53 protein-coding genes, 1 other RNA gene and 2 pseudogenes (1 of these 56 running past the window's edge) are annotated in these 56,303 nt (G+C 69.5%); 27 read left to right on the top strand and 29 right to left on the bottom strand.

Features of this window, described 5'->3' with window-relative positions; all coding sequences use genetic code 11:
- Positions 1-44: 44 nt before the first annotated feature.
- Positions 45-623: a DinB family protein gene (locus tag EAS64_RS14160; protein ID WP_222849296.1), complete on the bottom strand. Its 579-nt coding sequence runs from the start codon at positions 621-623 to the stop codon at positions 45-47.
- A 94-nt stretch (positions 624-717) separates the two neighbouring features.
- Here EAS64_RS14160 and EAS64_RS14165 point away from each other — a divergent pair, with 94 nt between their 5' ends.
- Both EAS64_RS14165 and EAS64_RS43560 read left to right on the top strand, forming a co-directional pair.
- A complete protein-coding gene (locus EAS64_RS14165) occupies positions 718-1,170 on the top strand; it encodes a hypothetical protein (RefSeq protein WP_145853346.1) in 453 nt (150 codons plus the stop codon).
- 74 nt (positions 1,171-1,244) lie between these two features.
- Positions 1,245-1,877: a hypothetical protein gene (locus tag EAS64_RS43560; RefSeq protein ID WP_187365909.1), complete on the top strand. Its 633-nt coding sequence runs from the start codon at positions 1,245-1,247 to the stop codon at positions 1,875-1,877.
- 281 nt (positions 1,878-2,158) lie between these two features.
- On the opposite strand, the gene EAS64_RS14175 is transcribed toward EAS64_RS43560, so the two are convergent.
- From EAS64_RS14175 to EAS64_RS14195, 5 genes are all read right to left on the bottom strand, one after another.
- Positions 2,159-2,608, bottom strand: a complete 450-nt coding sequence (locus EAS64_RS14175) for an SRPBCC family protein (protein ID WP_145853348.1) — start codon at positions 2,606-2,608, stop codon at positions 2,159-2,161.
- A gap of 1 nt (position 2,609) precedes the next feature.
- The gene (locus tag EAS64_RS14180; protein WP_145853349.1) at positions 2,610-3,092 is read right to left on the bottom strand and encodes an SRPBCC family protein; all 483 of its coding nucleotides are present in this window, start codon (positions 3,090-3,092) and stop codon (positions 2,610-2,612) included.
- Positions 3,092-3,421 carry an ArsR/SmtB family transcription factor gene (locus EAS64_RS14185; RefSeq protein ID WP_187365910.1) on the bottom strand — a complete coding sequence of 110 codons (330 nt, stop codon included), beginning with the start codon at positions 3,419-3,421 and terminating at the stop codon, positions 3,092-3,094. The genes EAS64_RS14180 and EAS64_RS14185 overlap by 1 nt, the downstream gene beginning before the upstream one ends.
- Before the next feature lie 141 nt (positions 3,422-3,562).
- On the bottom strand, positions 3,563-4,219 hold the full coding sequence (locus EAS64_RS14190) for an N-acyl homoserine lactonase family protein (protein WP_187365911.1): 657 nt from the start codon (positions 4,217-4,219) through the stop codon (positions 3,563-3,565).
- 91 nt (positions 4,220-4,310) lie between these two features.
- Positions 4,311-4,871 carry a cob(I)yrinic acid a,c-diamide adenosyltransferase gene (locus EAS64_RS14195; protein WP_145853351.1) on the bottom strand — a complete coding sequence of 187 codons (561 nt, stop codon included), beginning with the start codon at positions 4,869-4,871 and terminating at the stop codon, positions 4,311-4,313.
- Between the two features lie 159 nt (positions 4,872-5,030).
- Here EAS64_RS14195 and EAS64_RS14200 point away from each other — a divergent pair, with 159 nt between their 5' ends.
- The 6 genes and pseudogenes from EAS64_RS14200 (at position 5,031) to EAS64_RS14225 (ending at position 10,567) form a co-directional block, all read left to right on the top strand.
- Complete coding sequence (locus tag EAS64_RS14200) at positions 5,031-5,405, top strand: hypothetical protein (RefSeq protein WP_145853352.1); 375 nt, start codon at positions 5,031-5,033, stop codon at positions 5,403-5,405.
- A gap of 230 nt (positions 5,406-5,635) precedes the next feature.
- Positions 5,636-5,845 (top strand): annotated as a pseudogene (locus EAS64_RS45830) (cbb3-type cytochrome c oxidase subunit I); the annotation flags it as partial.
- A 349-nt stretch (positions 5,846-6,194) separates the two neighbouring features.
- A complete protein-coding gene (locus EAS64_RS14210; protein WP_246115665.1) occupies positions 6,195-7,502 on the top strand; it encodes an ABC transporter substrate-binding protein in 1,308 nt (435 codons plus the stop codon).
- Positions 7,503-7,544: 42 nt separating this feature from the next.
- A complete protein-coding gene (locus EAS64_RS14215; RefSeq protein WP_145853354.1) occupies positions 7,545-8,486 on the top strand; it encodes a carbohydrate ABC transporter permease in 942 nt (313 codons plus the stop codon).
- A gap of 67 nt (positions 8,487-8,553) precedes the next feature.
- Positions 8,554-9,378 (top strand): carbohydrate ABC transporter permease, encoded by an 825-nt coding sequence (locus tag EAS64_RS14220; RefSeq protein ID WP_145853355.1) that lies wholly within the window; start codon positions 8,554-8,556, stop codon positions 9,376-9,378.
- A gap of 10 nt (positions 9,379-9,388) precedes the next feature.
- A complete protein-coding gene (locus tag EAS64_RS14225; RefSeq protein WP_145853356.1) occupies positions 9,389-10,567 on the top strand; it encodes an ABC transporter ATP-binding protein in 1,179 nt (392 codons plus the stop codon).
- A gap of 249 nt (positions 10,568-10,816) precedes the next feature.
- On the opposite strand, the gene EAS64_RS14230 is transcribed toward EAS64_RS14225, so the two are convergent.
- Positions 10,817-11,979, bottom strand: a protein-coding gene (locus tag EAS64_RS14230; protein WP_439333592.1) for an IS3 family transposase whose coding sequence is annotated in 2 segments (ribosomal slippage) — positions 10,817-11,691 and positions 11,691-11,979 — 1,164 coding nt in all. Because the reading frame shifts where the segments join, the coding sequence is not laid out codon by codon here.
- Between the two features lie 899 nt (positions 11,980-12,878).
- Here EAS64_RS14230 and EAS64_RS14235 point away from each other — a divergent pair.
- A complete protein-coding gene (locus tag EAS64_RS14235; RefSeq protein WP_145853357.1) occupies positions 12,879-13,178 on the top strand; it encodes a hypothetical protein in 300 nt (99 codons plus the stop codon).
- Between the two features lie 464 nt (positions 13,179-13,642).
- Complete coding sequence (locus tag EAS64_RS14240) at positions 13,643-14,671, top strand: hypothetical protein (protein ID WP_222849297.1); 1,029 nt, start codon at positions 13,643-13,645, stop codon at positions 14,669-14,671.
- Between the two features lie 368 nt (positions 14,672-15,039).
- Here the strand turns inward: EAS64_RS14240 and EAS64_RS14245 are convergent, their stop codons facing one another.
- The 3 genes from EAS64_RS14245 to EAS64_RS14255 form a co-directional block, all read right to left on the bottom strand.
- Complete coding sequence (locus EAS64_RS14245) at positions 15,040-15,714, bottom strand: hypothetical protein (RefSeq protein ID WP_145853359.1); 675 nt, start codon at positions 15,712-15,714, stop codon at positions 15,040-15,042.
- Between the two features lie 769 nt (positions 15,715-16,483).
- Positions 16,484-16,720, bottom strand: a complete 237-nt coding sequence (locus tag EAS64_RS14250) for a hypothetical protein (protein ID WP_145853360.1) — start codon at positions 16,718-16,720, stop codon at positions 16,484-16,486.
- Between the two features lie 31 nt (positions 16,721-16,751).
- Entirely contained in the window at positions 16,752-17,057 is a 306-nt protein-coding gene (locus EAS64_RS14255; protein ID WP_342782042.1) for a creatininase family protein, read from the bottom strand.
- Between EAS64_RS14255 and EAS64_RS14260 the strand changes: the two genes are divergently transcribed.
- Positions 16,950-17,201 carry a site-specific integrase gene (locus EAS64_RS14260; RefSeq protein WP_145853361.1) on the top strand — a complete coding sequence of 84 codons (252 nt, stop codon included), beginning with the start codon at positions 16,950-16,952 and terminating at the stop codon, positions 17,199-17,201. The genes EAS64_RS14255 and EAS64_RS14260 overlap by 108 nt on opposite strands.
- A gap of 22 nt (positions 17,202-17,223) precedes the next feature.
- On the opposite strand, the gene rnpB is transcribed toward EAS64_RS14260, so the two are convergent.
- Positions 17,224-17,615: RNase P RNA component class A (rnpB, locus tag EAS64_RS14265), an RNA gene on the bottom strand.
- Positions 17,616-17,911: 296 nt separating this feature from the next.
- On the opposite strand from rnpB, the gene EAS64_RS14270 reads away from it, so the two are divergent.
- Together EAS64_RS14270 and EAS64_RS14275 are read left to right on the top strand one after the other, a co-directional pair.
- Positions 17,912-18,670: a transposase family protein gene (locus tag EAS64_RS14270; RefSeq protein WP_145851078.1), complete on the top strand. Its 759-nt coding sequence runs from the start codon at positions 17,912-17,914 to the stop codon at positions 18,668-18,670.
- A gap of 209 nt (positions 18,671-18,879) precedes the next feature.
- Complete coding sequence (locus EAS64_RS14275; RefSeq protein WP_145853362.1) at positions 18,880-19,839, top strand: alpha/beta hydrolase; 960 nt, start codon at positions 18,880-18,882, stop codon at positions 19,837-19,839.
- 99 nt (positions 19,840-19,938) lie between these two features.
- On the opposite strand, the gene EAS64_RS14280 is transcribed toward EAS64_RS14275, so the two are convergent.
- Genes EAS64_RS14280 through EAS64_RS14295 form a run of 4 tightly spaced genes read right to left on the bottom strand, consistent with a single transcriptional unit; the run spans position 19,939 to position 27,744 of the window.
- Positions 19,939-22,356: an acetyl-CoA acetyltransferase gene (locus EAS64_RS14280; protein ID WP_145853363.1), complete on the bottom strand. Its 2,418-nt coding sequence runs from the start codon at positions 22,354-22,356 to the stop codon at positions 19,939-19,941.
- Positions 22,353-23,468, bottom strand: coding sequence for an NAD(P)H-dependent flavin oxidoreductase (locus tag EAS64_RS14285; protein WP_145853364.1), 1,116 nt, complete (start codon positions 23,466-23,468; stop codon positions 22,353-22,355). The genes EAS64_RS14280 and EAS64_RS14285 overlap by 4 nt, the downstream gene beginning before the upstream one ends.
- Positions 23,468-25,672, bottom strand: coding sequence for an acetate--CoA ligase family protein (locus EAS64_RS14290; protein WP_246115666.1), 2,205 nt, complete (start codon positions 25,670-25,672; stop codon positions 23,468-23,470). The genes EAS64_RS14285 and EAS64_RS14290 overlap by 1 nt, the downstream gene beginning before the upstream one ends.
- Complete coding sequence (locus EAS64_RS14295; RefSeq protein WP_246115667.1) at positions 25,669-27,744, bottom strand: acyl-CoA dehydrogenase family protein; 2,076 nt, start codon at positions 27,742-27,744, stop codon at positions 25,669-25,671. The genes EAS64_RS14290 and EAS64_RS14295 overlap by 4 nt, the downstream gene beginning before the upstream one ends.
- A 169-nt stretch (positions 27,745-27,913) precedes the next feature.
- Between EAS64_RS14295 and EAS64_RS14300 the strand changes: the two genes are divergently transcribed.
- The 6 genes from EAS64_RS14300 to EAS64_RS14325 all read left to right on the top strand — a co-directional run bounded on the left by EAS64_RS14300 (position 27,914) and on the right by EAS64_RS14325 (position 31,893).
- Positions 27,914-28,558 carry a TetR/AcrR family transcriptional regulator gene (locus tag EAS64_RS14300; protein ID WP_246115668.1) on the top strand — a complete coding sequence of 215 codons (645 nt, stop codon included), beginning with the start codon at positions 27,914-27,916 and terminating at the stop codon, positions 28,556-28,558.
- Positions 28,524-29,795 carry a thiolase family protein gene (locus EAS64_RS14305; protein ID WP_246115669.1) on the top strand — a complete coding sequence of 424 codons (1,272 nt, stop codon included), beginning with the start codon at positions 28,524-28,526 and terminating at the stop codon, positions 29,793-29,795. Before EAS64_RS14300 ends, EAS64_RS14305 begins: the two co-directional genes overlap by 35 nt.
- Before the next feature lie 17 nt (positions 29,796-29,812).
- Positions 29,813-30,220: a Zn-ribbon domain-containing OB-fold protein gene (locus EAS64_RS14310; RefSeq protein WP_145853366.1), complete on the top strand. Its 408-nt coding sequence runs from the start codon at positions 29,813-29,815 to the stop codon at positions 30,218-30,220.
- A 186-nt stretch (positions 30,221-30,406) separates the two neighbouring features.
- Positions 30,407-30,748 carry an ArsR/SmtB family transcription factor gene (locus EAS64_RS14315; RefSeq protein ID WP_145853367.1) on the top strand — a complete coding sequence of 114 codons (342 nt, stop codon included), beginning with the start codon at positions 30,407-30,409 and terminating at the stop codon, positions 30,746-30,748.
- A gap of 3 nt (positions 30,749-30,751) precedes the next feature.
- Positions 30,752-31,258 carry an SRPBCC family protein gene (locus EAS64_RS14320; RefSeq protein ID WP_145853368.1) on the top strand — a complete coding sequence of 169 codons (507 nt, stop codon included), beginning with the start codon at positions 30,752-30,754 and terminating at the stop codon, positions 31,256-31,258.
- Positions 31,258-31,893 (top strand): dihydrofolate reductase family protein, encoded by a 636-nt coding sequence (locus EAS64_RS14325; RefSeq protein ID WP_145853369.1) that lies wholly within the window; start codon positions 31,258-31,260, stop codon positions 31,891-31,893. The genes EAS64_RS14320 and EAS64_RS14325 overlap by 1 nt, the downstream gene beginning before the upstream one ends.
- 22 nt (positions 31,894-31,915) lie before the next feature.
- Here the strand turns inward: EAS64_RS14325 and EAS64_RS14330 are convergent, their stop codons facing one another.
- The 5 genes from EAS64_RS14330 to EAS64_RS14350 form a co-directional block, all read right to left on the bottom strand.
- Complete coding sequence (locus tag EAS64_RS14330) at positions 31,916-32,098, bottom strand: hypothetical protein (RefSeq protein WP_145853370.1); 183 nt, start codon at positions 32,096-32,098, stop codon at positions 31,916-31,918.
- 49 nt (positions 32,099-32,147) lie between these two features.
- The gene (locus EAS64_RS14335; protein WP_145853371.1) at positions 32,148-32,357 is read right to left on the bottom strand and encodes a hypothetical protein; all 210 of its coding nucleotides are present in this window, start codon (positions 32,355-32,357) and stop codon (positions 32,148-32,150) included.
- A 107-nt stretch (positions 32,358-32,464) separates the two neighbouring features.
- Positions 32,465-33,286: a sugar phosphate isomerase/epimerase family protein gene (locus EAS64_RS14340; protein ID WP_145853372.1), complete on the bottom strand. Its 822-nt coding sequence runs from the start codon at positions 33,284-33,286 to the stop codon at positions 32,465-32,467.
- Positions 33,287-33,513: 227 nt separating this feature from the next.
- Positions 33,514-34,653, bottom strand: a complete 1,140-nt coding sequence (locus EAS64_RS14345; protein ID WP_145853373.1) for a DUF993 family protein — start codon at positions 34,651-34,653, stop codon at positions 33,514-33,516.
- Entirely contained in the window at positions 34,650-35,822 is a 1,173-nt protein-coding gene (locus tag EAS64_RS14350) for a Gfo/Idh/MocA family protein (protein ID WP_145853374.1), read from the bottom strand. Before EAS64_RS14350 ends, EAS64_RS14345 begins: the two co-directional genes overlap by 4 nt.
- A 136-nt stretch (positions 35,823-35,958) precedes the next feature.
- Here EAS64_RS14350 and EAS64_RS14355 point away from each other — a divergent pair, with 136 nt between their 5' ends.
- From EAS64_RS14355 to EAS64_RS14370, 4 genes are all read left to right on the top strand, one after another.
- A complete protein-coding gene (locus EAS64_RS14355) occupies positions 35,959-37,044 on the top strand; it encodes a LacI family DNA-binding transcriptional regulator (protein WP_246115670.1) in 1,086 nt (361 codons plus the stop codon).
- A gap of 104 nt (positions 37,045-37,148) precedes the next feature.
- Positions 37,149-38,609, top strand: coding sequence for an APC family permease (locus tag EAS64_RS14360; protein ID WP_145853376.1), 1,461 nt, complete (start codon positions 37,149-37,151; stop codon positions 38,607-38,609).
- 59 nt (positions 38,610-38,668) lie between these two features.
- Positions 38,669-40,567 (top strand): primary-amine oxidase, encoded by a 1,899-nt coding sequence (locus EAS64_RS14365; protein ID WP_145853377.1) that lies wholly within the window; start codon positions 38,669-38,671, stop codon positions 40,565-40,567.
- A gap of 108 nt (positions 40,568-40,675) precedes the next feature.
- Positions 40,676-41,701: an Acg family FMN-binding oxidoreductase gene (locus EAS64_RS14370; RefSeq protein WP_145853378.1), complete on the top strand. Its 1,026-nt coding sequence runs from the start codon at positions 40,676-40,678 to the stop codon at positions 41,699-41,701.
- Positions 41,702-41,759: 58 nt separating this feature from the next.
- Here the strand turns inward: EAS64_RS14370 and aceA are convergent, their stop codons facing one another.
- The 5 genes from aceA to EAS64_RS14395 form a co-directional block, all read right to left on the bottom strand.
- Positions 41,760-44,087, bottom strand: coding sequence for an isocitrate lyase ICL2 (gene aceA, locus EAS64_RS46715; RefSeq protein ID WP_145853379.1), 2,328 nt, complete (start codon positions 44,085-44,087; stop codon positions 41,760-41,762).
- A gap of 117 nt (positions 44,088-44,204) precedes the next feature.
- Positions 44,205-45,218: a TIGR03617 family F420-dependent LLM class oxidoreductase gene (locus EAS64_RS14380; RefSeq protein ID WP_145853380.1), complete on the bottom strand. Its 1,014-nt coding sequence runs from the start codon at positions 45,216-45,218 to the stop codon at positions 44,205-44,207.
- Positions 45,218-45,829 carry a TetR/AcrR family transcriptional regulator gene (locus tag EAS64_RS14385; RefSeq protein WP_145853381.1) on the bottom strand — a complete coding sequence of 204 codons (612 nt, stop codon included), beginning with the start codon at positions 45,827-45,829 and terminating at the stop codon, positions 45,218-45,220. Before EAS64_RS14385 ends, EAS64_RS14380 begins: the two co-directional genes overlap by 1 nt.
- Before the next feature lie 5 nt (positions 45,830-45,834).
- Positions 45,835-46,761 carry an SDR family NAD(P)-dependent oxidoreductase gene (locus EAS64_RS14390; RefSeq protein ID WP_145853382.1) on the bottom strand — a complete coding sequence of 309 codons (927 nt, stop codon included), beginning with the start codon at positions 46,759-46,761 and terminating at the stop codon, positions 45,835-45,837.
- A 65-nt stretch (positions 46,762-46,826) separates the two neighbouring features.
- Positions 46,827-47,891, bottom strand: a complete 1,065-nt coding sequence (locus EAS64_RS14395) for an MBL fold metallo-hydrolase (RefSeq protein WP_145853383.1) — start codon at positions 47,889-47,891, stop codon at positions 46,827-46,829.
- Positions 47,892-48,074: 183 nt separating this feature from the next.
- Between EAS64_RS14395 and EAS64_RS14400 the strand changes: the two genes are divergently transcribed.
- Positions 48,075-49,289, top strand: coding sequence for an acyl-CoA dehydrogenase family protein (locus EAS64_RS14400; protein ID WP_145853384.1), 1,215 nt, complete (start codon positions 48,075-48,077; stop codon positions 49,287-49,289).
- 9 nt (positions 49,290-49,298) lie between these two features.
- The gene (locus EAS64_RS14405) at positions 49,299-50,369 is read left to right on the top strand and encodes an acyl-CoA dehydrogenase family protein (protein ID WP_145853385.1); all 1,071 of its coding nucleotides are present in this window, start codon (positions 49,299-49,301) and stop codon (positions 50,367-50,369) included.
- 3 nt (positions 50,370-50,372) lie between these two features.
- Here the strand turns inward: EAS64_RS14405 and EAS64_RS14410 are convergent, their stop codons facing one another.
- Both EAS64_RS14410 and EAS64_RS14415 read right to left on the bottom strand, forming a co-directional pair.
- Positions 50,373-51,029 carry a TetR/AcrR family transcriptional regulator gene (locus EAS64_RS14410; RefSeq protein ID WP_187365913.1) on the bottom strand — a complete coding sequence of 219 codons (657 nt, stop codon included), beginning with the start codon at positions 51,027-51,029 and terminating at the stop codon, positions 50,373-50,375.
- Between the two features lie 9 nt (positions 51,030-51,038).
- Positions 51,039-52,208, bottom strand: coding sequence for a CaiB/BaiF CoA transferase family protein (locus EAS64_RS14415; protein WP_145853387.1), 1,170 nt, complete (start codon positions 52,206-52,208; stop codon positions 51,039-51,041).
- A gap of 315 nt (positions 52,209-52,523) precedes the next feature.
- On the opposite strand from EAS64_RS14415, the gene EAS64_RS46720 reads away from it, so the two are divergent.
- Positions 52,524-53,510, top strand: coding sequence for a hypothetical protein (locus EAS64_RS46720; RefSeq protein WP_281283252.1), 987 nt, complete (start codon positions 52,524-52,526; stop codon positions 53,508-53,510).
- 169 nt (positions 53,511-53,679) lie between these two features.
- Here the strand turns inward: EAS64_RS46720 and EAS64_RS14420 are convergent.
- A pseudogene (locus EAS64_RS14420) lies at positions 53,680-54,756 on the bottom strand (MFS transporter); the annotation flags it as partial.
- On the opposite strand from EAS64_RS14420, the gene EAS64_RS14425 reads away from it, so the two are divergent.
- Positions 54,709-55,428 carry an Lrp/AsnC family transcriptional regulator gene (locus tag EAS64_RS14425; RefSeq protein WP_145853389.1) on the top strand — a complete coding sequence of 240 codons (720 nt, stop codon included), beginning with the start codon at positions 54,709-54,711 and terminating at the stop codon, positions 55,426-55,428. The pseudogene EAS64_RS14420 and the gene EAS64_RS14425 sit on opposite strands and share 48 nt — an antisense overlap.
- Before the next feature lie 237 nt (positions 55,429-55,665).
- Here the strand turns inward: EAS64_RS14425 and EAS64_RS14430 are convergent, their stop codons facing one another.
- Positions 55,666-56,303, bottom strand: the 3' portion of a protein-coding gene (locus EAS64_RS14430; protein ID WP_145853390.1) for a M56 family metallopeptidase. Its footprint extends 472 nt past the window's final position; the window shows 638 of its 1,110 coding nt (coding positions 473-1,110); its start codon lies off the right edge, out of view — the gene reads right to left on this strand; it ends in the stop codon at positions 55,666-55,668.

Genomic DNA, 56,303 nt, shown 5'->3' on the forward strand with positions numbered 1-56,303 from the left:
CGGGATTCCGCTCGCCGACGGCGCCTGGGTCGGTCGCCGGGCCCTCAGCGTCCGCCAAGCCTGATCTTGCCGTCGAGCAGCTCGCGGGCGATCTCCAGGTGGCCGGAGTGCGCGGCGGTCTCCTCGATCACATGCAGGACGATCCAGCGGACGTTCGTGATCTGGCTGGTGTACTCCGGGTCATGATGAAAGCCGAGGCCGCGCGGCGCCGCCGACAGCGGGGTGACGGCGAGGACCGCATCGGACCGCCTGCACTCGTCGCGGTAGTTGGCCATGAGGTCGGCGCTGGGCAGTGCGCAGGTGAAGGCGGCCTCGGGATCGTATCCGCCCTCTTCGTCCTCCCCCGCTTCCGCGTCCGCCGACTGTTCCTCCGCGATGCCCGTGACGACGCGCTGGAGCCAGTGCTGCTCGACCCCGCCGAGGTGCCAGAGCATGCCAGCCACGGTCCAGCCGGACGGCACGACCGGCTTCTGCCAGGCGTCCTCGGGCAACCCCTCGACGACCTTCAGCACCGCGTCGCGCTGGTCCTGCAAGAAGCTCAGGAGAATGCGCGAATCGGGGTCTGCGTTGACGCCGCCCGGCGCCTGCTGTGCCATCGATGCAGTGCCCTCGGTGTCGGCCATGCACGCCGCCTTCCTGGTTGGTTCGTCACATTTAACGACGACGGGCGCCGCGAAACTCATCGCCGGCATACGTTTGGAGTCAAACGATTTGTCGGTGGCTGAAGGGGCGGCGTGGTGCCCAAACTGCTGCTGGCACTACTCGTTCAGTGACGTCTGGGTTGAACCGCATCCGTTCCGGTCGGGTGGCCCGACGCTGTGGTTCGGCGGGCAGCGGATGCACCCGGCGTTGCTGCGGCGCCTGGTCCGCTGGGGAAGCGGCTTCAACCCGCTGGGCACCCCCTCGGCCGACGACCTGGCCGCGTTGCGGGACGGGCTGATCGCGGCCGGCCGCTCCTTGGGAAGCATCGAAATGATCGGCGGAATCCGTGGGCGGTTCCCCGCGCCGGACGCCGTCGCCGACCTGGACGAGGCGCTTTCCTCGCTGCCGGGACAGCTGGCGGCCGGATTCGGGACCATCTGCTTCAAGCCGTCCATGTACATCGACGACGCCAGGGAAGTCGGGGCGCTGTGCCGCCTGCTGGTACGCCGGGTGGCGGAGATCGCGTAGCCGGGAACCGTGGCAGCACTTCGCTCCGTCCTAGCTGTGATAGCGAACCAAGGTAACGGCCAGGAGGATGTTCGATGCGACGCATGCGCATGACCACGGCTGCCATCATCCTGACCGCCCTAGCCGCGGCCACCGCGGGCTGCGGCAGCTCCGCCGCGGCGGGCGCGCCGCCCACGGTGCGCCCGTCCACCACAGCCTCGGGGGCCACTGTCTCGCCCGCCGCGGTCTCGCCGGCCGCCGTCTCGCCCGCCGCCGCCTCGCCGGGCGATATCTACGCGCAAGTCCTGCGCAGGTACCTTGGCACGCCGGCGGAGAACTCCTTCCCCGGCAAGACCTTCAAGACGGTCTACGTGCTGAACCAGGCTTATGCGGATGCGGCGGACCCCAACGGCAAGCACCGGCATGGAGAGCCTCTCGCGCCCGAGACGCAGCGCCAGGTGACTGCCGCACTGGCCGGAATGGCGCATATCATCTTTATCGCCGACCGGGGATCCGTGATCGAGGCCAAAGGCGGCTGCGGGCAGGTTAAGAACGGCGGAATCTTGATCACTCTCGGCCCGCCGGTCGACCACGCCAGCGAAATGCGAGTCGGCATCAACGGTTTCGTCGCATGCCTCGGTGCGACCTGGCTTACCTATGTGCTGCAGGAGCAGCCCGGCACCGGCTGGCGTGTAACAGGCACGACTGGATCGATGGCGATCTCTTAAGTCCTGGTCCGGCTTCCGCGCCACCATGACAGCGCCGCGACGTTAACCAATACCAGTGCTCCAACGGGAACAAGGAACAGGGCGGCGTCGAGAACGCTGTGTTGCAGGCTCAGACGCCCTTCGTGCGCGACCACGGGAAACCAGCTAGCTGGCACAAGCAGCAGATTAGCGAGCGCGATCCAGCCCATGGCTTGTCTCGACCGCTCCCGCCGTCCCCGGTCGCTTGGTTCGTCCTGACTTCCGGGATATCGGGGCAGGTTCATGGGTTGATATTCGCACGCCTAGCCCTTTTCGATCAGTCGCTTGAGCGCCGCCATGTTTTCTGGCATCTCCTTGCGGGCCTCACGGCGGACCATGAGCGGTACCAGGATCTTGCCGATGCCGTAACCGGTGAAGTCGACGCTGATGGTCAGCCGGGAGCGCGACCCGGTTACCGGCTCGACCAGGACATCGACAGCTGCCCGGATCGGGCCGTCCGTGCCGCGCACGCCCCACGTCTTAGGCGGGTCGAAGCGTACAAGCTCCGACGTGGACGAGCGGTCCGAGCCGCCAATGCGCCGGACCATGACGCACTTCGCCCCCAAGGCCGGCGGCTGGGTGCCGTCCGCGCTGTCCATGCGCCCGCCAACCACACCCTTCTGCCACTCCCTGAACCGGGCCGGTTCGGTGGCGACGGCGAAGACCTCGGCAGCTGGCCGGTCGATTTCAGCGCTGGTGATGATCGGCGACATTTCAGTCATCCGCTTTCAGCAGTGCGGCGTAGCGGTCCAGGTACAGCGGCCAGCCTTCCGGCCCGTCCACGCCGTCAGTGACTGCCGCCCAGCCGGGGCCGTGCCGGTCGAGGTGCCGGTGCTCCAGCTCCACCCGCGTGCGGGCCGGCGACTCGGCGTAGAACCGCACCTCGACCTCGCTGGTCCGGGCCTGGTCGCTCTCGATCGTCCACTGCGGGCTGATATCCCAGCTGAACACCACCCGGTCCGGCGGTTCATAGGCCAGAATCCGCGCCCACCGGCACTCGCGCCCGTCCGCTGCCCGGTCCACGATGCCGCCGCCGATCCACGGCTCGAATACCGTCTCGGCAACCGGCACCCCCAGCATGCTGTGCTCGGGCGGCTTGAAGTCCCCGAACCGGTCAGTGAACACCCTGAAAGCACGTTCGATCGGCGCGTCCACCACGACCTGCTTGCGGACCGCCACGTCCCCCGTCTGGGCCATCACGTCTCCTTATCCGGCTTATCCGGCGCTCCCACGGCATCGGCGTACCCGGCCAGCGCCCGCTGCCAGTAGGTGTCAAGTTGATCCCGCAGCGCGGCCAACGCGACGGGGTTGAGTCGATAGATCCGCCGCGTCCCGGCCGCAACGTCCTCTACGAGGCCGGCGTCCTTGAGAATTTTCAGATGCTGGGACACCGCCGACCGGCTTACCGGTAGCCCGGCCGCCAGCTCCCCGACTGCCTGGGGGCCGTCTGCCAGGCATGCCACGATCGCGCGGCGCGTGCCGTCGGCCAGCGCCCCCCATTGGTCAGTTTCTCGGTTAGTACTCACTAACCGTTAGTCTTCACTAACCGAATCGGCGTGTCAAGCCTGTGACTACCAGGGCCGGGTCCCGCCGGCGGCTTTGCGGAAGCCGGCCCTCACCCGCAGCCACTAACAGGCCAGTGATCGCTGAGCTGGCGGGAACCGCCGTTACCCGTGCACTACGTCCGTGTGGTGGCAGAAGTGAACGCGGCCCGGGCGCAGCGCCCGCAGCCGGGTCACCGAGGCGTGCCAGGCGTCCTCGTCGGCGGCCTGGCCGGGTGGGAGCTGGCCGGGCTCGGGCCAATACTGGCGTGGCGTGTAGGCAGCGTCGCCGATCAGCAGGTCCGGCGCGCCGTCCTCGCCTGCGACCAGCACCGACTGGTGGCCGGAGGTGTGCCCGGGGGTGGCGATGACCGACAGCCCTGGCCGGATCCCGGCGTCGCCGTCCAGCAGTTCAAAGCTGGCGTTCTGGAAGTCGAACCAGTCATAGATCGTGGGCGACTCGCGCCGGCACCGGTCAAGCTCGGCCCGCTGCACGTAAAAGGCCGCGTGCTTGAACACCGCGTTCTGCCCGCAGTGGTCGAAATGCAGGTGCGTGTTGATGACCAGGTCGATGTCGCCGGGGACCAGGCCGAGGCCGGCCAGGGCGTCCGCGGCGGTGATGTTGACCACCTCCCAGTCGCGGATCACGTCCGGCGGCCCGCCGACCCCGGTGTCGACCAGGGCGGCCCCGCCCGGGTAGGTAACCACGAACCCGTGCACCGGCCACGCATCGGCGCCGCCGGGTGTCGCTCCTAGGTGCAGCCGCTTGACCTCTAGTGACACCGCTTGTTGCCCCTTTCCTCGCCTGCACGCCGGCGCTTTCGGGCAGTTCTCGGGGTTGATGTTCCCCCGATGTGCCCTGCTCGCGTCAACGTTAGCTTCGACTGGCCTCGGCGCTCCACACCACATCCGCGGTGCCGATCGCGTGGTTCGCGTATCGGGCAGCGACGAATAGCAGGTCTGCCAAGCGGTTGAGGTACGCGGGCACGACCGGGACGACATCCTCAACCCTGCCCAGCGAAGTCACCCGGCGTTCTGCTCGCCGGCAGACCCCTCTGGCGACATGCAACGCGGCTGCAGCGGCTGAGCCGCCGGGCAGGAGGAAGTTCCGCAGTTCCGGCAGCTCCAGCTCAAGGGTGTCAATAGCGGCTTCCACCTCCGCCACGTCGCCTTCGTCCAGCCTGGGCAGCGCGCTGCCGCTACCTGTCCGATCAGGTGCCATGAGTTCACTACCCACGATAAACAGGCGCCCCTGCGCATGGCGCAAGACGTTGTCCAGCTCGGCGGGCAGATTGAGCGCCGTCGCCGCCCCGATCGCAGCGTTCGCTTCATCCACTGCGCCGATAGCTTCCATGCGCGCATGATCCTTGCTCAGCCGCCGCCCGCCCCAGATGGTCGTCTGACCGGAGTCGCCCTTGCGTGTATAGACCTTCATCCTTGCCCCTAACAAGAGCCGTAATCCCTCATGGACCCGGTGCCCAGTCTCCTCCTGAGGTTGACTTCCAGAAAGGGGCGGTGGTCCTGCTCTAGCCCGGAGTCCTGCTGCGCTAAATTCCGTTGCTGATGCGGGCGCTAGGTGGTCGAATGTGCCCTTATGGCAGTCATTCGCACGTCCTCAACGACGTATGAAGCCGCCGATGGCAGTGAGCTGCCCATACTGAAACGCCGCGCCTATATCTCCTGGGATGAGATGGAATTCGGCGCGCCGGGCATCAATCCCAAACGGCCCTACGGCAACTCGGACGTTTTCGCCGATATCGCGGAGATCCTGGAGGTGCCGGACGGGGAGTGGATGGACGCTTACGAGGAGCTGAGCCCCGATGCCGAGTGGCGGTTTCTGCGGCTGCACGTCGAGACTGCGGTCGTGCTCCAGATCGGGCTGGCTACGGGGGAGTTCCGTCCCGGACGGTACGTGCGGGGGAACGACCGGGATAGGACTTGGCAGCGTGACGAGGTGCAAAGTTTCTAGGGTGCGTCGCGGGGACGTGTGGTGGGGGTCAGCCGGCCTGTAGGCCGGGTCTTGTGCCGAGGTGTGCCTGACCTGTGCAGACACATTCGGAATACCCTTTAACCTGCGGCTGAGATCTCGGCAGTTCTCATTGCATCTGGACGTCTATCGCACTGGTGTGCCCCCGATGTGCCCCGGCAGGTCATGCGTCGTTCGTTGTCGTCCAGTCGTTCGGCCAGGGTCAAGATGCCGTCTTCACCTGGAACGCGCTGCTCACCTCGATCCTGGTCCTGCTTGCCTTCCCGGTGCTCAGCGTGGCGCTGCTGGTCTTGATCGCCGACCGGCGACTGCAAGCCCACGTCTTCTCGGCCAACAGCGGCGGCGCCATGCTCTGGCAGCACCTGTTCTGGTTCTTCAGCCATCCCGAGGTGCACATCCTGGCGCTGCCGTTCTTCGGCATCGGTCCGGCAAGAAGGTCGAGGAAGACCCGTGGGGCTACTGCTCCTCGCTCGAGTGGGCGACCTCCTGCCCGCCGCCGCGGCCGCTCCGAGCGTCCGCTTTCGACCTGCACTACCGCTACATCCAACCGGACCGCCGGCCGGACGGTGGGAGCGGTCTGCTGGGCGGTCTCTGCGTACAAGACCTTGACGCGAGATTAACTTGGAGTGACGATCTAGTAACCAATTGTGCTCGCTGTAGCTACTGAGCGCTTTCGAGAGGTTACTCTGCGCGCAAAATGGGGAGACGTCTCAGTCACCTGCTGGCTGGGACGCCGCAGGTGAACCACAACGAAGTGGGGGGTGGTCGGACATGGACGTCCACCGCGACGGACGGCTCTCATGGATGCGCGGCCGGAGCCTCCGGCGGCGCGCGGCGGTGATCTCCGCCTCCGTGCTGCTTGCCGGCGCCCTGGCAGCGTGTTCGTCGGCCTCAGCCGCGAACGCCCCGGTCAGGCTGAACTACTGGAGTTTCCCCGACAACTCCGGCGCGATCCAGCAGGCGGTCGACACCTGCGGCGCGGCGTCGGGCGGCAAGTACACGATCAGCTACAACAAGCTGCCGACGGACGCGGACAGTCAGCGCCAGCAACTGGTGCGCCGCCTGGCCGCCCACGACAGCTCGATGGACATCCTCGGGCTGGACGTGACCTGGGAAGCGGAGACCGCGCAGGCGGGCTGGATCGAGCCGTGGACGGGGGCGAACAAGGCGGCGGCCGTGAAGGACACGCTACCGACGATGCTGCAGACGGCGACGTGGAACGGCCAGCTCTACGCGGTGCCCTACAACACCAACACCCAGCTGTTGTGGTACCGCTCCGACCTGGTGCCCACGCCGCCGACCACCTGGGCACAGATGATCGCCGATGCCACGCAACTGGCCAAGGAAGGCAAGCCGCATTACATCGAGATCCAGGGTGCCCAGTACGAGGGCGCCACGGTGTGGTTCAATTCCCTGGTCGCCAGCGCGGGCGGCAGCATCTTGAACGCCAGCGGCACCGCGCCGTCGCTCGGCGCGCCGGCGTTGAAGGCGCTGCAGACCATGTCCACGCTCGCGAACTCGCCCGCCGTGGACCCGTCGCTGGGCGTGCAGCAGGAAGACCAGAACCGGCTGGCGATGGAGGGCGGCTCCGCCGCCTTCGAGCTGAACTACCCGTTCGTCTATCCCTCAATGCAGATGGACAACCCGCAGCTGTTCAAGCACTTCAAGTGGGCGCTGTACCCGCGGGTCTACCCGAACATGCCGTCGCACGTAACGATCGGCGGCATCGACCTGGCGGTCAGCAGTTACTCCACCCATCCCGCGCTGGCGGAGCAGGCCATCCTATGCCTGCGCGACAGATCCAACCAGATCCTCGCCGCGGTCAAGGGCGGCCTGCCGCCGACGCTGATGTCCCTGTACAGCAACCCGTCGTTCATCAAGGCATACCCCTTCGCCGCGGCGATCAAGGCGGCGCTGCTGTCGGCGTCGGTGCGGCCGAAGACTCCCTTCTACCAGAACGTCTCGATAGTGATCTCGCACGCCGTGTCGCCGGCGAACGGCATCAATCCCACCTCCACCCTGGGGCAGATCAGAGGCGGCATCAACAACGCGCTCTCCGACAAGGGCCTGGTCCCGTGAGGCCTGCCCGAGCCGGACGGCGAGCAGAAAAGAGGTGACCGCATGACCACGGTTGCTCCCACGCAGGCGCCAGGCGAGCTCACCCGGGAAGAGCGCCGACGGCTGTCCGAGGCTACCCGCGCAGAGCGGCGCTTCGGGTGGTCGCTATGCGCGCCCGCGGTGATCGTGATGGCGGCAGTCGCGTTCTATCCGATCGGCTACGCCGTCTATCTGTCCCTGCAGCGGTACGACCTGCGGTTCCCGCAGCAAACCCACTTCGTGGGCCTAGCGAACTACGGCACCGTGCTGACCAGCGGCGTCTGGTGGAATGCGTTCTTCGTCACCCTGGTCATCATGGTCGTGTCGGTCGCGGTCGAGCTCGTGCTCGGCATGGGGCTCGCCATGCTGCTGTACTACACCCCGATCTGGCGGGGACTGGTCCGCACGTGCATCCTGCTGCCGTACGGGATCGTCACCGTGGCCGCCGCGTACAGCTGGCAGTTCGCCTGGACGCCCGGCGTCGGGTACCTGGCGAACCTGCTACCGGCAGGCAGTGCGCCGCTGACCGGCAAGTGGACGGCGATCGGCATCATCATCCTGGCCGAGATCTGGAAGACCACGCCGTTCATGACCCTGCTGCTGCTGGCCGGCCTCACGCTCGTCCCCGAGGATCTGCTGAAGGCGGCGAAGGTCGACGGGGCCAGCGCGTGGCAGCGGTTCACCCAGATCATGCTGCCGCTGATGAAGCCCGCAATCCTGGTGGCGCTGCTGTTCCGGATGCTCGACGCGTTCCGGATCTTCGACAACATCTTCATCCTCACCAAGGGAAACAACGGCACCGGATCGGTGTCGATCCTCGGCTACGACAACCTGTTCACCGCGCTGAACCTGGGCATCGGCTCGGCGATCTCGGTGCTGATCCTGATCGCGGTGGCGATCATTTCCGTGATCTTCATCTTGGGCTTCGGCACCGCCGCGCCCGGTACCGCATTGGAGCGACGCTGACATGACCGCGGTAGCAGCCCCAACCGCACGCACGGCGCGACGCACCCGGGCGGCCACCCATCCGGCCATGCCGACCGGACGGAAGGTCACCTGGGCGACCGCCAACGTGATCACCATCGCGTGGACGCTGTTCCCGATCTGGTGGCTGATCGCCCTGTCGTTCAAGGACCCGACGACCCTGTCGGACGGGAGCTTCTGGCCGCAGAAGTGGTCCACGGCGAACTACTCGGGGATCTTCCAAGGCTCGGCGTTCGTCCGGCCGCTGATCAACTCGATCGGGATCGGGATCATCTCGACGGTGATCTCGGTCGTGCTCGGCACGATGGCGGCCTATGCCATCGCGCGGCTGAAATTCCCGGGTAAGGGCCTGCTCATCGGGGTGTCGCTGCTGATCGCGATGTTCCCGCTGATCTCGCTGGTCACCCCGCTGTTCAACGTCGAGCGGGTGCTCGGCCTCTTCGACACCTGGCCGGGGCTGATCATCCCGTACCTGGCGTTCTCGCTGCCGCTGACGATCTACACGCTGTCGGCGTTCTTCCGCGAGATCCCCTGGGACCTGGAGAAGGCGGCGAAGATGGACGGGGCGTCGCAACGGCAGATTTTCATGAACGTGATCGCCCCGCTGGCGCTGCCGGGCATTGCCACCACGTCGATCCTCGTGTTCATGTTCTGCTGGAACGAGTTCCTGCTCGCCATCTCGCTGACGTCGACGAACGCGGCGCGCACGGCCCCCGCCGCGATGGGTTTCTTCACCGGCGTTTCCCAGTTCACCTTCCCGATCGGCTCAATCGCGGCGGCCGCGGTCATCATCACGATCCCGATCGTCATCTTCGTCTTGATCTTCCAGCGTCGCATCGTCGCCGGCCTGACGGCCGGCGCGGTCAAGGGATGAGGAGGCAACCATGTCCACCATCTCGCTAGAGCACGTCACCAAGCGGTATCCGGACGGAACCGAGGCGGTCAAGGGCCTGGACTTGAACATCGCCGACGGCGAGTTCATCGTGTTCGTCGGGCCGTCCGGCTGCGGCAAGTCGACGGCACTGAACATGATCGCGGGCCTTGAGGACATCAGCGACGGGGAACTGCGCATGAATCAGAAGGTGGTGAACCAGCTCAGCCCGAAGGACCGCGACATCGCGATGGTCTTCCAGACCTACGCGCTGTACCCACACATGACCGTCCGGCAGAACATGGCATTCCCACTCAAGATGGCGCACATGTCGAACGAAGAAATCGACCGGCGCGTGACCGAGGCCGCCGGATTGCTCGAGCTCAGCGAGCACCTAGACCGCAAGCCGGCCAACCTCTCCGGTGGCCAGCGGCAGCGGGTAGCCATGGGCCGCGCGATCGTCCGCAACCCGCAGGCCTTCCTCATGGACGAGCCGCTGTCCAACCTGGACGCCAAGCTCCGCGTGCAGATGCGGACCACGATCTCCCGGCTGCAGCAGCGGCTGAAGGTGACAACCATCTACGTCACCCACGACCAGACCGAGGCGATGACGCTCGGCGACCGGATCCTGGTGCTGCGGCTCGGCATTAAACAGCAGGTCGGGAGCCCGCAAGAGCTTTACAACTACCCTGCCAACCTGTTCGTGGCCGGCTTCATCGGCTCACCGTCGATGAACTTCATGCCCGGGGAGCTCACCGACGGCACGCTGAAGTGGCCGCTCGGTGACGTTCGGCTGCCGGCCGAGACCTTGCAGCAGCTCGAGCAGGAGAAGGCGCCGCGGGACATCATCGTCGGGATCCGCCCCGAGGACTTCGAAGACGCCGCGCTAGTTGAGGGGCCCAAGCGCGAACAGGGCGCCACGATCACCGTGAAGCCCGACGTGCTGGAGTCGCTGGGCAGCGAAATACTCGCGTACTTCCCGGTACCCAAGCCGAAGGCCGCCCAGATGGACGAACTGCAACGGGTCGCCGCGGAGGTCGGCACCGGCGATGCGCCTGGCTCCGAGAGCGCGTTCGTGGCCCGGCTCAACCCGGCTAGCCGGACGCAGGAGGGCACCGAGTTCACCCTCTGGCTCGACACGCACAAACTCCACCTGTTCGACGCGAAGACTGGCAAGGCATTCGGCCGCTGAAGCTTTGAGCAAGCACTCGCCAAGGCATGTCCGAGCAGGTGCGCTCGGATCGTTGTAGTAGGCATTTTTCAGCATGCCCGCTCCCAACTGCCATTTATGCGGCACGGCTGGCTTTTTCCCATACCGCCGCATAGCTGTCGGCATAGGTTGCGACAGGGTTCCCGCCGAGAGCCGGCGAAGACGCAACGCTGGTGCGTGTGAAGCCGTCTTTGACCTTGCCCCCGTTCGCCGGACACTTCGGGTGTGGGGTCAGGCGCCGTGGTCTGGCGGCCTGAGTCGTGTCTCGAAGTCGGCTGGGCTGAGCATCCCGAGGCTGGAATGCCTTCGCGCGGGGTTATACCAGCATTCTATCCATTCGAATATCGCGTTCGCTAGCTCTTTCCTGGATTTCCATGCCTTCCGGTCAAGAAGTTCTATCTGCATGGTGCCCCAGAACGATTCCATCATCGAGTTGTCGTAGCAGTCCCCGACCGTTCCCATCGAGCCGAGCAGCCCCGCGTCGCGGAGCCTTTTCCCGAAAGCCCAGGACGTGTACTGCGTTCCGTGGTCGGAATGCAGGATCGTTTTGCTTGACTCCGGGCGGCGCCGGAGGATAGCCATGCCGATCGCGTCGATGACCAGCTCCGATTTCTGGCTGACGTCAATTGACCAGCCGATGATCCGTCGCGAGCAGGCGTCCATGACCGCCGCGCAGTACACCTTTCCCTCGGCTGTCGGGTGCTCGGTGATGTCGGTCAGCCAGAGCTGGTCGAGCTCGACGACCGCGAACTGCCGGTGCACCAGGTCTTCCTCGGTCGCGGCGTTGACCAGGTTCTTCCGGCCTTTGCGCCGGTGGACGCCCTGCAGGCCGGCTTCGCGCATCAGCCGGGCGACCCGCTTGCGGTTCACCGTCTCGCCCAGGCCCAGGACCAGCTCGGCGTGCACCCGCGGCCACCCGTAAGTGCCGCGCGATTCCTCGTGAACCGCCGCGATCATCTTCGCAAGCTCCCTGTTCCTCGCGTTTCTCGGCGATTCCGGCTTTCCGAGCCATTCGTAATAGCCGGACGTGGACACGTTCAGTACCCGGCAGGCCGCCGCGACCGGGATTCCGGTATCGGCCAGCTCTCGGACCAGCCGGAAGGTTACTTTGGGAGGACGCTTTCCCTGGCAAAGTAAGCGGCGGCGCGCTTGAGGATGTCGTTTTCCATCTCAAGCTGCCGGTTTTTCCGGCGCAGCTCTGCGATCTCTTTCTTTTCCGCGCTGGTTGGCTTTAGCGGGCTGCTGCTTTCGTCGGCGTCGGCCTGGGCGAGCCAGTTCCGCAGGCACGATTCGCTGATGCCGAGGTCTTTCGCGGTCTTGGCGATCGGTGCGGTGCCCTGGCGGGCGAGCTCGACGGCGCGCTGGCGGAACTCCGGAGGGTGCGGTGCGGGCATGGGGACATCCTTCCTGATGGCCGAGGCCATCTCAGGTCAGGTGTCCGGGAAACGGGGGCAAGCTCATCTTTCCGTAGACGTGCGAGTTGACGATCATCAAGTCGATCACCACCACCGTCGACCTGTACGGCCACCTGGTCCCCGAGGTCGCCGGCCGGGCACGTGACTCCCCTCGACCGTGCATTCGCCCCGCAGCGCTGATGTGCCCCCGAAAACCCACTGAGTCATGTTCCCCCGCAGGTCAGCGGCTTATAAGGGGTGAGCCGGCCTGTAGGCCGCGTTCTGTCACCTGGCTTTCCGTGACCTGGTAACTCTCCCCTAAATGGCGACTGACCTGGGGTTTTGCCTCTCATGGCTTCTCATCAGTTCCCGTGTCTTTTCACGCTCTGGCGGAACTGAGACGGAACTGGAGCGTGGCGCTGCCGATCGATCTGCCGTCCAACTCCTACCGCACGCTCTTCGAACTGAGGTGGGGCTGTCGTCGCTGGGTTATGAGGCATCAGGCATGCGTCTCTGGCTTCTTTCCTAATGAGCGTCGTATTCCTCGTCGCTCGGCTACCGCTCGATGTCCGTGATTCCGCCCCGTTCTGGCGCGGTTGCTGGAGCGCATCTCGAGGCCGGGCACAGCGCACATTCGTCCCTTGCTGCTGATTTGCCCGGTCTGTAAGGTTCTGGCCATGCGATCCTTCCGCGCTCTGCACATGGCCGCAGTATGCGCGTTCGTGGTCCTGCTCGCCGCCGGGTGCGCGAGTGCGCCGCCGACCAGTCCGGGCACCAGCCTTTGGTACTCATGCTGCGCCACTGACGTGGTCACGACGGTGTGGCACCCAGGTCAGCAGGTCCGAATTGCCTGGAGACCGAGTGGGAGCCAGGCTATAGGAGCCCGGATGGTGGCGCCGATGACTCTGACCGTCGTGCTGACTGGCCCGTATCGGACTACCGGCGACCTGAAAGACGCGAACAAAGGCGGACCTGACCGGTCCAGCATCGTTGCCGCCGCGCCGGTCATCAAGCTGTTCGCCGTGCCAGTCAGGTCCCCGGTGTCGGTGGTGACCATCCCGTCCGATGCTGCGCCCGGTTCTTACAACCTATCGATTACCGTTGCCTCTGGGGCAGCCTCATCGAGCGGGGCCAGCGTCATCACTGTCGCCCAGCGAATGGCGCGAAATAACCCTCCAGCCGCTGGGAGTGGTGTTTGACCTGCGCCCCGGACCGCGACCCGAACGCGGGACCTCCCGCTTAGGAGGCTTCGATTGCTAGCTTCCTAAGTACTGTTCTTGCAGCCCAGGGCGTCTGGAAGCATGACCGCGACCCCCCGCGACTCACCGGTATTCCCTTCCTCTACGGGCACGTGGCGGGCACGTCCTGGCCTAACACCTGGACACCGCTCGCGCCGCCGACGTCAAAAGCGATCCGATCCGACTGACTTCATCGCATCGGCGAACGACGTGACAGGCTCCATATGCCGGCTGCACGATGGCTACATGACTTTCTGGGACGGGCGACAGGTGAGGTGGCCACAACGTCCAAATGGGTGGTGATGCACGTTGTACCTGGGATCGCGGCCTTTGTGCTGCTGCTCGCTGGCTGCGGGAGCGTGCAGGGCCACGCCGGCACGGGTGCTGGCTGTGGGCAGCTCACTACCGCTGACGAGAAAGCCGCAGTGTTCTTCGTTAGTTCCCCCGGCGCGACGGGTGCCTGCGGCTATACGTATGCGGGCAAGCCCTCAGGGAGGGTGCTCACGTACCCGCCGTGCACGGAGGTCTGCACCGAGCCGTGGCCGTCCCCGGACGGCCACTACACGCTCGGCGGGCTGACGGTGACGGACACCGCGAGCGGCCATGCGGTCGCCCGGCTGTCCGATGACGCGGCTTACGGCTATGTGTGGGGGTCCGACAGCCGTCATCTGTGCGGCCTGCTCAACGGCCCGGACAGGTCGCTCGTCGCGATGGTGGCCAGCATCGGCGGCCGACCCGAGCAGGTGAAGCTGGCGCCCGTGTTCACCCGCGTGCGGTATTCGGACCTCAATCTGGTCATGTGCGATCCGCGGCATGAACGCGCCGTCCTGCAGACGAGTTACCAGCACGTGACCGCCATAGCAGTGGTGAGCCTCGGTGATGGCGCCATCGTGGCCGAGCATGACTTCCCCGACACGGGCCCGGGATTCCCCGAGCACAGCACCCCCGTAGTCACCGGGGTCGCCGTGTCTCCCGACGGACGCTATCTCGCGGTGCTGCATGCTATCCAGGGGGCACCCGGCTCCCCGGGCCCCCCCTCCTCACCCACGGGGGCAAGCCCGCCGAGCCGGCCCCGCGTCGTGGCGGCCTCGCCTACCGGGGGTCTTCCCCCGCCGATCCCCGCCTACCTAGACCTGTTCGACATCGAGCACCCCGGCCCGCCCATCGCGCGCCTCGCGGGCGCCCTGGACGCAGCCTTCTCCGGCGACGGCACTCTCCTCGCCGAGCGGGTGCCCCAGGCGAACGGGAGCGAAGCGAGCCAGGTCGTGCGCTGGTCCGACCAGCAGGTGATCTGGCACGGCAGCGAGACGCTGTCGGGCGAGGCCAGCGCGCCCGGCGTGCCGGACATCGCCCTGCAGATCTACCAGCCGGGCCAGCCGAGCAACCAGATCGTTCTGATCCGGCCGGACGAGCAGCCCATCCCTGTAGCAGCCGGCCAGCTGACCGTCCCCTGACACCGCCCGCGGTTCGAAGCACACAAGGCAACTTTCCTAGGGACAGCCGCGAGTCTGCTGATCATCGACGACTAGTGACCTCCTCGATGCGAACTAGCGGCAGGTAGGTCTACGTTGGTCATTGCGGTTGACCAGCGGGTCTAAGCGGAGTCATAGAGAGTCACCCCGTGCGGTTGCTGCAGTTTGCTGCTGCACCGCCAGCGGAATTTGACGCTTAATACTGCAACGGCACTTGCAGGGGCTCACGGGGAGGAACGTGAGCCGGGGGGTTGACGCGCCGGCCACGTGTGCCAGGCGCCCATAAACTGTTGGGCGCAAGAGAGGGCACGACCCTCCCCGTAAGAGTCGTGCCCCTCGGTAGGTGAGCGTTAGCCGAAGATTCGGATGTGGCCGCTCGTGATCGGGTAGTTAGTGACCGGGCCCGGTGCGACGCCATGCGCCCAGGAGCCGCCCGAGTTGGCCCCGCCAGCGTGGACGTTAACGAGGATGTTCAGCCCCGCGAGGCCGGCCGGTGCCGTGTTCGGGATGGTGAAGGTGAAGGCGGCGCTGTGGTACTTGACGCTGGCCCAAGTGACCGGTGCCCGGTAGTTGAGCACTGAGTACGCCGAGCCGACCGGCATGCTGAAGGTCAGCGCCGCGTTGTTGCTGTCGGTTGCGGTGCCCTGTACTGAGCCGTTTGAGCCGATCGAGCCGTGCCCGGTGACCGAGTAAGGCGAATTGTTGTACTTGATGGTGAACTTCACCCTGTTCCAGTTGACCGAACCCTCGATACCCCACGTGTACTGGGTGCCGTAGGCCCCGGTGCCCGAGAACCGCGTAGAGTGGTTCGACGTCGCCGTGAGCGAGGTGACGTTCAGCGAGTGCTGGTAGTCAGTGCCGTTGGCGTTGAAGGTGATCGCGTTCGCACCGGAGATGTTCCAGACGTTGGTGCCCGAGGCGGCATAGGTGAAGTTCGTGTAGACCACCGAGCCGTGGAAGTGGCCCTTCGGAATCGCGACGAAACTCGCGTACTGGAGCGGGTTAGCTAGCGCTACGCTGCCCACTGCTACCTGGACGGTCTTGTGTTTCAGCGGGACCGCGCTCGCGCCGCCAGCCGTAGCGACGGCGGTGCCTCCTACTGCGAGTGCTAGTGCTCCACTTGTTAGTAGTGCCCTGAGCCTCATGGTCTCCCCCTCTGTCCGCTAGTAGACGACCTTTGGCCGGCGCGTTGCCAGCCGATGGCTTGCTGGCCTGATAGCCGGCTTTGCCGGTGCCAGCCACGTGACGTTCCTGGTCCGTGAGACGCAAGAACCGCAGCACGGACCCCTGCAGTGCCGTGTATCTAGCGCCACCTGGCTACTCCTCACCGGTCGCCGATGTTGCCCCCTTCACTTGCTCGATCCGGACGATGCCCGCCGTGCCGATTCGGGATGAACATGCACGCGAGACCGAGAGTTCGGTGACCTGTTCCGAGCGCGCGCTTGCTGCCCTGGCTGAGAAGGGGTAGCGGGCCGGCTGGCGAATCCCCGCCTGAGCCGACTGCGCGTTCATTCCGGCCCCGCCCGCCCTGCCCTGCGCCTACCTGCGGCGCAGTACCGAATCGGCGCCCCCAAGCGTCTCCGGCGGACTGTCTAAAGCAAACACCCTGTGACTGGTGGTGTGCAAGAGGTTAGAGAGACTGCATCTCGGCGTGCCGACCTGCGGCAACCGGCTCAGCCGCTGTGTCGCCAGCACGGTGCCCACGTGCGGCCCGTGGCACAGACTGATCCCGGTGGGACGTCAACTACGTCGACGGGAAGCCATACCAGCGTCCGGACAGAGCGTGGCGACTCTTCACGGCGCCGGCTCGTCCCCGCTGGCCAAGCTCGCGGTTCCGCTGCGGTTAACCTCGTGCGCCATCTTGGCCGTGGCGTCGGTCTGGCCGAGTACGTACCGGTCGAAGAAGTCCACGGTAACCCTGGCGACGAGCCGCTCTACCGGGTTCGTTCCCGAGTACGGTTCCATGTGCGTCGCTCCGAACAGGTCCAAGTAGAACCGGGCATCCTCATGGTCGGCGCTGTAGAGCTGCATACTTGTCCAGGGCGGGTTGCCGGTGTCAGCGCTACTCCAGGGCCTGGAGGACGTCGGCGAAGCTGCGCACGAGTGATGCTAGTGCGACTTTGCCCTTGTCAGCTGAGCCCAACGATGGGCGACCGATGACGCCCGACCGTGTGTAGGCGGCCGTGCTGTTGATCAACAGGTGCTGTCTGTCATTGGCGGTCCAGTCCGCCGACTCGTAGCCGTCTCGGACGAGCTCGGGATGAGCGTGCAGCAGGATGGACGACGGGACGGCGGCAAGTGCGAGGAAGCGTGCGCCGACCCGGCGCACTGCCTGCTCAAGGGAACGAGGTTTCACGACCTCCGCCACTTCTATGCTTCAACGCTGATCGCGGCGAATGTCAACCCCAAGGTGATACAGGCCCCTGACGCCGAAGACCTCGGCCGGGGAGCCATCGACGCGATTTTCGCGGCAACTCCGACGGAACAGGGACGGAACCGGGAGACCAGCTGATGGCTTGTCTGGAGCACGTAAGGGGGTGAGCCGGCCTGTAGGCCGGGTTCTGTGCCTCGCGTTGCCGCGAGGCGACGGTCATCCATCTAGGGCTGCCGTTGCCGGCAGTCTCGTGCGGTCTACCCGCGAGCATCGGGCGGGCAGCCCTCAAACGCTCGCGCAGGTCCGCGCTGCGGACCCTCTTGACCTTGCTCCAGGTGGGGTTTACCGAGCCGCCGCAGTCACCTGCGGCGCTGGTGGTCTCTTACACCACCGTTTCACCCTTACCTCCCGGCCGTGGCCGGGAGGCGGTCTGCTTTCTGTGGCACTGTCCCGCGGGTCGCCCCGGGTCGGCGTTACCGACCACCCTGCCGTGTGGAGCCCGGACCTTCCTCACCGGGCCGCGAGGCCCGGCGCGACCGTCCGGCCGACTCACCCGGTCAAAGGATACAGCCCGCCAGCGGAGGCTCGGCTCGGCCGTGGAACGCGACGTGGCAAAGCGGCGATACCGGCAGGTTCGCGGTATTAAGGAAAAACGGGCCAGCACAAGGGGTAAATGAGCCCATTCCAACTTGCTTGTAAACAATGAATCACTTTGAGTGATGATAACGTTGTCGTCTCGCGGCGACGGCACTGTGGCCACAGGGTCACGGTTCGCCGGCGGACACGGCGAAGCCCCTGGTAGATGAGGCAATCGACCAAGAACGACTCATCACCCCCAGGGGCTTCACATGCTGTTCTACCGTGCCGCGCTGCCGTTGTCGTCCCGGACCCTGAACTACGCGGCCGGGCTGATCCGCCGGCACCTGAAGGCCGTCGGGTCGCGGTGGCGGAAGCTCAGCCCTGGGCAGCAGGCCCTGCTCGTGCTCGCTCACCTGCGCAAAGGCGAGACGTTCGAGCACCTCGCGGCCGGGTTCGGGGTCGGCAGGACCACGGCCTGGCGGTACGTCAACGAGACCGTGGAACTGCTCGCGGCCCGCGCCCCGAAACTGAGGAAAGCGGTCCGGGACGCCAAAAGGGCAGGTCACGCCTACGTCATCCTCGACGGAACCCTCATCCCGATAGACCGGGTCGCCGCGGACAAGCCGTTCTACTCCGGCAAGCACAAAAAGCACGGCATGAACCTGCAGGTCATCGCCAGTCCTGACGGCGAGGTCCTGTGGGTCTCCGGTGCGCTGCCCGGCTCGGTCCACGACAAGAAGGCCGAGTGGATATGGGGCGTGCTGAACGAGCTAGAGAAAGCCGGGCTGGTCACCCTCGCGGACAAGGGATATCAGGGCTCCACCTGGGCAAAGGTCCCGTACAAGGGCCGGAACAAACCGGAATCCCAGAAAGAAGCCAACCGGGCCCACGCCAGGCTCCGCGCCCCCGGCGAACGAGCGAACGCCCAGCTCAAGGTATGGAAGATCCTCGCGAAGCTCCGCTGCTGCCCCTGGCGCGCCGGGAAACTCGCCAAGGCCATCCACGCATTGCAACTCCACGGCGCCTAACCAGGTTGGAATGGGCTCAATGTTTGGCCATATGTGGGGCGTGTTACAAAAGAGACGTCACGAACGTGGGGGTTGTCGCAATACTTGCGGCCATTCGGCCGGGATTGCCCGATTTCAGGAGATCCGGTGCGTGATCTGTGGTTCTGGCCCACGGCGCGCCGTCCTCCCGGCTCATTCCACGACTCATCTTTCGCGTGAGGAGCACGGTCATGACTGGCACCAACTCGATCGTCTTGGAGCCCGCGGCCCAGCAGGTCGCTGATGCGTTCGGCAAGCCACCGTTCCTGTACGACATGTCGCCGTCCGACGCCCGGAAGGTCCTCGACGACGCGCAGTCCGCAAAGGTCAGCAAGCTCCCGGTGGACGAGGAGTGGATCACGGTCCCCTCTCCCGCGGGCGACGCCAGGGTGCGCATCATCAAGCCGCAAGGCGCTACCGGCATGCTGCCGGTCATCGTGTACATGCACGGCGGCGGCTGGATCCTCGGCAACGCCGCGACGCACGACCGACTGGTGCGGGAACTCGCCGTCGGCGCCCGCGCGGCGCTGGCTTTCGTGGAATACCCCAACTCTCCCGAGGCCCGCTACCCGGTCGCGATCGAGCAGGGTTACGCCACCGCCCAGTGGATCACCCAGCACGGGGCGTCCAAGGGCCTGGACGCCAGCCGCATGGCGGTAGCCGGCGAATCGGTCGGCGGCAACATGACGGCCGCCCTCGCGCTGATGGCCAAGGAACGCGGCGACGTCACCTTCGTGCAGCAGTCGATGTACTACCCGGTGACGGATGCGGCCATGGACACCGCTTCCTACGAGCAGTTCGCCACGGGCTACTACCTCAGCCGCAAGGAGATGGAGTGGTTCTGGGACGCCTACACCACCATCCCGGCCCAGCGCCATGAGATCACGGCATCGCCAAACCAGGCGACGGTCGCGCAGGTCTCCGGGCTGCCGCCTACCTACCTCTGCGTCGATGAGGCCGACGTGCTGCGCGATGAGGGAGAGGCGTACGCCGCCAAGCTGCGCTCAGCGGGAGTCCCGGTGACGACCGTGCGGTTCGACGGCACCATCCACGACTTCATGCTGCTCGACGCACTCCGCGAGACGCGCGCCGCGCGCGCCGCGGTCGATCAGGCCACCGCCTTCCTGCGCGCCGGACTCGGCACCGGGTGAGATAGCGGGGGCTGCCCGCGGAGCAACCAACCGTTCAGTCCGCTGCGAGACGGCAGCGGACCTCGGCCCGCGCCGCGACGGCGGCCGCTGAACGGCGCGCTACCGGTTGCGCCACCGCGGCTTGCGCTTGGCGGCGAAGGCGCTTACCCCTTCGATCATGTCCTCGCTGATCATCAGCTCATCGAGGGCGGACGAACGGTACGTCACGGCATCGATCACATCCGGGATGCCCCGGGTCTCCGCCATCACCCGCAGCGACAGCCGTACCGAGGTTGGCGACCCGTCGAGGATCTCGGCGGCCAGCGCGCGGGCGCCGTCCAGCGCCTGGCCCGCCTCGGTCACCCGGTTGACCAGGCCGTATCCCAGCGCCTCGGCGGCGGTGATGCGGCGCCCGGTGAGGATCATCTCGGTCGCGACCTTCTGCGGGACGGTGCGCGGCAGCCGGATCAGGCCGCCCGCGCCCGCGATGAGGCCCACCTTGACCTCGCTGAGCGCGAACTGGGCGGTGGCGTCGGCGACGACGAGGTGGCAGGCGAGCGCGATCTCGGTGCCGCCGCCCATCGCGAAGCCGTTGACCGCGGCGATCACCGGTTTCGGCATGTCGCGGCGGGAGGTGAGACCGGCGAACCCGTTCTGCGGCACCCACATCGGCTTGCCCGACGCGGAGTACACCAGGTCGTTGCCCGCGCTGAACGCCTTGTCACCGGCGCCGGTGAGGATCGCCACCCACACGTCGTCCGCGGCGAGGAACGAGCTGAACACGTGGTCGAGCTCGTCGTTGGCCATCGGGTGCAGGCTGTTGCGCGCCTGCGGCCTGTTGATGGTGACCTCGAGCAGGTGGCCGTCGCGCCGGACAAGCACGTGCTCGTAGCGATCGCGCAGCACCAGCGGCTCGGCGGGGAACAGCTCGTCCATCCGCTCGCGGCTGGTGGTTACTCGATTTCCCTGTCCGAACGACTTGATGTACACCCGGCTGCCCAGCGGCTCCCCCGTGGTGAGCAGCCCGAGCAGGTCATCATCGTCTCCGTTGGCGACGAGCCGCCGCCCGCCGGCCTCCAGCCGCCCGACGACGATGCCCGTGCGCCTGCCGTCCCGCGCGTGCTTGACCGTATACGTCTCGACGGTGGCCCAGCCGTCGGCGTTCGGCGCCTGCTCGAGCGCCGCCCAGCCGTCGATCTCCTCCTGCAGCCTCTTGCTGTTATCGGGGGTCCAGGGGGCGGGGGCGGTGCTGTAGACGCCGGCGGAGTACTTGCTCATGATGCCGCCGTTGGCACCGACGAAGCCGAACGATCCCGGGTTGCTCCTGGCCCGGTGCACGGTTTCCGCGATGGCGTGCATCGAGTAGTTGTTGCCCGCGCCGCCGAAGAACGGCAGTCCGCCGGTGAGGGTGAGGCCGCGCGGGTCGTCGGCTTCGATGCCGAGCCCGTCGCAGATGTTGAGCACCGGCGCGGCGAAGCAGGAGTACAGGTCGATGGTGGCGAGGTCGCCGACCGTGATGCCCGCGACCTCAAGCGCGTGCCTCGCGGCCATGACGGAGGCCGGGCTTGTCGACAAATCGGCGCGGTCCATCAGGTCGCGCTCGCGCAGGTCGGCGTGGCCGTGCAGGAACACCCAGCGATCCTCCGGCACACCGAGCCGCCGCGCGGCGGCCACCGACATCAGCAGGACCGCGGCGCCCTGGTTGACCTTCTCCCTGGCGACGATATACCGGGTGTACGGGTCGGCGATCGGCCGGTTCACCTCGGTCGGGGTGATCAGTTCCGCGGCGCTGCGCTCGACCGGCGCGGACGCGTGCGGGTTGGCGGCAGCCACCTTGGTGAACGGCGCGAACAGCGCGCCAAGGCCGGCGGTGTAGTCCTCGCGGCGCTGCTTGAGCCTGCCGCGGCGGGCGTTGTCGATCAGCGCGTACTGGCTTGGCGCGTCCGTCAGCCCGTGCGCGGCCAGGTGCGCGGAGACCAGCCCCCGCAGCCCATAACCGCGGTCGTCCAGGCTGCCGTCCGCGTGCTCGGTGAAGTCGGGCCGCTCCCGGTCGTCGCTGCCCTTGCCCGCGAAGTGCTCGACCGTGGAGATCGCCTCGGCGCCGAACAGCAGCACGACCTCGGCCCGGCCGGCGGCGATCGCGGCGGCGAACTCGTTGACCAGGTGCTGCGGTGCCTGCCCGCCGCTGACCTCCAGGACGGCGTGCTCTGGTACGAAGCCGACGCGGCCGGCCACCGAACGGGGGAAGTTGTCCGAGCGGCCGAGCGGCGCCCGGGCACCCGGCACCGAGTTCTCGAACTGCCTGACGCCGGCCACGGTGTCGATCGCGGCGGCGATGGCGCCGACCGGCTCCGGGACGTCCGCATCCGGCGGGAGGGCATCCCGGCAGCCCTCCGCCGCATCGGCGAGTGCCTCGCGAACCGCGTCGGCGGCCAGGTCGACGGCCGGCAGACCGCGGTAGCCGGGCTCGCCGAGCCGCTCAGACGACTGGCCGACGCCGACAATGACCGGGGTGCGCGGGTCGAGTTCCGCCGTCACAGCAGGCCGCCGAGTTCCGCGATCCGCCGCTCGCACTCGGCGGCCATCTCGCGGGTAATCTCGGCGGCCGGCCGCACCGCGTCGAACGAGCCGACGACCTGGCCGATGAAGAACGACTCGAGGCGCAGCGCGCCCTCGTGGCCCGCCTGGGCGGCGGCGTCGATCCGCTGCCACGCCTCGTTGACCAGCATCGGCTGCAGCGGCATCGGCAGCGGCGCGGGGCTGCCCTGCCTCTCCCACTCCTCGTGCCAGGCGGTGCGCAACTGCCTGGCGGGCTTGCCGGTGCGGGTCGGCGAGCGGAGCGTGTCCGAGCTGCCCGCGGCGATGAACTTGGACTTGAGCGCCTGGTTGGCGACGTCCTCTTCGCTGCACAGCCAGACAGAGCCGCACCAGACGCCGGCCGCGCCGAGGGCGAGCGCCGCGGCCATCTGCCTGCCAGACGCGATGCCGCCGGCGGCGAGCACCGGCCGCTCCCCCGCGATGTCGACGATCTCCGGGGTGAGCACCATGGTGGCGATCGTGCCGGTGTGCCCGCCCGCCTCAGTGCCCTGTGCGATGAGCACGTCCACGCCCGCGTCGATCTGCCGGCGCGCGTGCTTGGCCTGGCCGACAAGCGCGGCGACGGCGACGCCCTGCTGCTTCGCGCGGGCGACGAGGCCGGCCGGCGGGGTGCCGAGCGCGTTGGCGATCAGCGAGATGCGGTGGCCGAACGCGACGTCGAGCAGCGCCATCGCGCCGTCCCTGCTGAGGCTGGCCGCGATCTCGTCGTGCACCGGCTTGGCGGGCGCCTCGGGGATGTCGTACTTCGCGAGCAGGTCGCGGACGAACGCGAGATGCGCTTCAGGTATCTGCGCGCGCAGGCTGGCGACCAGGTTGTCCGGGTCGCCCGCGGCGAACTTCTCGGGAACCAGCAGGTCGACGCCGTAGGGCCGGCCGCCCACCTGCTGCTCGATCCAGGTGAGCTGCGCGTCGAGTTCCCCGGGCGTGTAGGCGGAGGCGGCGAGCACGCCGAAGCCGCCGGCCTTGGTGACCTCGGCGACGACGCCGGGCGAGCGGTTGAAGCCGACGATCGGGTGCGGCACGCCGAGCAGTTCGGTGAACGCGGTGCGCATCAGTGGCTGTCCTTCCTGGCCCAGGTGACCACGGCGTCGAGTGCCTCGATCGTCGTGCCGTCCACCCGCAGCGGGTTGATCTCCAGTGATTCCAGGTCATCGCCGAGCGCCAGGGCCAGATCGCCGGTGCGGGCGATCACCGCGGCGAGCGCGTCGAGGTCAGCGGGCGGCGCGCCGCGGACGCCGTCGAGCACGGCGCGGCCGCGTAGCCTGCCGAGCAGCTGGCGCGCCTGCGCTGGTGACACCGGCAGGGGTGCGAGCGCGGAGTCGTTGAGCACCTCGACGAACAGGCCGCCGAGCGCGACCGCGAGCATCGGGCCCCAGTGCGGGTCGCGGACCACGCCGACAAGCAGCTCGGTGCCGCCGCGGCGCATCGGGCTGACAAGCACTCCCTCGACGATGGCGCCGTCCACGTTTTTCGCGGCGGCGGTGACGGCTTCGAAGGCGCTCTTGACGGAATCCTGCTCGGCGGGCACGTCGAGGAGGACACCGCCGATGTCGGTCTTGTGCATGATCTGCGGCGACACGACCTTGAGGCACACCGGCCCGCCGAACTCCGCCGCCGCCTTGGCCGCGTCATCGGCGGTGGTGACGAGCCGGGCGGGCACGACGGGCAGGCCGGCGTCGGCCAGCAACCGGCGGGCGGCGTCCTCCGGCCACTGGCCGTGGCGCCGCGCCGCGGGCGGCACGGTCACCGGCGCCGCCGCGGCGTGGCGGCGCCCGGCTTCCCTGGTGACGTCGGACCACCAGGCCACGTTGCGCAGCGCGACGATGGCCTGCCGCAGGCCGGGGATGACGTACTTCACTCCCCCGTGCGCCATCACCGTGCGGGTATGGTCGGTGATCGGCTGCAGGACCTGGTTGATGAACACGGTGGGGCAGGCGGCGTCCGCCATGCCCGCGCCGATGGCGTCCACGAACCGCTGCGTCACGTGGGCGCTGCCGTCGTCGAGCCAGGGCACTCCCTGGATGACTCCGACGACGCCGATCGACGGGTCGGCCGCCATCGCGCGAATCGACCTGGTGAAGATCGTCGGGTCGATGATCGCGGCTCCGGTCACGTCGAGCGGATTCTGCACCGTCCCGTAGTCCGGCATGATCTCGGTCAGCGCCTCGGTGGTGGCCGCTGCCAGTTCCGGCAGCTGCGCGCCGAGATCCTCCGCCCGGTCGGCCACGATGTCGCAGGCGCCGCCGGAGATCGACACGATGCCGATGCCCGGCCGGTCCAGGCGGCCGAGCGCCGCGGCGGCGCCGGCGGTGATCAGCATATCTTCGATGGAGTCGACGCGGATCACGCCGAGGTCGGCGAAGATCGCGTCGGTGACCTTGGCGTCGCCGACGAGCGCGCCGGTGTGCGCCGCGGCGGTCCGCGCGGACAGCGCGCTGCTGCCCGCCTTGAGCACGACGATCGCCTTGCCCGCCGCGGCCGCGCGCCGGGCGGCGCGGCGGAACGTCTCCGGGTCGCGGACCGTCTCCATGAAGATCGCGACCGCCCGCGTCGCCGGGTCGTCGACCAGGAAGTCGAGCACGTGCCCGGCGGTGATCATCGCCTCGTTGCCGAGGGTGACCATGTAGGACAGCCCGACGTTGACCATGGTGGCGAAGTCGAGCATCGCCGAGGAGCTCGCGCCGCTCTGCGACAGCAGCGCGACGGCGCCGCCCTGCCTAGGCAGGCCGGGGATGGAGGTGACGGGGATGCCCTCGGTGAGGTTGGCGAATCCCAGGTGGTTCGGCCCCAGCAGCACCATGCCGAGCGATTCGGCGTGCGCGACCAGGTCTGCCTGCGCGGCGCGGCCCGCCTCCCCCGCCTCGCCGTAGCCGGACGACAGCACGACCGCGTTGCGGATGCCCGCCGCGGCGGCGTCGCTCAGCGCGTCCAGGGTGCCTGCCTGCGGCACCATCAGGAACGCGACGTCGACCGGCGCGCCGATCTGCTCGCACGAGGTGACGGTCGGCCGTCCGTGGGTGTCCGCGCCCCGCCGGTTGACCAGGTAGGCGCGGTCGCCGAAGCCGAACTTGACCAGGTTGTCGTAGGCGATCATCGAGAAGACCGACTTGTCTGAAGCGCCGATCAGGGCGACGCTGCGCGGCCGGAACAGGGTGGTCAGCCGTTCGCCGGTGATCGAGGCCGATGATGGAGAGGCCGGTGTGGGAGAGGACGGCATCGCTGGCTCCTGCAGGGAGGTCGCGGACGGGTCGGTCATCGGGGCAGGCCAAGGCCGCGGGCGATCAGCCCGCGCTGGATGTCGTTGGTGCCGCCGCCGACCACGTACATGATCGACAGCCGCAGGCTGTACTCGAAGGCGCCGCCTCCCGGGGTGCCAGGCACCTCGCCGGACAGCGCGCCGCGCGGGCCGAGGATGTCGAGCATCGCCTCACCGAACTCCTCGGCGAGCTCGCCGCCGAGTACGCCGGCCATCGGCGCCTCGAGCCGCGCGCCGCCGCCAGCGGCGGTGGCGCCGATCGCCGCGGCCACCAGCGCCCGGTTGGCCTGCAGGGTGACGGCAAGCTCGCTCAGTTTGGCGCGGGCGGCCGAGCCGCGCGGCCCGAGCCAGCCCTCCGGGTCGGCGCGCACCACGGCGAGCAGGTCGTCAAGCTGGCGCAGCAAGCTCGCCGCGATGCTGCCCATGAACACCCGTTCGCCTGCCAGGGCGTCGGTGATGACCTTCCAGCCGCCGTTCACCGCGCCGACGCGGGCGGCGTCCGGTACCCGCACGTCGTCGTAGAACACCGTGCAGGAGATCTCGCCGGACAGCGCGCGGTGCTGCTGCACGGTGATGCCCGGGGTGTCCATCGGGATCAGGAACACGGTGATCCCCGCGTGCCGCGGCGTCGCGTCCGGGTCGGTGCGGGTGGCCAGCCAGACGTGGCTGGCCCGGTGGCCGCCGGTGGTCCACAGCTTCTGGCCGTTGATCACCCAGCCGTCTCCGTCCCGTTCCGCCTTGGTGCGCAGCGAGGCCAGGTCGGAGCCGGCCTCCGGCTCGCTGTAGCCGAGGCAGAAGTGCACCCTCCCCGCCCGGATCAGCGGCAGGAACGCGGCCCGCTGCTCATCGGTGCCGTGCCGCAAGATCGAGTTGCCGAGCAGCATGACCGAGCCGAGTTCCATGGTGACCGGCGCCCTGGCGTACATGGTCTCCTCGTTGAGCACCACCTGCTCGGCGAGCGAGGCGTTCCTGCCGCCGTGCTCGGGCGGCCAGCCGAAGCCGAACCAGCCGCGCTCGGCCATGGCGGGGATCATCACAGCCGCGTGGTGCGGTGTCGAGCCGAGGAACTCGCGGACCTCGCCGCGGAAGCTCTCGCCGACCGGGCCGAGGTCGAAGGACGGCAGCGAGGCACCCGTCTCGGCGAGGATGTCCGCGACCTGGCCCGCCTGGAGCGGGAGGGTGCGCAGCCGGGTGATGTCGCCGTGCACCCGGCGGAACAGCCACGGCGCGTCGTGTTCCTCGAAGTAGCCCATGGCGGCCAGGGTGTGCTGTGCGCCGAGCTGGACGCGGCGGGACGCGGCCGCGATGAACTCGACGGCGATCTCCGCCTGCAGCAGCCAGTCGTGCCTGCCGCCGCAGTACGCGTCGGCCGCGCGGCGCAGCAGGTGCTCCGCCGCGGTGACGTCGATCTGGCAACTGGCGGTGCGCTGCTGCACCGCGCCGAAGCTGCCGATCACCTTGCCGAACTGCCGCCTGGTCTTGGCGTGCTCGACCGCCATCTCGTGCGCGCGCTGCGCCGCGGCCGCGGCGCGCGCGGCCAGGCCGAGGCGCAGCAGCGCGATCGCCTCGTCGACGGCTTGCGCGTCAAGCTCGACCCGGGCCTGCGCTTCGCCCAGTTCCACCGCGGTCCACGGCGGCACGGCGAGCCCGGGTAGCTCCCGGCAGCCTTCGACAGGTCGGAGCTCGGCGGTGCCGCCGCCGGCCGGCAGCGTCAGGACGTGGGTCGCCGCGGTGCCGCCGTCCAGGTAGTCGGTGCCGCCCGCCGCGGCCACCAGAACCCGCAGCTCGCCGCTGGCCACCTGCGCGGCGAGCTTGTCCTCGGCGCGCAGCACGCGGGCGGCCACGAAGGCGTCCATCACCGGCAGCGGGCAGGCTGCCCGGCCAAGCTCGGCGGTCGCGGCGAGCACGGCATCGAGGGCGTCGTCGGCGCCCAGGGCGAGCCAGCCCTGGGCCGCCCCGTCGGCCCACAGGCCCGAGAGGTCCCCGCCGGCGGCCTGCGCCGCCTTACCCCAGCGCCGCGCGGTCACCCCGGCCACGGACGTCGCGAACGCGGTCAGTTCCCGTGCTTCCACCCGGCACCTCCGCGTGCTGAATGACTGGCATCCGCATGACTTGCCTTTACTGAACGCTTCCCGTTCATGTTCTGGGATGATATCTTGACGGTCATCGTTCAGCAATAGGTCGCGGCCCGGATGAAGGCGGGCCGCCGTTGGCGGGTACCCCGGCGGAAGGAGGGGCGGCGTGACCGCGACGAACATGTCACCAGGGCGCCCCAGGGACCCGGGGGTGGACCGCAGGATCGCCCAGGCGGCGCTTGACCTGTTCGGCGAGGCCGGGTGGGCCGGCTTCGCGATGGAAGCGGTCGCCAGGCGCGCGGGAGTGGGCAAGGCCTCCCTGTACCTCCGCTGGAACAGCAAGGAGGCGCTGCTCGCCGACGCGGTGACGCTGCGGATGTCGCAGGTGGCCGACGTCGACACCGGCACGCTCCGCGGCGACCTCACCGAACTCGCCGTGCAGATGCTTGACCTGTACGCCGGGCCGGGCAGCCGCGCCGCGCTGCGGCTCAGCCTCGAGGCCGACGCCATCCCCGGCGTGGCGGAGCACTACGCGGCCATCAGGCTGTCGCAGGTGCTCGCCGCCCGCGCCATCGTCCGCCGCGGCATCGACCGCGGTGAACTCGCCGCCGACGCGCCGGTAACGCTGCTGCTCGACACCCTGACCGGCGGCGCGATGATGCACGCGCTGACCACCCCGGCCGACCTCATGGCCAGCCTGAACCGGGACATCAGGGCGCACGCCGAACGGCTCGTCGGCTTCCTGCTGCGGGCGGTCGCCACCCAGCCAGCCGGCAGTGACCTGGCCACGACGGAAGGAAACGGTCCATGACCACCGCAGCGAGGCGGCTGCCGAACCGGCGGGCGAGGTGACCGCGGCCGCGCCGGGCATGACCCCGGCCAGCCTGCCAGCCGCGCGCCGCCCGGTCATCGCCGGCCTCGGCATGACCGAACTCGGCCGTACCTACGGGCGCACCGCGGCGCGGTTCGCCGCCGACGCGGTCCGGCTGGCCGCCGCCGATGCCGGCCTGGCGCTTGGCGACATCGACGGGCTGCTGGTCTCCTCCGGCGTGTCCCGCGGCGTCGACCTGAGCCTGCAGGGCGACCTTGGCCTGCACGACCTGGGCTTGCTGTCGGAGATGCAGGCGTTCGGCTCGACCGCCGGCGCGATGGTCCAGGTCGCGTCGATGGCGGTGATGTCCGGCATGGCCAGCGCCGTCGCCTGCGTGTGGGCGGACGCGCCGCTGCGGCAGGGGGTGTCCGGCTCTGACGCCTACAGCGCGCGGCGGCGGGTGCCCGAAGGCTGGCGCGGACTGTCCGCGGCTGCCGGGATCGTCAGCCCCAACCAGCTGTACGCGCTGGCCGCGCGCCGGCACATGGGACGGTTCGGCACCACAAGCGACCAGCTCGGCGCCATCGCGGTCGCGCAGCGGGACTGGGCCGTGCGCAACCCGCTGGCGCAGTTCCGCCAGCCGATCACGCTCGAGGACTACCACGCCTCGCGGTGGATCGCCGAGCCGTTCCACCTGCTCGACTGCTGCCTGGTCTCCAACGGCGGCATCGCGGTGATCGTCACCACCGCCGACCGGGCGGCCGGCCTGCGGCAGCCTCCGGTCTGGGTTCGCGGCTGGGCGCAGGCGCACCCGGGCCATTCCGGCCGCCGCTTCGACGACTTCGGGCTCGTCACCGGCGCCGCGACCGCGGGTCCGGCCGCGCTGCGGATGGCCGGCGTCGGCCTGGCCGACATCGACGTGGTCGAGCTGTACGACTGCTACACCTACACGGTGCTCGTCACGCTCGAGGACTACGGGTTCTGCGACAAGGGCGAGGGCGGGCCGCTCGTCGCCTCGGGCGTGCTCGGCTCGGACGGCAAGCTCAAGCTCAACACCGGCGGGGGCCAGCTGTCCTCCTACTACATGTGGGGAATGACCCCGCTGTCCGAGGCGATCATTCAGGCCCGCGGCCAGGGCGGCGAGCGCCAGGTGCCCCGTCACGACCTGGTGCTGGTGTCGGGCAACGGCGGCATCCTCGACCACCACTCGACGCTGATTCTCGCCGCGGCGAGCTGACCGGAAGGGCGATCGCGATGACAGTCGGCCCCGTGGCCCGCGACGCTGACACCGCCGCGTTCTTCGACGCGGCGGCGTCCGGCCAGTTCCTGCTCCGCCACTGCCCTGCGTGCGGCGCCATCTCCGCGCCGCAGTCCGCCCAGTGCGAGCGATGCGCCGCCACCGACCTCGACTGGCGGCGGGCCATCGGCGACGCGATCCTGGTCAGCTGGACCGTGTCCCACGGCAGGCCGGGCACTGACCCGGTGATCCTGTGCATCGCGGAACTCGCCGAGGGACCGTGGTGGTGGGCACGCCTCGAGGGCGGCGAGCCGAAATCGCTCAGCATCGGCGCGCCGCTGCGCATCGCCTACCGGCACCCAACCCCGGACAGCGAGGTCGTTCCTGTCTTCGTGCCCGCCAGCACCGCGACGGCATCGGGCTGATCGGAGCGTCGAGACCATCTTGGTGTTAGCTGGCGTTTCAGGCGCATCACCAAGCCGTCCCGATGGCCTTGCCCATCCTGATGTCACCGGGCTGAATGGCGTCTGTCGGCCCGGACAGCGAGACGGTCCCCGTGTTGGTGATTCCTCCGGCTTGACGCATGCCGATATCGGCATATGATGGCTCCCATGGCACGAGCAGCGACGACGTCGGACGTCTTCAACGCGATCGCCGAGCCGCAGCGCCGGCAGATCCTGGCACTGCTGCGCTCAGGCGAGCGGCCGGTGACCGAACTCGCCCGCGAGCTGGGGATGACCCAGCCGGGGGCGTCCAAGCACCTGCGGGTGCTGCGGGAGGTCAGGCTGGTGCGGGACAGGCAGGTGGGCAAGCAGCGCCTCTACGGCCTGGACGCCCGCGGGCTGCGGCCGGTCCACGAGTGGGTCGGCGGCTTCGAGCGGTTCTGGAACGAGAGCTTCGACCGGCTGGACGAGTACGTGCAGGACCTGAAGCAGGCGAGGCAGGAGGAGTAGCCGATGAACGCGACGGGACGAGGGGCGCCGGCGCAGTCCGCGACGGCCGACCGCGAGATCGTGATCTCCCGGGTCATCAGGGCACCGCGGGAGCTGGTGTTCGAGGCGTTCACCGCAGTGCGGCACCTGTCACGGTGGTGGGGACCGGAGGGGTTCAGCACCACCACGCGGGCGTTCGAGTTCCGCGTCGGCGGTGAGTGGGAGTTCGTGATGCACGGACCGGACGGGACGGACTACCAGGAGTGGATCTCCTGGACCGAGATCGCACCGCCGGAGCGGATCGCCCTGCTGCACGGTGAGACCCGCGGCGACCCGAACGCCTTCGCGTCGGTCATCACGTTCGCGCCCGACGGCGCGGCGACGCGGATCGAGATGCGCACGGTCTTCCCCACCAGGGAGCTGCGCGATGAGGCGACCGAGAAGTACCACGCGATCGAGGGCGGCGAGCAGACCCTGGGCAACCTGGCTGCCTACGTCACCGAGATCCTTCGTAAGGGAGTTGAGGACTGATGGCAGGAAAGGTGTTCTTCAGCGTGTCGATGTCGCTGGACGGGTTCATCGCGCCCGAGGAGCGCACGGACGACCCGGACGCGCAGCGCTGGACGGCGCAGTGGATGGAACTGCAGCAGTGGGTCTTCCCGCTGCGGTTCTTCCGGGAGAACCTGAAGCTCGGCGAGGGCGGCGAGGAGGGACGCGACAACGACATCGCGCGGGAGACGTTTGAGCGCACCGGCGCGAGCGTGATGGGCAAGCGCATGTTCGACCTCGGCGAGAAGGCATGGCCGGAGGAGGCGCCGTTCCACACGCCGGTCTTCGTCGTGACGCACGAGAAGCGCGACCCCTGGGAGCGGCCGGGCGGTACCACCTTCCACTTCGTCAACGACGGCATCGAGACCGCGCTCGACCAGGCCCGCCAGGCCGCGGGCGACCGGGACGTGCGCATCGGCGGCGGCGGCGCGACGATCCTGGAGTACGTGAACGCCGGCCTGGTCGACGAGTTCTCGATCGCGCTGTCACCCGTGCTTTTCGGCTCAGGAATTCGCCTGTTCGAGGGCGTGGACGCGGGCCGCGTGGCCCTGGTGCCGGTCCGCGCGGAGCCGACGCAGCGGGTCACCCACCTGACCTACGCGGTCCGGGAGCGGTAACTGTCCCGAACTCGTGCCGTGGCTATTCGTCGTCAGGCATGTCGAGGAATTCCCTGGCCATCATGCCCATGGTGATGTCACCGGGCTGAATGGCGTCCGTCGGAACCCCGGCGGCCATCGGGTTTATCTTGATGAAGGGGGGGAGTTCAGGCTCAGCCCAGATCTCCTCGCGCCGCTTGCCGAACCACCGCCTGATCTTGCTCATGCCGGTCCAACTACCCGCCAAATGCGGTTTACACCTGGCATTGCAGTGACTAGAAGGCCGCAGAAAGCGGCTCAGCCGTGGTAGGCGAGTAGTCGCCGATCCCGGTGGCCGTGCTCCCGTAGCTGTTACCGGTGACGTAGACCGTCTTCCCGTTAGGGCTGACGGCCACCGAGCGGGCCTGGTCGACACCGTGGCCCGGGCCGTTATAACGCTTGAGCCACAGCTGAGCTCCGGCGACCGCGGTCGCGTGCGACGGCACCGGCGGCGATGCCGATACCGGCCGGGTAGGTCTGGCTGAAGCGTTTGCCCCGATCGATGACGCCGCGACCAGTGCGACGGCGACAGCAGCGGCAGCGCATGCGGCTCTCAGAACACGCCGGGGAAGGTGGCGCGCAGGCGGGCAGCGGTTTCGTCGGGCGGCGCGGACCAGACGGTCTCGTTGAAGATCTCCACCTCGATGTCGCCCGTGTAGCCAGCCGCGGCGACAGCGGCGGTGATCGGGGGGAAATCGATATGGCCGTCGCCGACGTGGCCGCGGCCGAGCAGGGTGTCGGCGGGCAGCGGCAGGATCCAGTCGCAGACCTGGTAGCTGACGATCCGCTCCCCCGCCCGCGCGATGTCCGCGAGCAGCGCCGCGTCCCACCACAGGTGGTAGGTGTCCACGACGACGCCTGCCGCGTCGGCGGGGAACTCAAGCGCCAGGTCGAGCGCCTCGCCGAGGCGAGTGATCACGCAGCGGTCGGCGGCGAACATCGGGTGCAGGGCCTCGATGCCCAGGCGGACCCCGTGCGCATGGGCGACGGGGACGAGTTCGCCGATGGCGTCGGCGATCATCCGCCTGGCCAGTCCGATGTCGCGGCTGCCAGGCACCAGGCCGCCAGAGACAAGGACGAGCGTGCCGGCGCCGAGCGCGGACGCCTCGGCGATCGCCGCCTTGTTGTCCGCGATCGCCGCCCGCCGGGCGCCGGCGTCGGCGTGGGTGAAGAACCCGCCGCGACACAGGCTGGACACGCGCAGCCCGGCCGACCGCACCGTCTTCGCGGCGGCGTCGAGCCCGGCGTCGGCGACCTGCTCGCGCCACAGCCCGATCGCGGGGATCTCGTGCCTGACGCACAGGGCCGCCGCGTCGGCGACGCTCAGCGGCCTGACCGTCGCCTGGTTGAGTGACAGCCGGCCGAGCACGCTCATGAGGACACCTCGCTGACGCTCGGAGTCCGCATTCGCGGACGCACAGTACTTACCGATTCGCTCGCAAGCTCGCTCATGAGGACACCTCGCTGACGCTCGGAGTCCGCATTCGCGGACGCACAGTACTTACCGATTCGCTCGCAAGCTCGCTCATGAGGACACCTCGCTGACGCTCGGAGTCCGCATTCGCGGACGCACAGTACTTACCGATTCGCTCGCAAGCTCGCTCATGTGCGCGCCTTGAGCAACGCGGTCATCCGGGTGACCGCCATGTCCGGTTCGGCCAGTGCCCCGGCCGCCGCCGCCAGCTCGAACACCTTGACCAGGTGACCCGGCGGCCGGTTCCACTCCTGGCCGTCGAGCATGGAAAACCGCGGCTGGTGGCCGTTGAGCCAGGCGAGGAAGGCGACGCCCGTCTTGTAGTAGTAGGTCGGCTCCTCGAAGATCAGGCGGCTGAGCGGCACCGTCGGCCCGATCGCCGCCCGGTAACCGGCGCGGTCGCCAGCGTCCAGGGCACGCAGCGCGGCGGCGGCCGGTGCGGTGACCGCGGCGAACGCGCCGAGCAGCGCGTCGCTGTGCCCCTGGTCGTCGCCCTCGATCAGTTCGGCGTAGCCGAAGTCGTCCCCGGTGTAGAGGCGGATGCCGGCGGGGAGCCTGCGGCGCAGCGCGACCTCGTGCCCGGCGTCGAGCACCGACAGCTTGATCCCGTCGACCTTGTCGCCGACCCGGTTGACCAGTTCCAGGACGGTCGCGGCCGCGGACTCGAAGTCGCCGCCGCCCCAGTAGCCGGCCAGGGCCGGGTCGAACGCCTCGCCGAGCCAGTGCAGGATGACCGGCCCGCTCGCCTGCTTGAGCAGCGTCTCGTAGACCTCCAGGTAGTCACGTGGCCCGGTGGCGGCCGCGGCGAGCGCGCGGCTCGCCATCAGGATCACCTGGCCGCCTGTCGACTGGACGAACGCGAGCTGCGCCGCGTAGCCGTCGATGATCGCGGTCAGCGAGTGGCGCTCGCCGGCCGGCAGATGGTCGGTGCCCGCCCCGCAGGCGAGGTCCGCGAACCGGCCGGCCGCGCGACGGGCGGCGGCGCGCTCCGCCGTGCTCGCGATCAGCTCGCGCGCCAGCCCCCAGGGCAGGCCCATGCCGCGCTGCGCAGTGTCCATCGCCTCGGCGACCGCGAAGCCGTGCTCCCACAGGTGGTCGCGGAACCGCAGCGTCGCCTGCCAGTCGATGAGATCGCCGCTGTCCACCGAGGCGACGTGCGCGGCCGCGTAGACGCGCCGCGACGCGGGCGGCGGGTACCCATCCGCCCAGCCGGGCACCGTGATCTCCAGGGGTTCGGCCCGGCCCGGCAACACGATGGCGGCGGTCATGCTGTGCCGCCGGGCACCGTGCTCCCCGCCGCGGGGATCTCGACCCGGCGGCCCTCATCCGATGAGCGCATCGCGAGTTCGGCGAGCTGGACACCCCTGGCCCCGGCGAACAGGTCCCAGCGGAACGGCTCGCCGCGGGCGGCGGAGCGCAGGAACAGCTCCCACTGCGCCTTGAACCCGTTGTCGATGGCCATGGTGTCGGGCATGTCGGTCCACATCGCCTGGTAGTCGAGCGGGTCGGGCAGGTCGGGGTTCCACACCGGCATCGGGGTGGAAACCTTGTGCTGGACGGCGCAGTTACGCAGGCCGGCGACCGCGCTGCCGTGCGTGCCGTCGACCTGCACCTCGAGCAGCTCGCGACGGTTGACGCGGACCGCCCAGGAGGAGTTCACCGAGCCGACGGCGCCGCCGTCGAACTCAAGCACCGCGTAGGCGGCGTCGTCGGCGGTCACCGCATACGGCTCGCCCGCCTCGTCCCAGCGCCGCGGCAGGTGGGTGACGCGCCGCGCGTAGACCGCACGGACCGGGCCGAACAGCTCCTCGAGCAGGTACGTCCAGTGCGGGAACATGTCAAGCACGATGCCGCCGCCGTCTTCCGCGCGGTAGTTCCACGACGGGCGCTGCGCCGGGATGCCGTCTCCCTCGAATACCCAGTAGCCGAACTCGATCCGCACCGATAGCACCCGGCCGAAGAAGCCCTCGCGAACCAGCCGGCGCAGCTTGATCATGCCGGGCAGGAACAGCTTGTCCTGCACGACGCCGTGCGTGATGCCTGCCGCGCGCGCCGCCTCGGCCAGCGCGAACGCGGCCGCGGCGGCGGCCGCCACCGGCTTTTCCGTGTAGACGTGCTTGCCCGCCGCGATCGCGCGGCGCAGCGCGTCTTCCCGCGCGCTCGTCACCTGGGTGTCGAAGTACACGTCGATGTCCGGGTCGCCGAGCACCTCATCGAGGCTGGTGGTCCACCGGGACAGGCCGTGCCGCTCGGCGATGGCCCGCAGCCGCTCCTCGCTGCGCCCGACGAGAACCGGCTCGGGATACAACACGTTTCCGTCGTCGAGCGCGATCCCGCCCTGTTCTCTGATGGCAAGCAGCGACCGCACCAGGTGCTGCCGGTATCCCATCCGTCCGGTGACCCCGTTCAGGGCGACGTGAATGACCTTGCGCGCCATAGAGCAGCCTTCCGCGAGCGGGATATTGACGTCGTTAAGAGACTGTTTCGGAAAGGGCTTTCCCGAGAATAGGCTTGGCGGCACGGCCGGTCAAGCAGGCAGACGGGCGGCCGAAGGCGGGTGGCGAGGAGGTCCAGTGCCGGACGTACGTCCCGATGGGCAGCAACGGGTGACGCTGCAGGATGTCGCCGACCGGGCCGGGGTGTCGCTGACCACCGCGTCCCGGGTGGTGAACGCCCGTGCTGTGCGCGATGGGTCGCGCAAGGTCGGCAAGGCCCTCGAAGACCGGGTGAACAAGGCGGTCGCCGATCTCGGCTACACCGCCAACCTCCAGGCGAGGGCGGTGGCGACCGGCCAGAGCACGATGGTAGGCGTGGCACTGCGCGACATCTCCGACCCCTACTTCTCCGAGATCGCCGCCGGGCTCATCGAGGTCGCCGACGGCGAGCTCATCGGCGGCGGGCGGCTGCTGCTGTGCATGACGAGCACGGCGGCCAACGAGGACGCCGAGCGCGAGTACGTCGCGCTGATGCGCGCGCAGCGGGCACGGGCCGTCGTCCTTGTCGGCAGCAGGTCCGACAACACCGCGGCCAGGTCGGCGCTGCGCGCCGAACTCGAGGCGTTCACCAGGGCGGGCGGCCGGGCGGCCTGCATCGGGCAGGACCTGCTCGGCGTGGACACGGTGCTGCCGGACAACCGGTCCGGCGCCGAAGCCCTGGCCAGGGCCCTCGCGGCGCTCGGGCACCGGCGGTTCGCGGTGCTCGCGGGACCGCGCTCGCTGCTGACTGTCCAGGACCGGGCCCGCGGTTTCCTGGACGGGCTCAGCGCCTGGTCGGTGCCGCTCGAGGCGGCCAGGGTGGTGCACGGCGAGCTGTCGCGCGACGGCGGCTACGCCGCCATGAGCGAGATACTCGCGGCGGGCGAACCCCTGCCCGACTGCGTGTTCGCGGTCAGCGACATCATGGCGGTCGGCGCGCTTGCCAGGCTGCGGGCCGCGGGCATCGACGTGCCCGGCGCCATCGCCCTGGCGGGCTTCGACGACATCCCGACGCTGCGCGACGTGTACCCGCCGCTCACCACCGTGCGGCTGCCGCTCAAGCGGCTCGGCGAGATCGCCGCCCGGCTGGTGCTCAGCCACGACGCGCCGACCAGGCCGCGGGTGGTGCCGGTGCCCGGCGAGGTGGTGCTGCGGGACAGCACAAGACCCCGTCCGCCCCGTTGAGTCTTGCGCGCCGGCTGGGAGATTCGATATTTTCACGGAAAACCGGAAAGCGCTTGCCAAAGATGACGAGCGTGCCGGGAGTGGCAACTCCCCGGAGGGTCGCGATGAGCGAGGCGGCAGTACCGTTTTCGGAAACCAAGGCACCTGAAGCGCCGGACCGGCTGAACCGGGGCGCGCTCAGGCTGGTCGACATCTCCGCCTCGACGATGGCGAACATCGGCCCGGCGTACAGCTTCTACTTCGGAGCCGGCTTCCTGTTCCTCACCGCGGGAGTCGCCGCGCCGCTGACCATCATCGTGGCCGGCATCGCGATCGCGCTGCTCGGCAACACGCTGTCGGAGTTCTCCCGGGCGCACCCGTCCACCGGCGGGTTCATCTCCTACGTGGGCAAGACGTTCGGCGGCACCAGTGCGGTGACCACGGCGCTGCTGTGCGGCGCCGGGTACATCGTCGCGATCTCCTCGGTGCTCGCCATCTGCGGCGGCTACATCTCGATGGTGCTGCAGTACTACTTCAACTGGAACGTCCCCTGGGTCATCTTCTCGGTGATCTTCACCGCGGGCGCGATGTACATGATGTTCCGCGGCGTGGCCGTGTCTACCAAGCTGGCCGGGCTGTTCTTCGGCTTCGAGATGCTGGTGCTGATCGTGGTGTCGGTGGCCGCGATCATCAAGAACGGCGGGCACCTGTCCGCGGTGCCGTTCGAGCCCAGCCACATCACCAACGGCTTCACCGGCCTCGCGGCCGGATTCCCGCTCGCCGTCTACCTGTTCATCGGCTGGGAGAACTCCGCCGCGCTGGCCGAGGAAACCGGCAACCCCCGGCGTAACGTGCCGCGGGCGGTGTTCCTGTCCATCGCGCTGATGGTGACCGGCTACGTGCTCTACGCCTACGCCACCGCCACCGATTTCAAGTACAACGTCACCGCGCTCAGCGGCGCCGCCATCCCGTTCATCAACGTGTCGCACAACATCGCCGCGTGGCTGTCCCTCTTCGCCTGGATCGCGGGCATCACCTCCACACTCGGTGTGCTGATCTCGGCGGTGAACTCCCAGGCCCGGCTGATCTTCAACGCCGGCCGCGAGGGGCTGCTGCCCCGCTGGCTTGGCCAGGTCCACCCGGTGCGGCGCACGCCGGTCAACGCGATCATCGCGTTCGTCACCATCGCCACCGCAATCATCGCTGTCTGGGCGCTGCTGCACCTCATCGGCGGCGACAGCGGCTCGATGAGCGCGCTGAACTTCTTCGTGGAGTCCTCCACGATGGGCACGATCCTGGTGCTCGTGGTGTACTTCCTGTCTAACCTGGCGCTGCCGTTCTACTACCGCAGGTACCGGCCGCAGGAGTTCAACGTCGTCAAGCACGCGGTGCTGCCGGTGCTCGGCATGATCGCCATCGGCGTCCCCGTGTACTACCTGGTCAAGCCCGGCCAGCCGTCGCCGTACGACTGGTTCCCCTACGCGGCGCTCGGCGTCGTCATCGTGTCCGTCGCCTACGCCTACTTCCTGAGCCGGCGTGACCCGGGGCTCGGCGAGCGGGTCGGCTCGATCGTCGCTGACGAGTAGCGGGTACCGGTCAGTTAGCACCACAACCCGTTCGGTACACAGAAAACAGGAGGCAGCCGATGACCGGCCATCCGCACCCGCTTGACCCGGCGACGGCCGGCGAGTACCTCGCCGGGCGGAGGATCATGGTGGCCGCCGGGCTGCTCGCGGACCCGGTCCGGTTCGCCTACTACGGGCTCGAGGAGCCGTCGAAGGAGGAGGTCCTCGCCGGTGCATCCCAACCGGGGGCGGCCGACCGGCGGCTGCGCGCGTTCCTGCTCAACCTGAAGACCGGCGAATCCGCCGATGTCGTGGTGTCGCTCACCCAGGGCAGCGTGGTCAGCGCCCGGGTTATCGACACCGCGGCGGAGGGACAACTGCCGATCGTCGATTCCGAGTTCCACCTGGTCGAGGAGATCGTGGCCGCCGACCCGCAGTGGCAGGCGGCCATGGCCAGGCGCGGTCTTACCGACATGAGCAAGATCCGGATCTGCCCGATCACGGCGGGCGCCTATCGCGCGCCTGCCGAGGATGACGCGCGGCGGATGGTGCGGGTGCTTGCCTTCCTGCAGGAGGGCGAGCACGACCTGGCGTGGGCGCACCCGGTCGACGGCGTGACCGCGCACGTCGACCTGATCGAGAAGAAGGTGCTGCGGGTAACCGACGAGTTCGTGCTGCCGGTGCCGCGGGAGTCGGGCGACTACGACGACCCGGCGGTGCGCGGGCCGGAGCGCGCCGGCCTGCGGCCGGTCGAGATCACCCAGCCGGAGGGGCCGAGCTTCACCGTGGACGGCGGCCTGCTGCGCTGGCAGGACTGGTCGCTGCGGGTGGGCTTCGACGCGCGCGAGGGGCTCACCCTGCACCAGATCGAGCTGGCCGGGCGGCCGGTGATCTACCGCGCTTCCGTGCCGGAGATGGTGGTGCCCTACGGCGACCCGCGGTTCCGCTACTGGCAGGCCTACTTCGACACCGGGGAGTACCTGGTCGGCAAGTGGGTGAACTCGCTTGAGCTCGGCTGCGACTGCCTGGGCGAGATCACTTACCTGGACGCGGTCATCTGCGGGGAGACCGGCGAGCCGCGCGAGGTGCGCAACGCGATCTGCATCCACGAGGAGGACTTCGGCATCCTCTGGAAGCACACCGACATCTTCAACGGCTCGGCGCAGTCGCGGCGCCAGCGCCGGCTCGTGGTGTCGTTCTTCACCACGGTCGGCAACTACGACTACGGCTTCTACTGGTACTTCTACCTCGACGGCACGATCGAGTGCGAGGTCAAGATGACCGGGGTCGTGTTCACTGCCGGACATCCGGGCGGCGAGTACCCGTACTCGACCGAGGTGGCGCCCGGGCTCGGCGCGCCGGTACACCAGCACCTGTTCAGCGCCCGGCTCGACATGTCCGTGGACGGGCAGGCCAACGCCGTCGAGGAGGTCGACGTGCACGGGCTGCCGGTCGGTCCCGACAACCCGTTCGGCAACGCGATCGCGCAGACGGTGACCCGGCTGACGTCGGAGGCTTCGGCGGCGCGGCCGGGTGACGCGTCACGCGGCCGGGTGTGGCGGGTGGTCAGCACCGAGCGGACGAACCGGTTCGGCAGGCCGACCGCGTTCACGCTGTGCCCGCAGCCGCATCCGGCGCTGCTCGCGCATCCGGACTCGCCGCTCGCGGCGCGGGCGGGCTTCGCCACCCGCGCGCTGTGGGTGACCCGCTACGACCCGGCGCAGCGGTACCCGGCGGGCGACTTCGTGAACCAGAGCCCCGGCGGCGGGCTGCCCGCCTACGCCGCGGCCGACAGGGACATCGACGGCCAGGACATCGTGGTGTGGCACACGTTCGGCCCGACGCACGTGGTGCGGACCGAGGACTGGCCGGTGATGCCGGTCGCGAGGACCGGGTTCATGCTCAGGCCGACGGGCTTCTTCGACCGCAACCCGACGCTGAACGTGCCTGCCCCGCCGGGCCACTGCCACGCGGGCTGACGTCTGCGCTGACTGGGGCTGCGCCTGGTTCGGGTTAGGACCTTGATCACCCCGCTTGCCGGCTAACGGCCCTGTCCCCCTGACCCGGCCCCGGCGGATCATCGCAGGATGAACGAGCGAGCGGACACTGCGGCGCGGAGCGCGGCCGGGCAGGCGCGCTTTCTCGCCAGGAATGCCTCGTACCTGATCGCCACGGCCGCACGCGCTCCATCAGTGCACAACAGCCAGCCGTGGCAATTCCGGGTGACCGAGGATGCGGTCGAGCTATGGTCCGATCCCCAGCGCAAGCTGCGAACCGACCCGATCGGCCGGGAGATGATGATTAGCTGCGGCGCGGCGCTATTCGGGCTGCGGCTGGCGGTACGCTCGCTCGGCTACCAGACGGCAGTTGAGCTGCTGCCCGACCCGGCACAGCTGAGGCTGCTCGCCCGAGTGGCGATCGGCACCGCAGAGCCAATGAACGTGCGGGAACGGCAGATGCTGGCCGCCGTGCCGCATCGGCACACCCACCGAGGACCGTTCGCGAGCGGGACGTTGCCGGCCGGGCTGCTGCCAGGCCTGCAGCACGACGCGCTGGCCGAGGGAGCCGAGTTGGCACTCATCGGCGACGGCCTGCCCTATGAGCGGCTCGCCCTCATCGTCGGCGACGCCGCCCGCCGCGGCGACCGCGATCCGCAGACACGTGCGGAAGTCCGGAAGTGGACCAGGGATCCGTCAAGCACGGCCAGGGACGGCGTGCCCGCGACATCGCTCGCTGCCAGGGCGCCAGGCCGGCTCCCGCACGGGCAACTGCGGCAGCGCGACTTCGACTTGGGACGCGACCTGGCCAGGCCGCCTACTCGGGCAGACGAGGACGAGGTGCCCCCGGTCGCGACCGCGGTCCTGCTAACACCCGGCGACCGCCGGGCCGACTGGCTGCGCGCCGGCCAGGCGCTGCAGCGGCTGCTGCTGCACGCAGCCAGCACGTGGGTGTTCGCAAGCCTGTACACCCAGCCGCTCGAAGACGCGGTCACGCGGGCCCTCATCCGGGAAAGGCTGACGCTGCCGGGCAACCCCCAGATGCTGCTGCAACTCGGCCGGGCCGCCAGCACCGCCAGCACCGCCCGCCGCCCGCCCGGCGACCTCGCACCCTGACCGCTGCCTCCGTCCACGCGCAGGAAATCGCAGGCCAAGATGCCGGACGCCGGAGCTGTCAGGAATCGGCGATGTCGACGGGAGAGTATGGGTACATCCGCTGGATCAGGGCGTTCAGGCGCTCATGATCGGGGGCGAGCAGGGCCTTGACACCGTCCGCGCTGACATCGGCGACGATGACATCGCCAACCTCGTCGTGGACGTCGCTGAAGAGGCCGTGCGTCTTCATCTTCTGGGCCTGGTAGCGGTTGTCGTCGGTCGGACTGACGTAGTGGACCGACCAGATCTTGTACCGGTGGATCAGGAACAGGTGGTTCAGCGTCATCAGGCGCTTCTTGCGCAAATCGCTGTCGAAGGTGTTCTGGTCCCGGACCGACAGGATGCTGCGCCCCCGGCGATCCGCGATCACGTCGAAGACGATGTTGGCGACCTTTTCCCCGCCTGCCGTGGAGAGGGTGAGCTCGAGCAACTCCGACCCCGCCGTGTGCGGCCGCAGCCCGGCAGTCAGCGAATACGGGATCTGGTAGTGCTTGGCCCACATCGCGAGCCATCCCTCGAGCAGCTTGACCGGCACCTCGGTCTGGACCAGGTGCTGGTGCTGCGTCGAGCCCTTCCCCATCGCCTTGGTGGCCGCCGTGCCGCCCGAAGAGGCCATGAGCGCCGCATCCACCCGTGGCCCGCCCACGAGCGTCTGGGGCGTCCGGTAGGGCGATTCGACCAGGCGGAACTTCCGCTGCAGCCGGGCCAGGGAGAGCATGCCGTCCTGCTTAAGCGCAGCGGCGAACTCCTCCGCAGCCAGGCCGTCGATCTGGTGCCCGCCGTAGGTGATGAAGTTGAAGACGAACCCAAGCTTGCCGAGCTCTTCAGGGAATCGCCTCATTTCCTCCTCGCTCATCCCGGTCGTGTCCCAGTTGAACGACGGGGACAGGTTGTACGCGAGCATCTTGGCGGGGAACTCGGCGTGGATGGCCTCGGCGAAGCGCCGGGCGTCCGCCAGGTCCGCGGTCTTGGTTTCCATCCAGAGGATGTCGGCGAACGGGGCGACCGCCAGGGACCTGGCGATCGCGTACTCGATTCCGCCCTGCACCTGGTAGTAGCCTTCGGGAGTCTTGGCGGCCTCGCAGTCCCAGAACATGTCGATGCCCATGGACCTGGCCTTGCACCGGGCGGCGTGGAAGGACGTGCGGTTCGCGAAAGCCAGCCACTCACCGGCGGTCATGTCGAAGGACTGACCCTCACCGGCGCGAAACTCGATCACGTCCGCGACCGCCTCGGGATAGCTCTTGAGGCCGACCTCGGACAGCCAGGCATCGAGGTATAGCGTCTCGGCCCTGTCCAGCAGTTCCTCCGCCGACGACCCGCCGGCTCGCTGGAACGCCCTGGCCATCTCTTCGAGCTCGAGTAGCAGCCCCATCTGGGCAAGCCAGGCGCTACCCTCGTCGTACTCGGCGTCGGAGATCCTGTACAGCAGGTGACCGCGCGCGTCGCCGACCCCCAGCTCGTGGAGCTTCCGGACCAAGGCGAGGTAGCCGACCTTGTAGGCCGGCAGGTCAGCGTTGGTGGCACCCAGAATGAACGGATGGTCGCGCTCATCACCGCGCCCCTCCAGGAAAGTGGCCGCCTCGGCGTCGGTCCTGGCCACAATGATGCCCGGCACCCACATAACGTCGAGCTGGAAGCGGGCGGCGTTCAGCCGTTTGATCTGCTCGTCCACGCCGACGAGCACCTTCCCGCCCTGGTGCCCGCACTTCTTGGTGCCGGGTTTCTGGTCCTCGATGTGGTACCCGGGGATACCCGCCTCGACGAACCGGCGGACCAGGTTCCGGACATGAGCGTCGCCGCCGTGTCCCGTATCGGCGTCGGCGATGATGAACGGACGGTAGTCGACCTCGTGGGCGGCGGCACGTTCCGCTTCGCTCAGCCGCGAGCGGGCGAAGCGTTGGTTACGGTCCGCCGTGAGCAGGGCGCGTACTATCGGCGCGGCCTCCTCAGGCACCTGCGACAGCGGGTAGCTGGCCAGGTCGGGACCAGGGTCCTCGGTGACGGACCCCTTGGCCGATGTGGCCCAGCCCCCCAGGTAAATACCCTCGATGCCCATCCGCTTCAGGGTCACGGCCTGACTCGGCGAGTAGGGACCGAAAGTGGTGATCTGCTTGCGCTCGGCGAAAAGCTGACGAAGCCGATCGTAGAACTGCTCGGCCGCCACTCTTGCCACGGTGTAGTCGGCGGGGATAGTGCCCTGCTGCTCTACAACCTGACGCGCTGAGTACAACCGTGTAACGCCCTCGAACCGAGGACTGGCAAGCCGTCTAGCGGTCTCGCCGATTTCCGACTCGAACAAGCTCACGGCTGGGTCCTTGGCGACTCCCGAATCGAATGTGCTCATGATCGCCTCCTGCCGCTCCCGCGCTGCGGCGCCTCGCGACTTCAACATCCATGTTCTTTGTGTGATGCGGTACCCCAGCCAGACACATCCATGTGGCCCCGCCGCCGTTCCGCCAATTCAGCCGAGCCCGGCAAGCAGGCCGCGCAGCTGCTCCGGCGGTATGCCGCCCGACCTGGGCACGGTGACCCGGTCCACGATGTCGCCGTAGCGGCGCTTCAGCTCCGCCCCGGCGTCGCGCGACGTGCCGATCACGGCGAACGCGTGCAGCACCTCGTCGTCGATGAGCTCGCCCATCGCGGCCCAGCGGCCCTCGTCCTTGCTGACGGACAGGGTGTGCAGCCGGTCGGCCAGCTCGCCCCAGCCGTGCAGCGCCAGCACCGGCCGGTAGGCCGGGGTGCTGCCGTAGAACGCGATCTGGCGGCGCACCGCGGTGATCCGCGGCGCGACGTCGCCGTCGTCCTCGAGTACCACGAAGCCGGGGCAGGTGACCTCTATGTCGTCACGCGACCGCCCGGCGCGTTCCGCGCCCTCGGCGAGCGCGGGCAGCGTCACCTCGCGCAGGTAGCGCTCGGTGGTGAACCCGTGGACGACCAGGCCGTCGGCGACCTCCCCGGCGACCTTGGTCATCGCGGTGCCGACCGCGGCCAGGTACACCTTCGGCGGGCCGTACGGGTTCGACTCCGGCCGGAACATGGCCGTCATCAGCGTGTGCTTGTAGTACTCGCCCTGCACGTCGAGCGGCCGGCCCTCGTTCCACGAGGCCCAGATCGCGCGCAGCGCGAGTATGTACTCGCGCATCTGCGGCGCCGGCCTGCCCCAGGGCATGGAGAACCGGCGGGTGATGTGCGCCTTGATCTGGCTGCCGAGCCCGAGTATGAACCGGCCCTGGGACACCGCCTGCAGGTCGTTGGCGGTGTACGCGGTGGTCATCGGGCTGCGGGCGAAGGCGACGGCGATGGACGTGCCCAAGCCGATGCGCGTCGTCGCCGCGGCTACCACGCCGAGCGGCAGGAACGGGTCGTGGCTGACCTCGGCGGTCCACACCGCGTCGTAGCCCGCCTCCTCGAGGCGCCGCGCCTCGTCGGGCAGTGCCGCCCATTCGGCGGCGGACAAGATCGTGTCGACCTTCATCAGGCGGCCTCCTCCTTGCCGATATCGCCGAGCAGGTAGCAGCCCACCCGGATCTCGAACCGCGCCTCCGCGGCCGAGGACACCCCGGCCAGCCAGCGGCCGGTGGCGGCACCGAAGACGTCGAGCACGATGAGGAGCCGGCGGCGCAGCCCGGCGTCGACAGGGCCGCCGGCGGTCGCGACGTGCTCAAGCACCCGCAGGTGCAGCTGCTGGATGTCCGCGATGACCGGCTGGTACTCGGGCCTGGTGTCGGTGGCCACCCGGACGAGCGCGGCGGTGAGCCGCTGGTCGCGCTGCTCGGCGCGGAACTCGCGCAGCAGGTGGCCGGTGACCCGCTCCCGCACCGTGTCGCCGCGCGGCTGCTCGCCGGCCACCCGCCGCAGCGCGCTCTCGTATCGGCTCCGCGTTATCGCGAGCAGCAGGTGGTCCTTGGACGGGAAATAGCGGTAGAGCGTGGCGAGCGAGACCACCGCGCGCTCCGCGAGCTCCTTCATCTGCAGCGCGTCCTCACCACCGTTGGCCAGCATCGCCGTGCCCATCTGCAGCATCCGCTGATAGCGGTCATGCTGCGCCTGGGTGGAGGGGGTCGCCGGAGTCGCTGGCTGGCGCACTGTCGTCAGTTGGTGCCGAGCTGACTGGAGAAGAGGCTGCGCGGCAGCCCGTCGGCGGCCGGGCGGAAGCTCGACTCCATCGCCGCGGCGAGCCGGTCGTACTCCCACGGCGCCGGCGCGCTGAGCTGCCTAATGATCTGCGGGTTCTCGTACAGGCCCACATCGAAGCCCGCGGCGGAGATGACCCGGCCGGTCAGCCAGTCCGACCGCTCGCTCGCCAGGTACAGCGCGACGGGCGCGATGTTGTCCGGCGACATCCGCAGATCCTCGTCCGACGGCCGCTCGTCGCGCACCCGCTTGTCGGCCGGGATGGTGGCGGTGAGCCTGGTCGCCGCGCCCGGTGCGATCGCGTTGGCGGTGACGCCGTAGCGGGCCAGGCCCTGGGCAAGGGAGTAGGTGAGGCCGACGATGCCCATCTTGGCCGCCGCGTAGTTCGGCTGGCCGGGCGAACCGTCCAGGCCGGAGACGGAGGTGAAGTTGATGACACGGTAATGGCCCTGCTGGTTGCGCTGTTCGCGCCAGTAAGCGGAGGCCGGACGAACGGTGGAGTAGTGACCCTTCAGGTGCACCCGGATCACCTCGTCCCAGTCCTGCTCGGCCAGGTTGAAGATCATCCGGTCGCGCAGGATGCCGGCCACGTTGACTACGATGTCCAGCCTGCCGTACCGCTCCACGGCGGTCTGCACGAGCCGCTCGCCGGTCGCGACGTTGCCGATGTCGCCGCCGTCGGAGACGGCGGTGCCGCCGGCCGCGACGATCTCGTCGGCGATCTGCTTGGCCGGCCCCTCGTCGCCGCCCGAGCCGTCGGGGTTGCCGCCGAGGTCGTTGATGACCAGCTTCGCGCCCTCCGCGGCGAACAGCCTGCTGATGGAGGCGCCGATGCCGCGCGCTCCGCCGGTGATGATCGCTACCCGTTCGTCGATGACACCCATGTGCGGTCCCTCTTTTCAATAAGCAGAACTTGTTCTTATCGAAATGCACGGTTAGGCCACATCTGTCAGGCCAGCTGGGCGGTCCCTGCCGGGTGCCACAGCCCGACCCCGCCGACCGCGGCGCAGCTCACGGCCCGCAGCGACCGCAGGTGGCGCAGGTGGGCGACCACCTCGCCGAGCGCCGCCTGATGCTGGAACGGTGACAGCGCGCTCCACGGGCGCGACCAGGTCACCTGCCTGGCCACCTGCCAGGCGGTGTGCCGCGCAGGTCCCGAGCCGACGATGTCTGCCGCCTCCTTCAGCCGCTCCAGGTGATGCTCCCGCAGCGTGTCAAGCCGGTCGTCGAGACCGGCGAACCGGTACTCGTGCGCGGGCAGTACCTCATCCGGCGCCAGCGGCCGCAGCTTCTCCAGGGAGTCCAGGTACGCGGCGAGCGGCTCGGACTCCTGATCCCAGGCGGAGATGTTGGGCGTGATGCGCGGCAGCACGTGGTCGCCGGTGAGCAGCAGCCCGTGGGTCTCGTCGTGAAAGCACAAGTGCCCGGGCGAGTGGCCAGGCGTCCACACCGCGCGCAGCCGCAGCCCGGGCACGTCGATCAGCTCGCCGTGCCCGATCAGCCGGTCGGCCCTGACTATCGCGCCGCGGGCCATGGCCGCGTTGGCGGTGCGCCGTCCCCCGTCCGTCATCTGCCCGACGTGCTCATCGGGGGCACCGCACCAGCGCAGGTACCCGGCCATCGAGCCGGCCATGTCTGGCCGGGAGAACCTCGCGAGCAGCGCGTCTTCGCCTTCGTGCATGCCGATCCACGCGCCGGACGCCTCCCGTACAGCGCCGGACAGGCCGTGGTGGTCCGGATGGACGTGCGTGACGAGCACGGCGGTGACCGCGCTCAGCGGGACGCCGCACGCGTCCAAGCCGTCGGTCAGCGCCTGCCAGCTCGCCGGCGCATCCCAGCCGGGGTCGACGAGAACGAATCCCGCGGAGTGCTCGATCAGGTAGCTCAGCACGTAGCGCAGCGGGTTGTCCGGTATCGGCACGGGCACCGACCACACGCCGGGAACGACTCGTTCCACCGGCGGGATCTCCTTCCGCGCCCAGGCCTCCTGCTGCAGCGTCCCGGTCACCCGCATCCGCCGATCAGTCCTCTCTGCCGACGGGCCTGTAGACACCCGCGTTCTGTTGACACCCGCACCGTGTTGACACCAACATCGGGGGTGTGATTCGCTCAATCCGAGATAATCATAACCGATTTCAGTTCTTAGGAAACTCTCAAAGACCAGACTGAACTGCGGTTTTGCAGGGGATGGACCGGCATGAGCGAGCAATCAGTGACCGATTTCCGGAACCGGGCCCGAGCCTGGCTCGAGGCCAACGCCCCGCGGCGGGGCAGCGGCGACGAGGGAAGCGAAGCGGGACGCGCCGACATTGCAGCGCAGCAGGCGTTCCAGGCGAAACTCTACGACGCCGGGTTCGCCGGTATCAGCTGGCCGAAGGAATATGGCGGCCAGGGCCTGACCGACGCCGAGCAGATCGCGTTCGGCCAGGTGGCGCGCGACTACGCGCTCCCGGTCGGCGTGTTCTTCATCGGGCTCGGCATGCCAGGGCCGACGATCCTTGAGCTTGGCACCGAGGAGCAGAAGAAGCGGTACCTGCCGAAGATGCTGCGCGGCGAGGAGATCTGGTGCCAGCTGTTCTCCGAGCCTGCCGCCGGTTCTGACGTCGCGTCGCTGACCACAAGCGCGGTGCCTGACGGCGACGGCTGGGTGCTCAACGGTCAGAAGGTGTGGACGTCCGGCGCCCAGTACAGCCACTACGGCGCGGTCATCGCGCGGACCGACCCGACGGTGCCCAAGCACAACGGCATCACGATGTTCATCGTCGACATGCACTCCCCCGGGGTGACCGTGCGGCCGCTGAAGGTCGCCACCGGCGCGACCCCGTTCAACGAGGTCTACTTCGACCAGGTGCGGCTGCCCGCAGGCTCGGTGATCGGTGAGGTCAATGACGGCTGGCGGGCGGCCGTCGTCATGCTGCGCAACGAGCGGGTGAACATCGGCACCATGGGGGCGCCGCGGACCAGCCCGCTGTCGTACCACGCGCTGAGCTCACTCGCGGCCAAGCAGGGCGACAGCGCCGATCCCGGGCTGCGCAGGAAGCTCGCGGAGCTGTACGTGCGCGAGCGGTCCGTGCGCCTCTTCGGCCAGCTGCTGCGCGAAGAGGCGATGGCCGGGCGCGACCCCGGCCCGCGCGGCTCGGTGGCCAAGCTGGCCGGCGCGGAGCTCGGCACCTTCGCGTCCCTGGTCGCCGCGGAGGTGCTCGGCCCGGCGGTCGCCGCATCCGACAGCGAAGAGGTCAGGGAGGTGCTCAACGCCGCGCTCAGCGCCCCAGGCTCGTCCGTCGCCGGCGGCACCAACGAGATCCAGCGCAACATCATCGGCGAGCGAGTGCTCGGCCTGCCCAAGGACCCGGGCGTCGACCGCTCCACGCCGTTCAACCAGCTCCGCGTGGGCACCCTGCGGAAGAATTGAGGACCGGCGATGGCGCTGATACTTAACGAAGACGAAGAGCAGTTCAGGCAGTCGGTGCGGCGCTTCGTCACGGAACGCAGCCCGCTGCCGAAGCTACGCGAGCTGATGAGCTCGGGCCAGCCGTTCGACGCCGACGCGTGGAAGCAGATGTCGGAGCTCGGGCTTACCGGCCTGATCATTCCGGCGGAGCACGGCGGCGCCGAGGCCGGCTACTCGGTGCTTTCCGTGGCGCTGACCGAGCTCGGCGCCGGGCTGGTGGCGTCGCCGCTGCTCGCCGGCACGCTGGCGACGGGCGCCCTGATGCACCTCGGCAACGAGGCGGCCGAGGGCAGGCTGCTGCCTGGCATCGCCGGCGGCGAGCTGATCGCGACACTGGCCGCGGGCGGCGCGGGGACGGCGCGCGCCGACGGCGGCGCGCTGTCCGGCGAGATCTCGCAGGTGCTGAACGGGGCACAGGCCGACGTGCTGCTCATCCCCGCTGACACCGGAGGGCGCACCGAGCTTTTCGAGGTCGCGGCGGGCACGCCCGGGCTCGAGGTCACGCCGCTGCCCGCGCTCGACCACAGCCGCGCCCTCGCCCGGGTCCGGCTGAACGGCGCGGCGGGCACCAGGCTGGACGGCGACGCGGCCGCGGCGCTCGGCTTCGCGGCGGACCTGGCGAACCTCGCGATCGCGTCCGAGCAGGTCGGCGGCATGGCCGCCTGCGTGGCGATGACCACCGAGTACGCCAAGATCCGGGCCGCCTTCGGCCGGCCGATCGGCGCGTTCCAGGGGGTCAAGCACCGCCTCGCGGAGCTGCACACCACCTGGGAGCTGGCGCACGCGGCGCTGCGGGACGCTGCCCGCGCCGCCGACGAGCGGCCCGCGGACTTCTCGCGCGCCGCGGCGGTCGCCAGGATCGCGGTGTCCGCCAGCTACGTCGACGCCGCGGTGGCGACCGTCCAGCTGCACGGCGGCATCGGCTTCACCTGGGAGCACGACGCGCACCTGTACCAGAAGAACGCCATGTCGCAGCATGCCCTGTTCGGCGGGCCGGACGAGCAGCTCGACCGGCTTGCCGCGCTGCTCGCCGCCGGCTGAGCTTTAGCCTGCTGGCGTGTAGGTCACGTCCGGCGCCACCCGCGCCAGCTCCTCGTCGATCACCGCGTCGGGGAGCTCGAGCAGTTGGCAGCCGATTTCGATGACCGCTTCCGCGTCGGCGGCGGAGTAGGTCCCCGCCAGCCAGCGCCGGGTCGCCGCGCTCGCGATGTCGCGCACTACGAGCAGCAGCTTCTCCTGCTGCTCGCTGAGCGTGCCGCCGCCCGCCGCCACGTGCCTGATGACCTGCCAGTGGGTGTGCTCGACCGCCTCGATGATCGAGCTGTAGCTGCGCCCGCCGCCGGTCAGCGCGGCGGCCAGCGCCGCGGTGAGCCGCTGGTTGCGCTGCTGTGCGCGGAACTCGCGCTTGAAGTGAGCGGCAACCCGATCACGGACGGTGTCCCCCGCCGGTTCCTCCGCGGACACCAGGAGCCAGGCCGCCTGGTACCGGGACAGCAACACCGCGAGCAGCAGGTACTCCTTGGAGGGGAAGTAGCGGTAGAGCGTCGCGAGCGACACCCCGGCGCGCTGTGCCAGGTCCTTCATCTGCACGGCTTCCTGTCCGCCGGCGGACAGGATCTGCGTCGCGGCAGCGATCACCCGGTCGTACCGGGCCTGCTGCACCGGCGTCTCAGGAACGGCCGGCAGGTTCTCCTGCGTCACGGAGCTAATCTAGCCGAGCGGGCCAGGGCGGTCCTCTGGCCGCCACGCAGGGTCACCAGTCGCCGGGACGTGCTCTCCTGCCGCCTCCCGGCGCCAGCGGGCCGCGATCTCGGCAGGGTCGTCCTGACCGCGCGCGGGTGCCGCCGCGACGGGGCCCGGCGGTGTCGCGGAGAACCGGGGAGCCGGGGCGGGCTGCAGCACACCGCCGGAGTCGACGAGGGTGCCGCGGGCCGCCAGGTGCGGGTGCCGCGCCGCCTCGCGCAGCCCGAGCACCGGCGCGACGCAGGCGTCGGAGGAGGAGAAGACCTCCGTCCACTCGGCTTGCGTCCTGGCGGCGAACGCCGCGGCGATCCGGCCACGCAGCGCGTCCCAGCCGCTCCGGTCGTGCTGGCGTGCCGGGTCCTCGTCGAGGCCGAGCCTGGCGATGAACTCGGCGTAGAACTTGGCCTCGAGCGCGCCGACCGCCATGTGCCTGCCGTCGGCCGTGGCGTAGACGGAGTAGAACGGCGCGCCGCCGTCGAGCATGTTGACGCCGCGCTCGTCCGCCCAGACGCCCGAGGCGAGCATCCCGTGCGTCATCGCGAGCAGGTGCGCGGTGCCGTCGACGATCGCCGCGTCCACCACCTGGCCTGGGGCGCCCCCGCGCACCGCCCACAGGGCGGCGAGCACCCCGATGATCAGGTACGTGCCGCCGCCGCCGAAGTCGCCGAGCAGGTTGATCGGGATCTGCGGCGGGCCGCCCGCCTCGCCGATCGCGTGCAGCGCGCCGGTCACCGCGATGTAGGCGATGTCATGCCCGGCCTGGCCGGCGAGCGGGCCGTCCTGGCCCCACCCGGTCATCCGCCCGTAGACGAGGCGCGGGTTGCGCGCGAGGCACTGCGCGGGCCCGAGGCCGAGCCGCTCGGTAACCCCGGGGCGGAAGCCCTCGATCAGCGCGTCGGCCCCGGCCACCAGGTCGAGGACCGCCGCCACCGCCTCCGGGCGCTTGAGGTCGAGCGCCACCGACTTCTTGCCGCGGCCGAGCACGTCCACCCCGGCCCGATGCGGCGGGCCGTCCTCGGCCGCCGGGCGGTCGACGCGCACCACCTCCGCGCCCAGGTCCGCCAGGATCATCCCGGCGAACGGCCCGGGACCGATCCCGGCGAGCTCAACGACACGGCATCCCGACAGCGGACCCATGGCAGGTCTCTCCCTTGCCCGTGAACCTAGCCTGCATCTGAAACCAATTCAGACCAGACATCATGGCGTAATGCCAGCTTCCAGGGGTGGCCAGTCGCCAGGCATCGAGAAAATCTGAAACCGATTATGATTACGGCCGAGCCACCCGTCAACAGTCACGCAGCCTAACAGGACAGGCTCAGGCGGCGGGGCTGTCAGTGGCCGCACGAGGTCCGTACCGGGACTCCTGGGGCGCGGTGGACGAACCGGCCTTAATTACCTACTATTTTTATCGACATAGGAGGAAATACGCCACGCAGCGATGAGGATTGCCGGATGAGCCAGCCAGGTCAGCACACCGCCATCGCCCGCTGGGACGAGCCCGAGGGCCTCAACCCGCGCGGCACGGTCATCGTCGTTCCCGGCCGCGGCGAACTGCCCGGGGTGTACGAGCGGTTCGGCCGCCGGCTCGCCGCCGACGCCTACCGGGTGCGCGCGGTCGCCAACCCGGTCGACGACCCTGATCTGGCCGAGAAGCAGGTCGGGGAGGCCCTGGCCACCGGGCCCGCGCCGGTAGTGCTCGCCGGATCTGACACCGGAGCGCTGTTCGCCGTCGCCCTTATCGCATCCGGCCGGCTGCCCGAGGCCGCCGCCCTGGTACTCGCCGGCCTGCCCGCGGAGGCGTCGGTGCCCGCCGGTCTGCCGGCGGATGCCCTTGACGGCGGTCCAGCGGCAGGCGGCACCGGGGCAATGGCACCCGACGGCGGGGCGGGCGAGACCGCGGGCGAGGACGGCTCCTGGGACGGCGAGCTTGAGGCGAGGACGGCCTGCCCGACGCATCGCGGCAGGCTGGCCGGCGACATCCTGCGCCGCGGGGCCCTGTACGAGCCGGTACCCGCCGGCTGGACCGAGCGGGCCGACCTGAAGGCCGTCCCGGTGCCAGTGCTCGGCCTGCACGGCGCCGCCAACCCGGTCAGCCCGCTCGCGGCCGCCCGCCAGCGGTACGCCGCCGCACCGCACGCGGAACTGGTCAGCATCGCGGGCGGCAGGCACGACGCCTTCGGCCTGCCTCCCGGCGGGCAGCACGGGAACGGGCCGCACCGCAAGAGAGGAGAACGGGTGCGGCTGGAGTACGCCGCACCCGTTCGGGATGACTTTGTCAGTGAATTGCGGGAAGCTACGCCTCGACGGAGGCCGGGGCGGGCTCGGACGCCGCGTTCCGCGCGGCGGCCTGCGGTGCCGGGCTCGCGGCCGCCGGGCGGACGAAGACCAGCGCGAGGACGCCGCCGAGCAGGCCGAGGCCGGCCGCGACGAGGTAGGTGAGGTCGAGGGCGCTGGCGAACGCGTGGTGCACCACCGGGGTGAGGGCCGGCGTCCGGCCGAGCACCGCCTGGGCCTGGCCGCCGCTGAGCGCGGCGGAAAGCCCGCTGCCCGCCGTCCTGCTCAGCCCGCCGCGGAACACCTCGCCGAGTATCGCGATGCCGAAGGCGAAACCGAGCTGGCGGAAGGTGCTGAGCGCACCGCCCGCCATCCCCGCGCGCTGCCACGGCACGGCGGCCATCGCCGACGAGGACAGCGGCGGCATCGCCAGGCCCGCGCCGACGCCCACCACCGCGAGGCCGGGCAGGACCACCCACCAGCTCGAGCCGGTGGTGAGCACGGCCTGGCCGAGCACGCCGACCGTGATGACGAGCATGCCGACCCCGATGAGGATGCGGGCCGACGTGCGGTGCATGACGCGCCCGACGAGCACCGCGGCGAGGAACGCGGTGGCGCTGCACGGCAGCGCCACCAGCCCGGCCTTCATCGGGCTGAGCCCGAGCACCGACTGCAGCCACAGCGACTGGTAGGCGAAGGCCGCCCAGGCGGACGCCGACAGCAGCCCGCCCACCGCGAGCAGCGAGGCGAATGGCGGGTCGTGCAGCAGCGACAGGTCGAGCATCGGCTTCTCGCTGCGCCGCTCGACCGCGATGAACGCGGCCGCCGCGACCACCGCGACGGCGATCAGGACGAGCGTCTCGCCGCTGGCCCACGCGCCGCGGATCAGCGCGTAGGTGAGCGCCGCGGCGGCGACGGTGAAGGTAAGCATGCCTGGCAGGTCGACGCGGCGCGGCTGCGGGTCCTTCGATTCGGTCACGACCGTGAGAGTCAGCACGATGGCGAAGACACTGACGGGCAGGTTGACGAGGAAGATCCAGCGCCAGCCGAAGTGCGTCGTCAGCAGGCCGCCCGCGAGCGGGCCCGCGGCGGACGCGGCGCCGCTGACCGCGCCCCAGGTGCCGAACGCGATGCCGCGGTCCCGTCCCTGGTACGACGAGCTGACCAGCGCCATCGTGGTCGCGAACATCGCGGCGGCGCCCAGGCCCTGCACGCCGCGCGCCGCGATCAGCAGGCTGACGTTCGGCGCGAGACCGCAGGTGAGCGAGGCAATGGCGAACAGCCCCAGGCCCGCCAGGTACATCTTCCTGCGGCCGATGCGGTCCGCGACTGACCCGACCGTCTGCTTTCCGGTGATACCGAGGTGCTGTGCGCGCTGCGCGGCACCGGCATTGGCGCCGACACGACGCAGTCACTGCTCGCCCGCCTGCCCCGGTCGGGACGGATTGTCGCGGTGACCGCGCACTCCCGGCTGCACATGTTCACCGGCGGGCCCGACGCGCTCGGCTTCTTCGACGTGCTTCCGCAGGAGCGGGTCGAGCCGCTGCGCCGTCATCCGGCACGCTTGTCCGCGGCGGCCGCGTCCGGGCAGCAGGCCGCCGCCGCTCCCGCCGCTCCCGCCCTTCCGGCCGAGGAGGGCGAGCTCGACGCCGCGCTGTTCGCGGCGCTCGCCGTGGACGGCCGAACCCCGTACGCCGACCTCGCCGCCGCCACCGGCTGGTCGGAGACCACCGTGCGGCGGCGGATGGACCAGCTGCGCGACGCAGGGGTGCTCAACTTCGACCTGGAGGCCGACATGGTGACGTTCGGCTTCCGCACCTCGGCGTGGCTATGGCTGTCGGTGCCGCCATCGCACCTGGCCGAGGTCGGCACCGCCCTGGCGAAGTACTCCGAGGTGGCCTACGCGACAGCCACGACCGGCCCGGCGAACCTCGCCGCCTGCGTTGTCTGCCGCGACGAAGAGGCGCTGTATGAGTTCCTGACCGCCAAGGTCGGCGCGCTGCCAGGCGTGGAGCGCGTGGAGACGGCGCCGATCATCCGCACCGTCAAGCAGGCCTCCCCGGTCGCATTCCCCCGCCCGTAGGTTTCCAGCCGGGCCCCCGTCGCTCCCGTCGCTCCCGTCGCGCTTGTTGATTTGTTGCGTTTGTTGCGCCCGGCGAGCAGTTGCGCTTACGCGCTTGTTGCTGTTATCCGAGGTGGGCGCATGGCGCGGAAAGATGGTGGATAGTTCTGCACCCTCGGATGTGGAGAACTATCCATCATCATGCGGCGGTGGGGCCGGATGCCCGTGCCGCGGTCGTGCGCTGCGCGCTTGTTGCTGTTATCCGATCAGGAGGGCCAGGGCGGCGGGAGTGAGGGCAAGGAGGGCGGACAACGCTGTCAGAGCGGCGGCGACGGCGAGGGCGGCGGCCGGGCGGGGCGGGCGGAGCATCCGCTCGACGCGGGCGGGGACGGCATACGCCGCGGCGGCGAGGCCGCCGAGCGGGATTGCCTGGGTAGCGCCGCGGCCGGCCGCCGGGGCGTGCGGGTTCGGCTGACCGGACGCGGTTTCTGGTCCGTTGCCTGGCGGGCTGTCGGGCTGGCTCGTCCCCGGGTACCTGGCCCCGGTGGCGATGGCCAGCAGGGCGGCCGCCAGGGCTGGGCGGCCCGCGCTGCGGGCGGCGGTGTCGTCGGCGGACATCTCGGTGAGCCGCTCGACTTCGGCGCGGCCCGTGGCGAAGAGCGGTACGCCGGGGAACGCGGCGGCTAGACCCCGGGTCACGGTGGCCAGCAATGCGTGACCGTGGGCCAGGTGGGCGCGCTCGTGGGCGAGGACCGCGCGCAGCTGCGGCGGCTCGAGAAGCGCGAGCGCGCCGCTGGTGATCACGATGGCGGCCGGGCGGCCCGCCACACAGTAGGCGGCGGGGCGCGGGTCGTCGAGGACGACGGTGCCAGCCCGGGTCGCGGTGCCAGGCTGAG

The organism is Trebonia kvetii, from assembly GCF_007827045.1.
GTDB classification, from domain to species: Bacteria; Actinomycetota; Actinomycetes; order Streptosporangiales; family Streptosporangiaceae; genus Trebonia; species Trebonia kvetii.

Bases quoted from the DNA above. Each gene is read 5' to 3' on its own strand.
- EAS64_RS14160 (WP_222849296.1), bottom strand. From the start codon at position 623: ATGGCCGACACCGAGGGCACTGCATCGATGGCACAGCAGGCGCCGGGC.
- EAS64_RS43560 (WP_187365909.1), top strand. From the start codon at position 1,245: ATGCGACGCATGCGCATGACCACGGCTGCCATCATCCTGACCGCCCTA.
- EAS64_RS14175 (WP_145853348.1), bottom strand. From the start codon at position 2,608: ATGTCGCCGATCATCACCAGCGCTGAAATCGACCGGCCAGCTGCCGAG.
- EAS64_RS14180 (WP_145853349.1), bottom strand. From the start codon at position 3,092: ATGGCCCAGACGGGGGACGTGGCGGTCCGCAAGCAGGTCGTGGTGGAC.
- EAS64_RS14195 (WP_145853351.1), bottom strand. From the start codon at position 4,871: ATGAAGGTCTATACACGCAAGGGCGACTCCGGTCAGACGACCATCTGG.
- EAS64_RS14200 (WP_145853352.1), top strand. From the start codon at position 5,031: ATGGCAGTCATTCGCACGTCCTCAACGACGTATGAAGCCGCCGATGGC.
- EAS64_RS14210 (WP_246115665.1), top strand. From the start codon at position 6,195: ATGGACGTCCACCGCGACGGACGGCTCTCATGGATGCGCGGCCGGAGC.
- EAS64_RS14215 (WP_145853354.1), top strand. From the start codon at position 7,545: ATGACCACGGTTGCTCCCACGCAGGCGCCAGGCGAGCTCACCCGGGAA.
- EAS64_RS14220 (WP_145853355.1), top strand. From the start codon at position 8,554: ATGCCGACCGGACGGAAGGTCACCTGGGCGACCGCCAACGTGATCACC.
- EAS64_RS14225 (WP_145853356.1), top strand. From the start codon at position 9,389: ATGTCCACCATCTCGCTAGAGCACGTCACCAAGCGGTATCCGGACGGA.
- EAS64_RS14235 (WP_145853357.1), top strand. From the start codon at position 12,879: ATGACTCTGACCGTCGTGCTGACTGGCCCGTATCGGACTACCGGCGAC.
- EAS64_RS14250 (WP_145853360.1), bottom strand. From the start codon at position 16,720: ATGCAGCTCTACAGCGCCGACCATGAGGATGCCCGGTTCTACTTGGAC.
- EAS64_RS14260 (WP_145853361.1), top strand. From the start codon at position 16,950: ATGAGCGTGCAGCAGGATGGACGACGGGACGGCGGCAAGTGCGAGGAA.
- EAS64_RS14270 (WP_145851078.1), top strand. From the start codon at position 17,912: ATGCTGTTCTACCGTGCCGCGCTGCCGTTGTCGTCCCGGACCCTGAAC.
- EAS64_RS14275 (WP_145853362.1), top strand. From the start codon at position 18,880: ATGACTGGCACCAACTCGATCGTCTTGGAGCCCGCGGCCCAGCAGGTC.
- EAS64_RS14285 (WP_145853364.1), bottom strand. From the start codon at position 23,468: ATGCGCACCGCGTTCACCGAACTGCTCGGCGTGCCGCACCCGATCGTC.
- EAS64_RS14290 (WP_246115666.1), bottom strand. From the start codon at position 25,672: ATGACCGACCCGTCCGCGACCTCCCTGCAGGAGCCAGCGATGCCGTCC.
- EAS64_RS14310 (WP_145853366.1), top strand. From the start codon at position 29,813: ATGACAGTCGGCCCCGTGGCCCGCGACGCTGACACCGCCGCGTTCTTC.
- EAS64_RS14315 (WP_145853367.1), top strand. From the start codon at position 30,407: ATGGCACGAGCAGCGACGACGTCGGACGTCTTCAACGCGATCGCCGAG.
- EAS64_RS14320 (WP_145853368.1), top strand. From the start codon at position 30,752: ATGAACGCGACGGGACGAGGGGCGCCGGCGCAGTCCGCGACGGCCGAC.
- EAS64_RS14325 (WP_145853369.1), top strand. From the start codon at position 31,258: ATGGCAGGAAAGGTGTTCTTCAGCGTGTCGATGTCGCTGGACGGGTTC.
- EAS64_RS14330 (WP_145853370.1), bottom strand. From the start codon at position 32,098: ATGAGCAAGATCAGGCGGTGGTTCGGCAAGCGGCGCGAGGAGATCTGG.
- EAS64_RS14340 (WP_145853372.1), bottom strand. From the start codon at position 33,286: ATGAGCGTGCTCGGCCGGCTGTCACTCAACCAGGCGACGGTCAGGCCG.
- EAS64_RS14345 (WP_145853373.1), bottom strand. From the start codon at position 34,653: ATGACCGCCGCCATCGTGTTGCCGGGCCGGGCCGAACCCCTGGAGATC.
- EAS64_RS14350 (WP_145853374.1), bottom strand. From the start codon at position 35,822: ATGGCGCGCAAGGTCATTCACGTCGCCCTGAACGGGGTCACCGGACGG.
- EAS64_RS14360 (WP_145853376.1), top strand. From the start codon at position 37,149: ATGAGCGAGGCGGCAGTACCGTTTTCGGAAACCAAGGCACCTGAAGCG.
- EAS64_RS14365 (WP_145853377.1), top strand. From the start codon at position 38,669: ATGACCGGCCATCCGCACCCGCTTGACCCGGCGACGGCCGGCGAGTAC.
- EAS64_RS14370 (WP_145853378.1), top strand. From the start codon at position 40,676: ATGAACGAGCGAGCGGACACTGCGGCGCGGAGCGCGGCCGGGCAGGCG.
- aceA (WP_145853379.1), bottom strand. From the start codon at position 44,087: ATGAGCACATTCGATTCGGGAGTCGCCAAGGACCCAGCCGTGAGCTTG.
- EAS64_RS14380 (WP_145853380.1), bottom strand. From the start codon at position 45,218: ATGAAGGTCGACACGATCTTGTCCGCCGCCGAATGGGCGGCACTGCCC.
- EAS64_RS14390 (WP_145853382.1), bottom strand. From the start codon at position 46,761: ATGGGTGTCATCGACGAACGGGTAGCGATCATCACCGGCGGAGCGCGC.
- EAS64_RS14395 (WP_145853383.1), bottom strand. From the start codon at position 47,891: ATGCGGGTGACCGGGACGCTGCAGCAGGAGGCCTGGGCGCGGAAGGAG.
- EAS64_RS14400 (WP_145853384.1), top strand. From the start codon at position 48,075: ATGAGCGAGCAATCAGTGACCGATTTCCGGAACCGGGCCCGAGCCTGG.
- EAS64_RS14405 (WP_145853385.1), top strand. From the start codon at position 49,299: ATGGCGCTGATACTTAACGAAGACGAAGAGCAGTTCAGGCAGTCGGTG.
- EAS64_RS14415 (WP_145853387.1), bottom strand. From the start codon at position 52,208: ATGGGTCCGCTGTCGGGATGCCGTGTCGTTGAGCTCGCCGGGATCGGT.
- EAS64_RS46720 (WP_281283252.1), top strand. From the start codon at position 52,524: ATGAGCCAGCCAGGTCAGCACACCGCCATCGCCCGCTGGGACGAGCCC.